The organism is Psychrobacter sp. Ps7, from assembly GCF_022129225.1.
In the GTDB taxonomy this organism is placed as follows: Bacteria; Pseudomonadota; Gammaproteobacteria; order Pseudomonadales; family Moraxellaceae; genus Psychrobacter; species Psychrobacter immobilis_A.
The window spans coordinates 1-48,240 of sequence record NZ_JADQAH010000023.1; the positions used below are offsets into that span (position 1 = coordinate 1).

The following is a 48,240-nucleotide window of genomic DNA, read 5'->3' on the forward strand; positions in this document are numbered from 1 at the left end:
GTGGCTTTACGCGTTCAAACTTGGCCTTTGCCATGGGTATTTCCTCTTTTTTTGGGGTCAAATGCTAAGCTCGTATAAATACGATAACAAAGACGATCTTGACCACATTAAGATAATTGTTAAAAGGGTACACATACTAATGTGCAGATATTATAAGAAAATCACCGCCAATAACAAGTCTTTTAACCAATTATTGGCGTATTCTTCTATGACAACATAGAGATAATAGCTACATTGTCATATTTAATAGACGATTACTTACTCGTCATCATCTTTATTGTTGAATTTAGAGATGATGTCAGCAGCAACTGATTTTGGAATCTCAGCGTACTTTTGGAATTCCATTGAATAAGTAGCACGGCCTTGTGACATTGAGCGCATTTGTGTGGCATAACCAAACATTTCTGCTAATGGCACTTCGGCACGGATCTGCTTAGTACCGCCAGGTAGGTCTTCCATACCCTGTACCAAACCACGACGACGGTTAAGATCGCCCATGATATCGCCCATATAATCTTCAGGCGTTTCAACTTCAACTTTCATGATTGGCTCAAGTAGCGCTGGATCTGCTGCCATGAAGCCTTTTCTGAATGCCATAGAACCAGCCATCTTAAATGATAGCTCATCCGAATCGACGTCATGATAAGAACCGTCATACAAGGTCGCTTTTACGCCAACCACTGGATAACCAGCAAGTACGCCATTTTTCATGCGTTCTCGGATACCTTTATCAACAGCACCATGGAATTCTTTCGGTACAGTACCACCAACAACTTCTTCAGCGAATTCATATTCAGTATCGCCTGCTGGATCAAGTGGCTCAAGACGTAACCAAACGTGACCGAATTTACCACGACCACCAGTCTGACGTACGAATTTGCCTTCTTGCTCAACCGTGTTACGAATCGTTTCACGATAAGCAACCTGCGGCGCACCGATGTTCGCTTCAACGTTAAACTCACGCTTCATACGATCAACAAGAATCTCTAGATGCAGCTCACCCATACCACTGATGATCGTCTGACCAGACTCTTCGTCAGTATGTACACGGAACGATGGATCTTCTTTCGCCAAACGACCTAAAGCGATTGACATTCTTTCTTGGTCAGCTTTGGTCTTAGGTTCAACCGCTAAGCTGATAACTGGATCTGGGAATTCCATGCGCTCAAGCGTGATAACATTTTGCTCATCACATAGCGTATCACCAGTCGTTACGTCTTTCATGCCGACCAATGCAGCGATATCACCAGTACGGATTTCTTGCAACTCTTCTTGAGAGTTAGCCATCATCTGTACAATACGACCAACGCGCTCACGCTTCATTTTGACTGGGTTATAAACACTGCTGCCTTGCGTTAAAACACCTGAATAAACACGAACGAAGGTTAAGTTACCAACGAATTTGTCATTCATGATTTTAAATGCTAAAGCTGAGAATGGCGCTTCATCTGAAGCTTCACGAGTGCCTTCAGTTTCATCTTTGTCATCAAGGATACCTTTAATAGCAGGTACATCCATTGGTGCTGGAAGATACTGAATAACCGCATCCAACATCTTTTGTACACCTTTGTTCTTAAAGGCAGTACCACAAAGTAATGGAATGATTTGGTTATCAATAGTCAATTGACGAATAGCAACGTTGATCTGCTCTACAGACAACTCGCCATTTTCTAGATACTCATTCATCAATTCTTCTGTTGCTTCAGCCGCATTTTCTACAAGAATCTCACGATACTCTTCTGCTTTTTCTTGTAATTCAGCTGGGATTTCGCGCTCTTCAAACTCCATACCTTGAGATGCTTCATCCCAATAAAGAGCTTTCATCGTAACTAGATCGATAACGCCTTCGAAATCATCTTCTTTACCAATTGGAATAACCAATGGCACAGGATTACCGCCTAGACGAGTTTTGATCTGCTCAATAACACGATAGAAATCAGCGCCAACGCGATCCATTTTGTTTACAAATGCAAGACGTGGAACTTTATATTTATTTGCCTGACGCCATACGGTCTCAGACTGTGGCTGAACGCCGCCTACTGCACAGTAAACCATGCAAGCGCCATCAAGTACACGCATAGAACGTTCAACTTCGATCGTGAAGTCAACGTGACCTGGGGTGTCAATGATGTTGATACGATGTTCGTCAAACTGTTTTGCCATACCTGACCAAAAACAAGTCGTCGCTGCTGAGGTAATAGTAATACCGCGCTCTTGTTCTTGCTCCATCCAGTCCATAGTGGCTGCGCCATCATGTACTTCACCAAGTTTGTGACTAACACCGGTATAAAATAAAACACGCTCAGTAGTGGTTGTCTTACCAGCATCGATGTGCGCTGAGATACCAATGTTGCGATAGCGTTTTAGGGGAGTTTTACGAGCCATAGTGTTTTCCTAGGAAAAGTCGTGTATATAATAATGTATTGTGTCTCTACCTCATACTCTATGACAAAGCGGTCAGCTTCATATTACTTACTGATTATTAAGCCTAATACGGACAAAAAAAGAGCAAATACTAAGAATAGTGCGGCATCAGATTTGGGATGCTCTCTTGTGACAAGCATACTTAATTAAGAGAGACATCTTGATAGATGTCCGCCATCTCGTTGTTGATAGTCAAAAACTACTTACAACAAGATAAACGATGGCGGCAATCAATAGAATAAATAACAATGTAAGATTAGCTGACTTCAGCCAGCTAATCTAAAGCTACTACTAATAAACAGTAGCTTAGAAGCGGTAATGAGAGAACGCTTTGTTAGCATCTGCCATGCGGTGAACTTCGTCACGCTTTTTCATAGCAGCGCCTTTGCCATCAGCAGCATCATTCAATTCGCCAGCCAAACGCAAAGCCATTGATTTTTCAGAACGCTTAGCAGCAGCTTCAGCTAACCAACGCATAGCCAAGGCAGTACGACGGGAGGGGCGTACTTCCATTGGTACTTGGTAGGTTGCACCACCAACGCGGCGAGCTTTCACTTCTACCATTGGGCGTACATTTTCTAAAACTTCTTCGAAGAAAGATACTGGATCTTCGATTTTACGTTTTTCGCTTACTGTTTCAAGTGCACCGTAAACGATACGCTCAGCAGTAGATTTTTTACCATGACTCATTACATGGTTGATGAATTTTGCAACAGTTTGGCTACCAAACTTAGGATCCGGTAGGATCTCACGGGTAGCAACGACGCGACGTCTTGGCATAATAAATATCCTTTTCTTCAGGAGTGTCTGACATTCACAATCTCGCACCAATTAATATTGGATGGCGTTATATCGAGTTGTCAGTCAGCCTTACTGCACGGCGGTATGTTTTAACAGTGAATTACTAATTTAATAATACTGTCAACACCAGACCCATGCACAGTTAATGTTTGGTATAAAAAAGCTTAGCTAATAACGATTAGTTATTAAACTTTAGGCTTCTTAGCACCATATTTAGAGCGACCTTGCTTACGGTCTTTAACGCCTGCGCAATCTAATGCACCACGAACGGTGTGATAACGTACACCTGGTAGATCTTTTACACGACCACCACGGATAAGAACAACACTGTGCTCTTGTAGGTTATGACCTTCGCCGCCGATATAGCTTGATACTTCATAACCTGAAGTCAAACGTACACGACATACTTTACGCATGGCCGAGTTAGGTTTTTTAGGGGTAGTAGTATATACGCGAGTACATACACCACGACGTTGTGGGCACGCTTCCAACGCAGGAACTTTTGACTTTTCCTTGATGGTTTTGCGACCTTTACGAATCAATTGGTTAGTTGTTGCCATGAGGCATCCTTCTCCCGTTTGGTATAAAACAAAAAAATGGGGAAACGCACCATCCATCTGACTTTAACGACAGATTTTGGTACACCCATTTTTAGGACAGTGTATTATAAAGAGTTGTTGCTGCTATTTCAACCACTTATGCGTGATTGCACTTTACAACATTTGATAGATATGCATTCACCCTACTACTATAACACTTTATCTATTTTTAGTTAAAAATCAGCTAAAAAGTAGATTGTCATACAGTATATCGAAAGTAGCGTCACGAACGATTTAAATAAGATGTTTGACTATAAATAAATAGCAATTTATAAGTACTAAATGGCGATATTATCTTGTTTTTCAAGAGAAAGAAGACACTATCGCCAAAATTAGTAGTAGATATCCAGCTCATAATCCTTCTATGATATAAGCTAGCTTAAGACAGAAGGTACTTAAGTCTGATTATTTAGACGCCCTTATTTGCTTTTCTTGTTAGCCGTCTTGTTTGATTTGCTGTCAGAGGATTTGTTCTGACTGCCTTGCTTGTCATTGTTGTCATTGTCGTTTTTCTGCGTTTCTTTCACGATCTTTTCATCAGCTTCTTGATGGTTGTTTTTTTCTTCAGCAGTGTCTTTCTTGCTATCGGTATCCTTGCTTGACTCTTTCTCAACATCTTGCTGCTTGTCATTGTCAGCTGTTTTGTTTACCTTAGCTTCATTACCGCTATCATCAGTGATTGCACGATTGGCAAGTTTGGCTTCTGGGGCAAAAGTCGCTTGAGCCACGCCAATCACTTCATCAATGAGCTGGCTGTTGTAGCGCATACCAACGATAACAGCGGTAACTGGTAAGAATTTGCGTATCCATGTTAAATTGATTTTATCCAAGTCAATACCGACCTGACTGGCAATACTGTCAACTTGTTCTGCATAAAAGTTGACATTTTTATCCTTTAGACCTAGGTTTTTTAGCTCATTATGTAGACCACTGCTTTGGGCATTATCCAATAAGCCTTTTCCGATACCAATACCTGCTAGCAATGCTTGTTTTTCTTGCATCTTGCTCAGATCAGCATTCGCTAGCAGCTCGTATGCCATTTTGACGCCTTGCTTACCTGTGAGTGGTTTATTGTAGACAGCACCCAACTGATAGACGGTACGTAATGATACCAATAAAAGCCAAAGCGTATCAGCCAGCAGACCAGGAAGCCCAGCCAAACCTGTTAAGCCCCCTATCGTTGCCAATGCACGATTTTGATTGGCGATATCAGTGGCTAATGCATAACGCTCTTCATCATCTAAGCTTGCGATATTAGCGAAACGATGCTCATTAGGTAAATCAATCTGACTCCAGTTAGAAGCAAGGTTTGCCACTTGTGCAAAAGCGCTATCGACCGTCGACTGAAAAAAACTGTTTGGCACTACTTTTTTGGCATATTTACCATAAGTGGCAAAACGTGGCCCTAATAATTGCTGAGTGGCTTTTAACGTTTGCTCACGGAATAAATCCTGCTGATAGTCTTCATCGCCTAAGTTGACTGCCTTGTATTGACGCGGTTTTCCCGTCTTAGCATTCATGCTATCAATCATAGCGCCCATGCGCTCTAGATTATTGCGAGTAAAAGAGCCAACGGTAGTGATACCTTTAGAGAGAGTGCTACGCTTCGCCATCGTGATGTCCTTAATGTGATGAGTAATTTTGTTTTATTGTAAGCGATTTATAATAATAGATGTGCCATTCTAGTCAATCACTATAATCGATGTCAGTGCGAACAATGTTATCGCAATCACAAATTTTGTATCCAAAAGTATCACTTGATGTATGATTGATACCATCATATAAGCTGTCTTTAAGCAAATGGTCTTTTTAGATGGCTTTAGACAGCAAGCGCGATTTTGTCGTTATTTTGCACTTGTACAAAGATTTTGGACGCTCGATACGTTATCATGTGCCATAACTCACAGTACAGTTGTACTTCTATTTATAAGTAGTCCGTTACTTATAGATAATCAGTTACCAAGCATATAGTTTTACTATGATCATCACAATGATTGTAAAATGAGGCTTTGACGCTCAATACATCCTAATATTGAATAATAGAAATACATACTTAAAAACGATTATTAAAAATAATTGTGAAAAATCGTTACTCATAAGGAATAGAATATGCGCCGCGTTGTTATCACTGGAGCAGGGATCGTCTCTTGTATCGGACATGATTTAGCCACGGTTACTGCCGCTCTCAAGCAAGGGCAGTCTGGCATTACATTTAATGAGGCTTATGCTGAGCATGGGTTTAAATCACACGTTAGCGGCAGTATCGACCAGTCGACGCTTGATACTAGTGGTATCGATCGTAAGTTGAAGCGGTTTTTTAGTGATGCCAGTCTATACGCTTATGTCAGTGCTTTAAACGCCATTGAGCAGTCTGGTTTGTCGCTTGAAACCATCAACAATAATCCACGCGTGGGCGTGGTCGCAAGCTCTGGCGGCGCATCGACAGAGAATATCGTCAATGCCATAGATGCCATGCGGGATAAAGGTCTGCGCGGTGTCGGCGCGATGGCTGTGCCAAAAACAATGGGCAGCTCAGTATCAGCGGCGCTTGCTACCGGTCTAAAAATCCAAGGCGTATCATACTCACTCACCTCTGCTTGTGCCACCTCAACCCATTGCATCGGTCATGCGGCTGAACTTATTCAGTTAGGCAAAGCAGATGTGATACTCGCGGGTGGTAGTGAAGCGGAACATTGGACACAGTCTTGTATGTTTGATGCCATGGGTGCAGTCAGTACACAGTATAATGAGACACCGCAGCGCGCCTCAAGAGCTTATGATAAAGATCGTGATGGCTTTGTGATTGCTGCTGGTGGTGCGATGGTCGTGGTTGAAAGTCTAGAGCATGCACAAGCACGTGGCGCCAACATATTGGCTGAAATCGTTGGTTATGGTGCCAGCTCTGATGGTGCTGAAATGGTTGCGCCAAGTGGTGAAGGTGCCGTGCGCTGTATGCAGCAAGCACTAGCCGAAGCTGGTTTGCAAACTGTCGACTATATCAATAGCCACGGTACCAGCACACCGTTAGGTGACATCACTGAGCTTAAAGCCATTGCTAAAGCATTTGGTGATGATATCAGTCAAGTACCTGCGATCAGCTCTACCAAATCTATGACAGGTCATAGCCTTGGTGCCGTTGGTGCGCAAGAGCTGATTTATTGCTTGTTGATGCTACAAGAAGGCTTCATTGCGCCTAGTATCAATGTTGATAATTTAGACCCTGCGGCTGAAGGCTTTGATATTGTTACCGAAATGCGTGAAGCCAAGCTTGAGACGCTAATGAGCAACAGCTTTGGCTTTGGCGGTACTAATGCCACATTAATCATTAAAAAGTTTGACGCCTAACTATGCTCGCAGCACATCCTCTCAAAACTGAGCAGATAATGTCTGACCCATCGCCAGCTACTAAACCTAGCTGGCGTTTTGGTGACCTATCGGCTGCAGAACTTATGCCGCTGTTACAGCAGTATTTAATCGCACAAGATACTAAGGCCAACTGGCAATTGGTTTGGCTCAACAATGATGGTCAACCAGTGATTGGCTTATTGCCAAAAGTAAGCTGGTCTGTTTATGATTGCGCTGAAAACACGCTAGATTCGAACGAACAAGCAGTCCTTTATCAAGTCACGAAAACCTATCGTGACGCCGTTCACAATGATATCACTAGCACTCATATGAGTTATAGCGACTGGCAAGATGAGTTAATCAGTTATAGTCAAACTTATGAGACTGATAATGAAAACTCAGAATCAGTAAACGATTTAAATGAAAAACCAAGTTATCATCATGGTCTGATAGGTTTTATTGGTTATGATATTGCGGCTCATGAGCTAAGCCAAGCCGCCAAAATTGAGCGAGCAGCACAGCCTTGTGCCGTATTAGGGCATTATGATATTTACCTAGCACCTGATGGAAATCACGGCAACACAGGTTGGGAATTAACGATAAATGCAATTGCTAACGACTCTGAAAACGACTTTAATAATCAGCAAAAAAATAAAATAATCACGGCACTTGTCTCTTATTTAGATATAGTAGATAAAAAGCTGGCTGATAACTGTCTCAATAAAACGCAACTGACAGCATCACCACTGCCTGCTCCTTTAGTATTAAAATCACGATGGCGCAAACAAGACTATCAACAAGCATTCAATCAAACCCAAAAATATCTACAGCAAGGCGACTGTTATCAAATCAACCTAACCCAAGAATGGCAAGGTTTTTTTGATCATAATCCTAGTGATAATACCACCTTGCCGATGCTGATTGATTATTTGCCTGCTTTACATCGTAATACCCAAGCACCTTTTGCTGGATACTTAGCGGTTAATCCCTTTAACCGTGAAATCAAAAATAATACGTCCCAGCATCCGTTTGAATTATTGAGCTGCTCGCCTGAGTTGTTCTTTACATTTACCAAAGATATCGATACTGGCAAGCACCATATCATCACTAAGCCCATCAAAGGGACCATGCCGCGCAGCACCAATATTCAACAAGACCATGCTTATAAACAGCAACTGACTGATAGTGAAAAGGATCGCGCCGAAAATGTGATGATTGTCGATTTATTGCGTAATGACTTGGGTAAATATGCCAAGATAGGTAGCGTAAAAGTGCCGCAGTTATTCGCGATTGAGAGTTTTAGTAATGTGCACCATATGGTCAGCACTATTACCGCAGAATTACAGACGGACACTCACCCACTCGCCGTTTTATTTGGTAGTTTGCCTGCTGGCTCAATTACTGGTACACCAAAAAAGCGAGCGGTTGAAATTATATCTGAACTAGAAACTGCGCCGCGCGGTGCTTATTGCGGCACATTGGGCTATATGAACTTTGATGGTAGTGGTCAATGGAATGTACTCATTCGTACGCTGCAAGCTAACACTTCATCACATAATGGGCTGAAAAAAAGACATATCAGCTTATGGGCAGGCGGTGGTATCACTGTCGCCTCTGATTGCGATGCTGAATACCAAGAGTGTTTGGATAAAGTCGGTAATCTATTAAGCGTTTTAACTCAAGACAATATCAACAAATGTCCTTAAGGTTGTTCTAAAAGTACGACCAAAGAAATCCATAAAAAAGCCTGCTCAACATAATGTTGGCAGGCTTTTTATCAATATAAGCATCGTGATTCAATTATTAACTGTCAAAATCGCGAACCAGATATTAATCAGCAATAATTTCAGCCTCTTTCTGCAACATCTGTATAGCATCTATCAAACGGTTGTTTTGCTCTACTGTACCGGTAGTGATACGCAAATACTCATTGATGCGTGGCTTGTCAAAATGACGGACGATGATACCTTGCTCACGTAACGCATTCGCTACCATATTGGCATTACCGTCTTTAGGGCGGGCAAAAACAAAGTTGGCATGCGATGGCAACACATCAAAACCTAACACTGTCAGCTCTGCTGTGAGAGATTGGCGTAAGTCGATGACTTGCTGGCAGGTCTGGGTAAAATATTCGACATCCAATACACTGGCAGTCGCCCCTACTTGCGCCAGCTTATCCAGTGGATAGCTATTAAAGCTGTTTTTCATACGGGTTAAGGCTTCAATCAATGAGGCATTACCAAAAGCCATACCGACGCGCAATCCAGCAAGCGAACGTGACTTTGAAAAGGTTTGGGTCACAAGAATGTTGTCAAACTCATTGATTAAGCTCACTGCTGAAATTTCTGCATCTGAGCTACCGTCAGCTGCCCGCGCAAAATCAATATAAGCCTCATCAATCACAATCACTGAGTTTGAGTGCTCACTAGCCAGCTTGCGAATATCAGCAAGCGATAATAGCAGTCCAGTTGGAGCATTTGGATTGGCAATGATGATGCCGCTACAAGGCTGGCGATAAGCATCAGGATCAATACTAAAATCTTCTTCCAAGGCGATTTGTACCAGCTCGATACCAAAGGTCTGCGCATAGACTGGATAGAAGCTATAGCTAATATCAGGTGCTAAAACAGGGCGCTCTTTTAGGAAAAAGCTGGCAAATACTAATGCCAATACTTCATCAGAGCCATTGCCAACAAACACTTGGTTGATATCAATATCATAGAGTTGTGCCAATGCGGCACGCAAATCATCAGACTCAGGCGCTGGATATAAACGCAGATCAGCCGCTTGCTGCTCTAGGACTTTTGCGATTGCCTCGCCTACTTTCGGTGACGGCGGAAATGGGTTTTCATTGGTATTTAATTTGCATAAATTTTCATGCTGAGGCTGCTCACCAGGAACGTAAGGTGACAAATTACGCGCTTTAGATGACCAAAGTCTGGTGTCTATCTTTAACTCACTCATAAGTTATCCTACTATTAGCCACATAAATTATTAAATATAAATCTCAAAAGTACAATTCAAAAGCAATCATTAAGCCACGTTACTGATAACGATAACGGGCTGAGCGCGCATGGGCTTCTAAGTCCTCACGTTGCGCTAAAATATCTGCGGTCTCAGCCAATGGCTTACTACCGGCTTCAGTACAATAAATAATAGAGGATTTCTTTTGGAAATCATAAACACCAAGCGGTGAAGAGAAACGCGCGGTGCCAGAGGTTGGCAACACGTGATTGGGTCCTGCACAGTAGTCACCAATCGCCTCAGGCGTGTGACGTCCCATGAAAATAGCACCTGCATGACGAATATCGTTGAGTAGTGCATCAGGATGATCAACTGACAACTCTAAATGTTCAGGGGCAACCCGATTAATCACAGCCATACCTTCCACGCGATCTTTGACTAAAATAAGTGCGCCACGGTTTTTTAGCGAATCGCGGGCGATATCGGCTTTTGGCAACTCTGCCAGCGCTTTTTCAATTTCAGCCGCGACGTCTGCAAGCTGCTGTTCACTGGTCGTGACAAAGATAGCTTGAGCGATACGGTCATGTTCAGCTTGTGACAATAAATCCATCGCCAACCAATCGGCGCGATCTTGCGCCTCGCCTTCTGCATAGACCAATACTTCAGAGGGACCAGCGATCATATCAATCCCAACTTGACCAAATACCGAGCGCTTTGCCGCTGCAACATATTTATTACCAGGGCCAGTGATTTTATCCACCGCTGGAATCGTTTCGGTACCGTAAGCCAAGGCAGCAACCGCTTGCGCACCGCCGATGGTAAAGACACGGTCAACTTGTGCCAAATGTGCGGCGGCTAACACCAATGGATTGAGAACGCCTTTTGGCGCTGGCACCACCATGATGACCTCTTTAACACCCGCCACTTTGGCAGGAATGGCATTCATCAATACAGAAGATGGATAAGAGGCCAAACCGCCAGGGACATAGATGCCTACTCGATCAAGTGCGGTGACTTTTTGACCCAAGCGATTACCAAGCTCATCCTCATACTGCCAAGTCTCTTGGACTTGGCGCTCATGAAAGGTCTGCACACGCGTTGCTGCGGTAGTCAATGCGGATTTTACTGTATCATCAAGATTCGCAAACGCTTCAGCAAGCGCCTCTTTAGACAGCTCTAGCTCTTGCACCGTTGTCGCCGGATGCTGATCGAATTGCTGGGTTAACGCCAGTACGACGCGATCGCCATCATGCCGAACTTGCGCGATGATATCATCAACGGTCTTAAGTAAATCTGCATCATTGACGGTTTCAAAGGCAAGTAACTCTGTCAATTGACTGTCAAAATCGGCATCTTGGGTACTTAGTTGGCGCATGACTTAATCCTATATCTGAGCATAAAAGACTGCTGAAAATTAGTGATGTAAAAATGAGGGGTCTTGAGTATTAATAATAATTGTGATGGCTGATATACCAGTTTTTATATATTTAGTTTGTTCAGATTATACTAACCTCATACTTTCTGGCAAGCAAATACAACAAAACCAGTTTAGCACGCTATATCTATCTTATAGCGCTAAACTGGTTTAAAAATTTGTATGACAATGCTTGAGATTACCAATGATTAGTATCGTTTGATAAAGCATTGATTCATTAGGAATTAATTTATGAAGCGCTGGCAATGCTATTTTTGAAGCTATCTAAAATCGGCTCAAGTAACGCAAATTTACGCTTGTAGCTCACTTGATTGACGATAAGGCGTGAGGACACATCGCAAATATGATCGCGTGCTTCAAGACCGTTGGCGCGCAACGTATTACCTGTATCAACCACATCGACGATCAAATCACCCAATCCGACCAACGGCGCAAGCTCCATAGAGCCATACAGTTTAATCACATCCACTTGCTGACCTTGGCTGGCAAAGTAAGCGCGGGCAACATTGACGTATTTGGTCGCAATACGTAGGCGACGATTGGGTAGCGGCGCATCTTTCACGCCAGCTGTCATCAACTTACACTGAGCAATTTGCAAATCAAGTAACTCATAGACATGGTTGGCACCATGCTCAAGCAACACATCTTTACCCGCCACCCCAAAGTCAGCCGCGCCATGCTCAACGTAGGTTGGCACATCACTGGCACGCAAAATTAATACACGCACATTGGGGTTTGAGGTTGGAAAAATAAGTTTGCGTGAGGCTTCAGGATCTTCTAATAACTCAACACCAGCTGCGCGTAGCAGTGGCATGGTCTCTTCTAGAATACGACCTTTTGATAAGGCCAGTGTTAAGCCTGAAAACTCATCATTTACTTCATTTAATAAACCATCATTTGGTAGGCTATTGCTTGCTTCAGTCATAATGACATCGTGTCCATGTGCAGTTAACACCCCCGCTGAAGGGGGCTTTTAGTGGTAGGTTACTAATAGTGCTAGATTACTAAGCTATTCATATCAACGCCAATCGTATCAATCATTGAGGTCATGGATTTGATAAGTAAATCGATACTAGTCATTAGTATTGATACGTTCGATATTGACCCCAAGCGCACGCAGCTTTTCTTCGACATGCTCATAACCACGATCGATATGATAAATGCGGTCGATTAAACTTTCACCTTCAGCAGTTGCCGCTGCCATCACCAATGACATAGACGCACGTAAATCAGTCGCCATCACAGGGGCCGCGGTGAAGTTTTCGACGCCTTTTACTACGGCCGTATGACCATCTACTTGGATAGAAGCGCCTAGACGATTAAGCTCAGGGACATGCATGTAGCGGTTTTCAAAAATGTTTTCGATAAAGGTACTCGTACCATCCGCCAGACACGCAATAGCCATGACCTGCGCTTGCATATCGGTTGGGAAACCTGGATGCGGCTGAGTACGGATATCAACCGCTTTAGGGCGACCTTTCATCTGCGCACGAATCCAACCATCACCAGTGGTAATAATGGCACCCATGTCTTCGAATTTTTCTAACACAGGTGTTAATAATAGCGCAGAGGTGTTTTTAGTCAACACATCGCCACGCGTCATGAGTGCACCAGCAAGGTAAGAGCCTGTTTCGATACGGTCTGGTACGACTGAATACTCACAGCCATGTAAGCGCTCGACACCTTCGATAGTCATGATCGAAGTACCGATACCGCTGATTTTAGCACCCATCGCGACCAACATATTGGCCAAATCAACGACTTCTGGCTCAAGGGCACAGTTACCTAAGACAGTCGTACCTTTGGCAAGTGCGGCTGCCATAATGACGTTTTCAGTACCGCCCACGGTAATCATATCAAAAGAGTAGTTACAGCCAATCAGCTTACCGCCCTTTGGCGCTTGTGCTTTTACGTAGCCATTTTCGACACTAATTTCAGCACCCATCGCTTCAAAGGCTTTTAGGTGTTGGTCAACAGGACGTGAACCAATGGCACAGCCGCCAGGCAATGACACTTCTGCCTCACCAAAACGTGCTAGCAATGGTCCAAGCACTAAAATCGATGCGCGCATGGTTTTTACTAAATCATACGGTGCATAGAAATTATCGATATTCTTGGTATCGCAGGTGACAGTATCGTCCTGCTTTTGGATTTTGATACCCATACCACCGATCAATTCAATCAACGTCCGCACATCTTGTAACGATGGCACATTGTGCAATGTCGTTGGCGTCTCAGCCAATATCATAGCGGCAAGTAACGGCAAAGCAGCATTTTTGGCGCCTGAGATAGTAACTTCCCCTGCGATACGACTACTACCAGTGATTAAAAATTGATCCATAGAAGTGACAACCTAACGATGAGTATTAAAATAGTGAAAATCAGACCAATCACACCCAGCCAATATAATAGCCAGTCTAACAAGCCCAATCATATGTATAACGGTCTAGCCTTTGGATTGAACGTCCCATTCAGCAGGCGTCAGCGCTTGAATATTGAGCGCATGAATATCGCCACTGGCGATCTTATCATTGACTAATGCATAAATCGCCTGCTGACGTTGCACGGCACGCTTACCTTCAAAACTGGCATCAACCACGCGTACATCAAACTTATTACCTTGATTGGCAGCTTGAATAAAAGCGTCTGGGAAGTGAGTCTGTAAAAATGCAATCAAATCGTCAGCGTTCATGCTCATAGAATATTCTGCCTTAAAGTGTCAGATAGGGTATAGATTTAAAGTGACGACATTATAACAAGAGTTTAAGCATCTTACAGTACTGTCTTACGCAACTGCACCTAACTTCTGATTGCCATCCATTATTTGAGCATTTTATCCAAGTACGTCAGTACTTGCGCGCGTACATCATTGACCCAACGTAGCGGCGGTGCCATCGCACCAATACTGGTCGCATGACTGGCACCTTTTATTTCACCATTTTCTACGGTGACGCCCGCCTCTTGCAACGCTTTGGTCATTTTAATCGTATTGGTCGCGTACACCACTTTGTCTTTTTCGGCAGTCAACAATAAATACGGGGGCTGCTCGCCTTTGATTTGACGGTCTGGCATAACGTCGTCTGGCGTAGCATCAGCAGCAAAGGCCGTGGCGCTATCAAATTTACGGAAGTCATAACTATAAGGACCAGCAATACCCACGACCGCGGTAATATCCTTTGGCTTAATACCATAAGGCGCTAAAAAATCTTCATTGGCGACCGCTGCAACCGCGTTAAATGCACCAGCAGAATGTCCAATTACCGCCAAGCGTTTAGGATCAGCATGTAAGCTCGGAGCATTATTGATACTCCAAGCAATCGCTTGCGCCGTATCTTTGACATAATCAGGGTACACATGCTCAGGCGCTTTACGATAATTAATCACGGCGGTGACATAACCTGCTTGCGCCAAACTCTGACCGACAAAGGCATACTGTTCTTTATTACCACTCTCCCACGAGCCACCGTGGACAAAAACCACCATCGGATAGCTATCATTAATCGCACCATCATTGATAGCGCTTTGGGCTTTCATCGCTTGTGCTAATGGCTTGGGATAATAAATATCCAAATCTTGATCGGGCTCATCACCATAGAGAATGTTTTTGCTGACGCCAACGCCGCCACTAGCAGTAATGCCATTGACGATAGCGAGTGGCGATAGGGCTTGCGCATTCTGGGTGGCTAGCGCAACGCTACCCAGTGCTAAGGCGGCGACACCTGTGAATTTTAGAATGCCTACTTTGCTAGCAGTATTATTAGTCATGCTTTCATTATTTATTTTTTGACGGCTTTTATTATATTCTAAGTGCTTGTTTGCATCCTTCATTGCCAGTATCCCTATTATATTTATACATGAGTCAAAAGTAACAGCACTGCGATAGTCCTTTTATAAAATAAGCACTAGGGCGTGTCTTCAATTCACTCAATAGTCATCTAAATGGGCTAAAAATGGATAAATATTGCCAAACATCGTCAAATAGCTGGTTAATATCCCGATATTATCTACGCTATTTTTCTTGTTTGACGGCAATTTATCTCATTTTTATCGCCATTTTTGAAATGAAGACACGCCCTAGTACTGTCTTGTCTATTCTTCGCTTTTTATATCTTACTGGCTGGCTCAGAAGTTCTCGTGTTTTTCCTGTTAACAGTGTTTAGGTTTCTTGTCATTAAACACGGTTTAAACTGACGGGGCAAATAGCTTACGCTACAAGCTATTTAGCCACTGTTTTTTTGTTTTATTAATAAATAACAGCTGTGTTTTAGAACACTTTTTACGGATCTTGATACAGGTCTATATATGGGCTTGATGATGGTTGCTCAACGGTTGTGCCATCTTCGGTCACGACGATAGGAGTCGATGTAGCAACGGACGCTGGCGCTTCAGAATTATTAACGCTAGCAGCAGCTACCCCGTCCACAACGACTGGTACTGAAGCAGGATTTACCAAGTTATTTTCAGACATAATGTCGTCTTTACTTATCTTTACGCCCCTGTCATCAACGACGGTCGTCAGCAGCACCAGCTCAGTCACACCAACGGTGCTATTGGCGATATCGATTAGGTGACTCTGCTGAGTCGGTGTCATACGTCCCATGATATAAACCACACCATCATTGGTCACTGCTTTGATCTGTGAGGCTTTGACGCCATCACTCGCGGCGACTTTTGCCAGCAGTTTTGAGGTGATATAGCCATCATGAACCGTCGAGCTATAGCCTTTAGACGCGCTGACGTTTAGCTCATTATAGACATGACGCACATCTGGCATAGAGCTGACGACTTTTTCGACTTCTAGTTTGATGGCTTCAGTGGGTACTTCACCTGTCAATAACACTTCACTATTAAAGCTATCAATACCCATACGGCTGGTTTGTTGCAGGTCTTCTTTTAACCCATAAACATTGATTTTAACGGTATGTTCGATACTGCGATCCAGTAGTCGCTGCGGAATGGTACGCTCTGTCATCGGCACACCATACGTACCTTCTGTACTATTGGTCAAATAATTGGTGGTACAGCCCGTAGTAACGATGCTGGTCATTAGCATAACGCCTATCGCGGTGCGGCGTGATGAGCCAAAAATAGCAGTGCGCAAATGCATCCGTGTCATGATTTACCTCTTAGAACATGAGTGTGACGATCGTATAAAGTCAATTGATTGAGCCAGTTTTAATCTAATAACATTTGTTTTGACAACTGTTAATTCAGTTAATAACAACTTAGCTACTTTACTTAATTTTTACTATCAGCGGTTAGGTTTTTGGTAACGCTCACTCGATGATAAGTACTTACTACCTTCTAGTTGGGTAGCTTTTGCATCCTAATATCACGTATCTGCTATAAAAGCACCTTTGAGCCATTGTGGTTGATTTGCTATGTTTTGACCACTAGTCTTAATATGAGTACCTACCGTATCATAAGCGATGACATCGAACCGGCAGTCATAATCCTCATACTCAGGATGCTGTTGCAAAAAATATTGCGCCGTTCTAATCACTTTACGTTGTTTGCTTGCCGTCACGCTCAGTGCAGCACCACCAAAACCTGAACGCTGCCGTTGACGCACTTCGATAAATACCAATGTTGACCATGCTGAACCTGTCTCCAGCATAATCAAATCCAGCTCACCCACTTTGGGCTGCTGCCAATTTTGGGCAATCAAAATCAATCCTTGCGATTGTAAAAACTCACACGCCTGCTGCTCAAACAGACTGCCTTGACGCTGCCTTGGTGAAGTGAGGTTCAAAGGTTTATGACTGCACATAAGGTCGATGGGTCTCGTTAACATTTCAGAATTATCATAGCACATCATGCTAAACTAGCCACTTTCGCGTGCAGATGCTGGTATGGTGTTTTATGCTTTGCTTAAGTTCTATTTTTAACCAGTTTTGTCAGTCAGCGCGCCACATTATATTTTAATTCCCGCTTTTAATACTCCGAGGTTTTCATGTCTAGCCCTACCGCGATGCCAGCTTGTCTATATATCGTTGCCACGCCGATTGGCAATATGAGCGATATGACGCCGCATGCCATCGATGTTTTAAAACAAGTCGCCATCATTGCCTGTGAAGACACCCGTACCTCAGGTAAGCTATTGTCGCATTTTGGCATTGATACCAAAGGCAGTAAAGCCGACGACGAAAAAGAGTCAGAAGCTCCTAACACTAAAAATAATACCGATAATAACGTGACAGACGCTGATACCGCGACCAAGCAAAAAGGTCATAACAAGCTTTGGGCATACCATGAGCACAATAGTGCCATTCAAACACCCAAAATTATCGAGATGATCGAGCAAGGACATTCGGTTGCTTTGATAAGTGATGCTGGTACGCCACTCATCAGTGATCCAGGTTATCAACTGGTACAGGCCGCTCATGCCGCAGGCGTTAGAGTCTCTCCTATCATTGGTGCCTCTGCTGCCATTGCTGCACTGTCAGTCGCAGGACTGCCCTCAGACCGCTTTAGCTTTATTGGGTTTTTACCCGCCAAAACCCACGGTCGCCAAAAGCAATTAGCAGCATTAAACTCACGTACCGAAACGCTGATATTTTATGAAGCACCGCACCGTATTATCGCCAGTTTAGAAGACATGGCGACTATATTTGGCGCAGATCGTGAAGTCACTTTTTGCCGTGAATTGACTAAGACCTTTGAGACTGTCCATAAAAGCACTCTTGGGGATTTGGTGGAATTTGTCAAAGCTGATGACAATCAACAGCGCGGTGAGATAGTCGTGGTCGTCGCTGGCGTGAATGTGGTGCAGGATGCGGATGACATCAGTATTCATGATAAATTATTGCAGCGCTTGCTTGAGGACTTATCGGTTAAAAAAGCCGCTGCATTGGGCGCTGATATCACTGGCGTCAAAAAGAATGCGCTATATCAGCGCTTACTTGAGCTACAAGCTGAATAATTTTTGGATATTAATATTAAAGACAGTTATAAAACCATTGAGGAGAAGTGAGCGATGTACAATGTAATGGCGATAGGCAACGCATTGGTTGACCATGAATATGTGCTGTCAGATGCGGCGCTAGAAGAGACTGACTTGACCAAAGGCAATATGACGCTGGCAGGTATCGACGAGCAACAGCAATTGTTGGCGTATTTTAAACTGGCAGAAATTGCACCATCAAAGCAGGCTGGTGGTGGCTCAGCGGCTAATACGATGTATACCTTTGCCAGTTTAGGCGGCAAGCCATTTTATGCCTGCCGCGTTGGTGACGATCAACAAGGCGAGTTTTACCTCAAAGACTTACATGAAGCAGGCGTTGCAACTTCAGAGAAATCTATCCATGCAGGCGGAGTAACGGGTTCATGTGTGGTCGCAGTGACTGAAGATGGCGAGCGCACCATGCAAACTTATCTCGGCACTTCAAGCGAAATCACCGCAGAAAATGTCGATTTTGATGCGCTGACACAAGCTGACTGGTTATATATAGAAGGCTACTTGGCCATGACTGAGAGTATTCAGCCTGCCATGACTCAGTTGCGTCATCAAGCAGGGATTCATTCTGCAAAAATTGCCGTAAGTTTTGCTGATCCTGCCGTGGTGAAGTTTGCCAAAGACGGTTTACTCAATATGCTGGGCAATAAAGTGGCAGTGATATTCTGTAATAGTGAGGAAGCCAAACTCTTTACGGACAAAAAACAAGTCAAGGCAGCCGCACGCGCACTGCTTGAGTATTGCCAGACAGCAGTGGTCACTGATGGTGCCAATGGTGCAACAATCGCTCATAAAGCTGATGATAAATCAGAGATTGAGATTTATGAAGTTGCTACACCAATCGTTACTAATGTCATTGATACCAACGGTGCCGGTGATAATTACGCAGGAGCATTTTTATACGCGTTGTCGCAGCACTATAGCTTGCCTGAATGTGGTCGTCTTGCCAGCGAAGTGGCGGCGCAGGTGATTCAACAGTTTGGACCACGATTAGCCTCACAAGATTATAGAGATATTGCGAAGCGTGTACTATCTGCTTAACTTATAAAAATCTGTCATTGCCAATAATAAAAAAGCCCATCTCAATTGATATGGGCTTTTTTATTATTAATCATGAGACAAGTTATTCAGCTCACATTGCTCAGCTCACATTGCTCAGTTCAATAAAAAGCGTTTAATACTAAGCCGAGGCTAATGCTTGCGCAAGATCCGCTTTGATATCTTCGATGTGCTCGATACCAATTGATAGACGTACCATATCAGTGCTTACACCTGCATTTTCGAGCTCTTGCTCATTGAGCTGGCGATGGGTGGTCGTCGCTGGATGACAGGCTAGTGATTTGGCATCACCGATATTGACCAAACGAGTAATCAGCTGCAGCGCATCGATAAAGCGAGCACCAGCTTCCAAGCCACCTTTTACTCCAAAGGTCAAAATAGCAGAAGGCGTGCCTTTCATGTATTTTTTGGCAAGCTCATGCTCAGGATGATCTGGCAAACCCGCATACTTTACCCAAGCAACCTTGTCATGGTCACGCAGATATTCCGCAACGGCTTGCGCGTTCTGTACATGGCGCTCCATACGTAGACTCAATGTCTCCATACCCTGCAAAATACCAAAAGCATTGAGCGGGCTAAGTGCCGCGCCAGTATTACGCAGCGGTGCCACACGAGCACGAGCGATAAAGGCTGCTGCACCGACATCTTTGACAAAGTTCACACCGTGATAACTATGATCTGGCGTGTTCAATAAGGGAAAACGCTCAGGATAGTCGCCCCATGCGAATTTACCACTATCGACAATCGCCCCACCAATTGAGGTACCTGTACCACTCATATATTTGGTCAATGAATGAATCACGATATCCGCACCAAACTCAAAAGGACGACATAACGCAGGCGTGGCAACCGTACTATCAATCACCACTGGCACACCATATTCATGTGCGATATCACTCAGCGCTTGAATATCAACGATGTTACCTAATGGATTACCGATACTTTCTGCAAAGACCATCTTAGTCTTATCATCGATCAAATCACGAATCGCCTCAGGATTTTTGTGATCAAAGAAGCGGACTTCGATACCTTGACGCGGCAATGCATGGGCAAACAAATTATAAGTACCGCCGTACAAGGTCGACACAGCAACGATATTATCGCCCGCTTCACAGATGGTTTGAATCGCATAAGTAATGGCTGCCATGCCAGATGCTACTGCAAGGGCACCGATACCGCCTTCGAGTGCCGCGACGCGTTCCTCCAACACGGCATTGGTCGGGTTCATAATACGGGTATAAATATTGCCTGCAACTTTTAGATCAAACAAATCAGCACCATGCTGAGTGTTATCAAAGGCGTACGAGCTGGTGTGATAAATCGGCACTGCGACCGCTTTGGTCGTTGGCTCAACGCTATAACCGGCGTGAATCGCCAAGGTCTCAAGACGTTGAGGCGTCTCTGATTTTTGGGCTGTTTGCTGGGCTGCTTGTTCGTCACTCATCATATATTCCTTTATTTCGATAAAAGTTATTAATCAATAAATGACTAATCAACAAATTATTAATCAACAATATGTCACTGAAAATTCAGCTAAAAAACAATCTCCCAAATCATAGCAATAAAAAAAGCCAAGTTCATCAAAACTTGGCTTTTTAATTAAAATAACTCTTCAGATATTACTTAACGCTTTGGCTTTTACTGAGATTTCTATTTATAGTAAGCGTTTTCGGTACGGGTATGATCGGTCTCATCAATCACTTGCGTCAACTCTGGTATTTGCTGCTTAAGTTGCACTTCAACGCCTTGACGTAAGGTCATGTCAACGGCTGAACAGCCTTGGCAACCACCACCAAACTTCAATACCGCAGTCAGACCAACGCCTTCTTCATCAATCAGTTCAAGCAGTTGTACGTCGCCACCATGCGCCGCTAAGCCGGGATTAATCTCTGACTGCAATACGTAGTTGATACGCTCTTCGACACTGGCATCCGCACCCACTTTAGGCACTTTAGAATTTGGTGCACGGAAGGTCAGCTGACCACCAAAACGGTCTTTATTATAATCAATCACCGCATCTTCTAAATAAGGAACAGACGCCGCTTCGATAAAGGCAGAAAAACTGTCATACGTAAAACGCAGGTCCGCACTATCCTCTTCGCCCGGTTGGTTATAAGCCATACAGCACTCTGCACGCGGCGTACCTGGATGCTCAACGAAAATACGCACGCCGATACCATCGGTATCCTGCTTGGATAACAAATCTGCTAAGTAGCTTTGGGCTGACTCAGTAATAGTAATATTGCTTTTTGCTACAGTTTGCTCAGTATCTAGCGCTGATTCATAGTCTGCTGACTGGTCTAGTTGGCTCTCAGCTTGGTTGTGCTCACTCATAATATGTCCTATGCGTTATGACACAAACGCTATATCTGTTATGGCTACTGTGTCGTGAATTTAAAATTAGGTAGCGGGTATAAGTTATGCGGGTTATCAATCATTACGGTCTGTTGTCTTAAAATATTGACTGCCGTTGTTATAACATTTTGCTCAATTTATAGCAGCTATTATAACGTACTCAGCCGACAATTCCGACTGCGCTACTGTGAATTAAACCAAAATGCTCACAAATGACTGCTATCGGTTTTATCAATGCTTTATTAACAATGACGAAATAGACACGACAAATAGCACTTATCTAATGATTGATATATCCCCTACTATATAAAGACAGCAACCGTGATTATCAAGCACCTAGAACACTAACTAACCACCTACTTTCTTCCGAATGCTACGGCATGTCTAACACTGTGTGAGACCATACAACCAAAGCACTTATCATGCTTGCTATTTTCTAGCGCTAGTTTTAGATCTATTTACAAGGTAAAGTGTGTTGTCCTAAATACCTTTTTATAGGTTTACTTATTGATTATTATATTAGGCATTCTTGTTGCCCTTATTATAGTCGTCGCGCTTTTAGTACCGGAGGGTGTTGACTATACCAAAGCTGTAAAAGAAATTATGTCTCGCCATATCAAAATTCATGTAGCGTTGGTATTTTTTCGTAATCCATTACTCCAGTTGATATTCTTTTATATTGACTATAGAGATCGCTTAGATATCGAAGAAAAGAGGATGTTCAAGCGTTATTTTATAACGCAATTTTTTAGCATCTTTATATTTATTACTATAATTTTCATTGTTAAACATTACATTTAAGCTAGCAGAAATTTCATATTTTAGTTGAATCAATCTTATGATGACACAAACACTGAATCTAGTAACGACCAAAGACGACGAACAAGTAGCCGTTTGGAAGATTGTGGATAATACAAAAGGCGAAACAAAGAGCGATACCCCTACCACCAATACACTTGCCATAAAAGCACAAAACATATTTTTGACGCACGGCACGTTTTCCGACAAACAAACCTGTTTGAAAATCGCTGAGTATCTAGCCCGCCTCGGTCATCATTGCTACATCATGGAATGGCGCGGTCATGGCGCAAGCTCAATACCCAAAGAAAAATTCAATTTCGAAACGGTTGCAACCTATGACTATGAAGCGACTTTTCGCTACCTTTTTGAGGATTTAAAACTCGACAATCTACATTGCGTCACCCATAGCGGCGGCGGGGTTGGCTTAACGATGTTTTTGATCCAGCATCCCTGCTATATCGATAAGATTAATAGCGCTAGCATGTTTGCCTGCCAAGCTTATGGCGCTGCAATAAATCCGATAAATCATACTAAAATTCTTATAGCAAAATTATTCACGCGGCTGGTTGGCTATATCCCTGCTAAAAAAATCAAGCTAGGGCCTTTTAATGAAAGCTATCATATGATGAGCCAGTGGTACGACTGGAATCTACAAAAAAACTTTAACAGCAGTTTTCTTAAGCAACGTACATTTAAGACAGCCAGCATGGATACATTCGCCGCTGATGATGCACCTTTAGACTACCGGCAACAGATGCCAAAAATCACGATACCTATCTATGCTATCAGCGCAAAAGGCGACAATTTCATCTCCCCTACTCGTGGTTGTCAGCTATTTTTTGAACCCTTTAAAAACCCTGCCAATATTTTTCGAGAATACTCGCTCAGCCATGGAGATTTGGACGATTATACACACAGCCGCATTATGATCAGTCGTAACGCCGCTCACGAAATTTGGCCAACAGTTACCGCGTGGGTTGAGCAGCATGCCCGTTAAAATAGCGGTGCGGTTGTAGCCTAACTACAACATGGTACGGACTATAACCAAAAACCGCACACCTCTAAACATCTTTATACTTGTCAGCGAGTGATAGGCTGTGTCAGTATTGGCGTCATTACTTTTTACTCAATAAATTTTAACCAATGAAATATCCGTAGTAGGAAAGTGGCGTATATGAGCGAATCATCAGAGCAAAGTTCAGCTAAAGACAATAAACACTATCGTTATTTGATTTTTATCGGGCGTTTCCAGCCCTTCCATCGTGGACATAAAGCGGTCATCGACGAAGCATTGAAGCGTGCTGATAATGTCATTATGTTGATCGGCTCTGCTAACTTACCGCGTAGTTTACGCAATCCCTTTAGTGTCGCTGAGCGTGCTGCCATGATTAAAGGCGCATATTCAGCAGCAGAAGCAGCACGTATTCACTGCGTTGCTCTAGATGATGCACTCTACAACGACACACGCTGGCTACAGTACGTGCAAGCAGGCGTGAAGTCTGTTACTGGTGATTTGCAAACTGATATCGGCTTGATTGGTCATTCCAAAGACAGCTCCTCGTATTATTTATCGCTATTCCCCAACTGGGCGTCCGTCTCAGTACCGAGCTATCACAACCTATCCGCTACCCCGATTCGCGATAGCTATCTAATGGGTGCGACCCCGACTCCTGAACGCACGCCTGAGTCGACGCGCAAGGTTCTAAATGATTTCAAAAAGACAGACGAATATCAAAATCTGCACGAAGAAGCCGACTTTATTGATAAATATAAAAGACAGTGGGAATCAGCGCCTTATCCACCAACCTTTATGACAGCAGATGCTCTGATTGTCCAGTCAGGACATATTCTATTGGTTGAGCGCCGCAGCATGCCAGGGCGCGGACTGTGGGCATTACCAGGCGGATTTTTAAATCCAAAAGAGACCTTATTCGATGCCTGTATCCGTGAGCTACGTGAGGAGACTCGCCTAAAAGTCCCTGAGCCAGTATTGCGCGGCTCTTGTCATAGTCAGCATACCTTTGACGATCCCTATCGCTCAGCACGTGGTCGGACGATTACCCAAGCCTTTTATTTTCAACTTAAAAATGACCCAAAAGGCTTGCCAAAAGTAAAAGGCGGCGACGATGCAGCCACGGCTTTTTGGTTACCACTCGCTGAGCTTGACGCTACCATGATGTTTGAAGACCATTATGCAATTATTACTAAAATGGTCGGTTTGTAGGATTTTATCAGGCGATTATCCGATTTTTCATTAACACTTTTCCACGCCCAAGCTGATAGACAGCAAGGGCTAACCGCCGTAACTGTTCTTTCATTAACGCAGCTACGGCATCTCAAAGCAGAGGAGTTCTGTGATGTATACCAGCAATTTAAACAATTTAATTCTAAATAGCGACAGCTACAAAACCTCACATTGGGTGCAATACCCAAAAGGTAGTGAGTATCTGTCCAGCTACATTGAGGCGCGTAAAGGTGACTACGATGTGGTGTTCTTTGGCTTGCAAGCCTTTATTAAAGAATATCTAAGCACGCCAATCACTCATCAAGACATTGATGAAGCCGAAATGGTCATTCAAGCACATGGTTTGACCTTTAACCGTGCTGGCTGGGAGCGTTTGGTTGATAAACATGGTGGTTATTTACCACTGCGTATCGAAGCCATACCTGAGGGTAGCATCGTACCCGTTTCCAACGTCGTCTGCCAAGTTATCAACACCGATCCTGAATTTTATTGGCTGCCAAGCTATATCGAAACGGCGCTACTCCGTGCCATTTGGTATCCATCAACCGTCGCTAGTGTCTCGCATTATTGCAAAGGCATTATTCGTCAGGCGTTAGAAAAATCAGCAGACAATACCGAATCACTCACTTTTCGTTTGCATGATTTCGGCTCGCGCGGAGCATCTAGTCAAGAGTCTGTCGCGCTCGGCAGCTTAGCGCATTTGGTGAACTTTGCTGGTACCGATTCGATGACAGCGTTGGTGGCTGCCAGCCGCTGGTATCACATGCATAAAGACATGCCCGCGTTTTCTATTCCTGCCGCTGAGCATAGCACCATGACCGCGTGGGGTCGTGATGGCGAAACCGCTGCTTTTGCCAATATGATTGAGCAGTTTGGCGGCGTAGGTAAAAGCTTCTCAGTGGTCTCTGACAGCTACGACTTATGGAACGCCATCGATAATATCTGGGGCGGCAGCTTAAAAGATGATGTGAAAAATATGGGCGGGACTTTGGTTATCCGACCCGATAGTGGTGAGCCTGCCAAAGTGGTTCGCGAAGCCTTAGAGCGCTTGGCAGTAAAATTTGGAACAACGATTAATAGTAAAGGCTATAAAGTGCTGCCTGATTATGTACGTGTCATCCAAGGGGATGGCATCAGCCCACAAAGCTTAACTAAGATCATTGAGGTGATCATGAAAGCAGGCTTTAGCGCAGAGAATGTGACCTTTGGTATGGGCGGTGGTCTATTACAGCAAGTCAACCGCGACACCATGAGCTGGGCGATGAAAGCCAGCGCTATCTCTATCGATGGCACATGGACAGATATCTATAAAGACCCAATTACCAGCCGCTCAAAACGCTCAAAGAAGGGACGTTTGGCGCTGGTCAAAAACAGCAATGGACAGCTAAAAACCATCAAGGCTGAAGACCTATCTGCAGACGCAGATAACCTACTGCGTGATATTTATGTCGATGGTAAATTATTAATTGAAGACAATCTCACCACTATTCGAGAGCGTGCAGGATGGTAGCAATATGATAAATAGCAATAAAATCGCCTCGGTGGCAAGAGATGTACTGCTTGCTCCTATTTATCTTTATCAAGGGCGCAAAATTAAGCGTGATACGGTACGTCTACCTGAGCCAAGTGGTGAAAGGCACGGGCAAGTTCAATTAAATGACGCGATTGAGTCGCCAAAAGATGCGCACAAGCGAACATTAAACCTAATGGTTGTTGGCGATTCGGCGGCGGCTGGCGTCGGTAGTGAGACGCAGCAAGAAGCGCTTGTCGGTAACTTAATTCCTGTTTTGACGCAGCAGTCTGCTATCCAAAATCAGTTTGATATACTGAACTGGTCATTGCAAGCGACGACGGGGCATACCAGCTTTGATATCTTGCGTAGGCTTTATGTTCTACCCGCGCCTAGCCAGCCTGTTGATGTGATGGTGCTGAGTGTCGGCGTTAACGACACCACCTCTAAAGTCTCGGTGGATAAATGGCAACAGCAAATTGAAAATATCATTGCTATCGCTCAGCGTAAATTTGGCGTGCGAGAGTTGATTTTTTTAAGCCTGCCGCCGATGGCACAAATGCCTGCGATACCTGCCCCGCTAAGTAACTTTGTGGGTGCTAAAGCCTCTATCCTTGATAAGATATTGCAGCAAGTTTGCGCCGCTCATGATAGTGTCACCTACATGGCCACTGACTTTCCACGAATGATAGCAGAGCATTCGAACGGTACTCCAATCGATATCAAAGTGATGTTTGCCAGTGACGGTTTTCATCCTAGCAGCCTCATGTATGGCTATTGGGCGCAGCAATTGTCAGAGTTGATTATAGAGTTACTGAACCCTTCCGATGCTGAGTTGACTGATTAAAAACCATTGAGGCGTTACTTCTAAAAATTTAAACAAAAAAAACCGCTGAATAGTCAGCGGTTTCTTTATGTTCTTAATACTATAGCTGTGCATGTTTGAGAAAACACATGCTCAAAATAATATCACGCAATACGTGTGAATTATTCTGCAGCGTCAGTATCAGCAGCTTTCTTACGGCCACCAAATGCACCAAAGCGTTTGTTGAAGCTAGCAACACGGCCTTCAGTAGAAGTTTTGCGTTGTTCGCCAGTATAGAATGGATGCGACGCACTTGAGATATCAAGTGGGTAGTATGGATATTCTGACCCTTCGTATTCACGAGTGGTTTTGGTTTTAACGGTTGAACGAGTCAAGAAAAACACGTCAGCGTTAGTGTCATGGAATAAAACTTCTTGGTAATTAGGATGGATATCTTTACGCATAATAAACTCTCTATGTCCGATGTATGTATAGCACTCTTGAACACCATCTTAGACGATGTGTCAAACAAGTCATGACATACGTAACTGAGGCACTAAGGGACATTGATAAGTATGGCAGCTGCGTCACTGGCTTATTCCAGCACCCAACACCATTCCTCTGCTCACTTAGCCTTTCCCCAGCGGGAAAATCAAACCGCGATTTTAACGGTTTTTACCGCTAGACGCAAGCAGCAGTTGTGAGTGATATATGTGATAAGTTGTCACCAAAATCTCTATTTTGTTGAGAGGTATACGGTATGTTAGTATAATATTAAATTAGTTTAAATAATCAATAAATATCTTAAGTTTAGATTTAGTTAATAATTATTTTCGATATTAATCATTTGTTAATGATGATGGATACTGTCTGATGTCGCCTCGTTAATCAAGCACCCACTATTTATAAACACTCAATAAGGACAATATAATGATAAATACTGTTATGAAGAATAGCGCAAAAGCCTTGCTTATCAGCTCAGCACTGGCACTCACCACTGTTGCAAGTGCGGCATTACCTAGTCAATGGCAATTAGACGACTCGCACACCCGTGTGGGATTTTCTGTCAATCACTTAGGATTTTCGACCACCATGGGTCATTTTAACGACGTCAAAGGGGTCATTAATTACGACGTCAAAGCACCCAGTAAAACCAATATGAGCTTCACCATTGCAACCGATAGCATTGACAGCAATTGGGATGCACGTGATGAGCATTTAAAAAAGGCTGAATTTTTTAACGTCGCCAAATATCCAACCATGACCTTTAAATCAACCAGCGTAAAATTTATAAATCCGCAACAAGCCAAGGTCACAGGTGACTTTACTATGCTAGGTCAAACCAAACCATTAACTTTGGATGTGACTTTGAATAAAATCGCCAACAGCCCTCTTACCAAAGAGCCAGTTATTGGCTTCCGTGCAACGGGTAATATTGATCGCGCAGCCTATGGTATGACAGCTTTCGCAGATGGCATTACCACCAATGTCCCGATCCAAATCGATGGTGAGTTAATAGAGAAAAAAGCGCAAACCAACAAAAAATCTAAATAAGTCTAATTTTTAGCCAAGCACAAATCGCTACTTCCTCTACATACTCTCTCTACATACTCTAAAAAAAAAGCAGCCATCATAGTGGCTGCTTTTTTGACAATAATGAATCAACTCACTCGACATTTATATATATTCAATAAATCGCATAAATACTTCCCATCTGCTTGTTAACCTCAGTTTTTATTGTTATATTCATATATACGGATTTACGAATATAAAACATAACGCTGAGGGAGCAGAAAGATGGATACAGTACAGGTAGACTTTGCCGAGATAAATAAAGACTGGGATAAAAACATCGCTGATTATCACTTTGATATTTATCACTTATCTGGTTGGATTGCTGCGTCAGCTATTGTAGATAAAGGCACTCCTCAAGGAGTGATTGCCACTTATAACAATAAAAAGATCTTTTTGCCTCTCATTATAAGAGAACTCGACTCAGAGCATTGGGATGCGACTTCTACTTATGGTTACGGCGGTCCTGTCATGGATAAGTCTCTCACTGATGCCGAATTAGACATAATATTGGCAGAAGTAAGGGGCTTTCTCTTAGCAAAAGGCTGTGTGTCTTTATTCATGCGACTACATCCAATCATCAATAAAGAGTGGCTACCAACGGTCGGCAAAGCACTCACTCATGGATTGACATTGATGTCTGACTTGGGTAAATCTGAAGAGGAGCACTGGAGCGAGACTCAAAATCGTCATCGTAGAGGTATTAAAAAAGCATTAAAAATGGATGTCGTGACAAAAATTGAGCGTTTAACCAGAGAGAATGCAGTGATGTTTTCCAATATATATAAAGAAACGATGGCGCAGGTGAAGGCAGATCAGTACTACTTCTTTGATGATGATTACTTTTTTAATTTGCTCGAAAATCTGCAAGACAGAATACTACTGATAACTGCCTATCAGGATAATAAAGCCATTGGCTCTTCTATCTACACGATCTGTAAAGAATCGGGCATTATGCAATTTCATCTCGGAGGCACGCTCAACGCCTATACCCATCTACAACCTTCCAAACTCATTACCCATGTGGCTCGTAATTGGGGCCGAACCAATCATTATAAATTACTGCATCTTGGCGGCGGCGTAGGCTCTAATCTAGATTCTTTATACGAGTATAAAAAAGGGTTTAGCTCACAAGAGTTATTATTCAAAACTTATAGACTCGTCGTTAATCCAGCAAAATACGCAGCATTAGTCGCTGATAGCTGGTTCACCGAAAATGATTTACGCTCCGACTTTTTCCCTCTATATAGAAAAGAGCCTACTAAAGAAACTATCTTGGAGACTGAACAAGCTGAAGCTTTGGCAGATATTTGATCGCGTTATTTTACGATTCTAATCAGTCAAGCCAATAAAAAAGCAGCCATTACAATGGCTGCTTTTTTGATGCTAATTGTCTTTCATTTCGGTAGACAATGGGCTTACTTTACTTGGTTTTGACGATATGCCAAACGCCCAGTTTATTGTCGCCATCTTTATCGCCCACCTTTGTATCATTGGCATAGAAATATAACGGTTTACCATTTACCGCCCATTGATACTTGCCATCTTCGCGTTGAAATGCTGCAAACTGCCCTGACGCTTTGGCATTACTCGGTGCCATAAATGCGGGCCAAGCAATTAGACAGGCACTACCACACTCTGATTTGTTCATCCCATCTTTGTCAAAGGTATATAAGGTCATGTGATTGCTTGCATCGACTAACATGCCGTTTTTACTCGCGACTGGCGCGGTATTTTTATTGGTGGCTTGTACATCATGCATGCCAGAATCATCATTGCCGAATACATTGTTTAACGTAGTACAACCAGTAAGCGTTAAAACACCGGTGAGAGCCGATAATATAAGCATACGTTTCATAATAACTTCCTTGTCATTTTGATTGTGATTATGATTGTCATCATAAATTTCTATTTGGATTTTTCTCATCGTCAGACGATTTAAACGGCAAAAAAAACCTACCGCTGACTTCAAGCAGTTTTAATATAGCATATGCAACAGCGCAGTCGTTTCTATCCATATATAAATTTACAAAAGCTTATGTATTTGCAAATTGGTTAAACTGGCATAGCCATTGCTATCAAGCGCCATAGCCATTCATTGACAAAACTCACCTATCTACTTACGTATTTGCCATCATATTGGTTGTCATTTTTCGTAGAATACCCTATACACATTAAGAATTACTACACAATGATAAATATGACCCTTGCGGCTTCATATGCATATTGAACTTGACGTCCTTTGCACGCATATCAATAATTATAAACGGCTTAGAACAAGATCCATTAGGACAAATTTTTTAAAATAAGATTTTAGAATAAAACATTTAACAAATACACCGAGCATGACCTGCTGTAACTGCTATTAAGGATATAACAACGACAATGACTCACTCTTTCATTAAAAACCCAGTGAAAAACCAAGCGCACTCTGCCAAACGTGTCGGTATTCTTGGTGGTGGTACGGCAGGAGCAACCATTGCTATCCGCCTTGCGGCATTGGGGCTTGAAACTTATGTATTTGAAAAAAACAAATCGCTGATTGATGGTCCACCGATGTGTCACTTGCATGCTGGCGGCAATCTATACCGCGAAATTCCTGATGAAGATTGTGTGGCTCTCCTCAAACAATGTATCGATATATTGCGCCTTTATCCTTATACCATCGATGTTCGCCCAACAGTATTTGCCGTACCAACTCGCGATGAAGGCTTGCCAGAAGACTTGCTACCACGTCTTGATATCTTGACTGATGCGTATCGTAAGCTTATCGCCGAAGATGCTAATAACAAAGTGTTGGGCGAACCTGAAAACTATTATCAGCTTTATAGTCATGAGCAACTCATTGCCCTGTCAGAACGTGAGCAAGTCACTGTGCCGCGGTCGGTTGATGAATGGATGATACCAGTCGCTAAGTATTTGGACTTAAATAAAGTCAAGTTTCCACTGATTGTCGTGCAAGAGTACGGCTGGAATATTTTTCGCTTGGCGGCCTCTGCGCAATTGGCATTAGCCGATTATGAGCATGCACACGTCTTTACCGATACACAGGTTCAGCAAGTAATGCCTGTTGATTGTGAAAACTGCTCAAACGCTGACCACCACGTCACTAAATGGCGTATTGATTATCAGCAAGCGGCCAGCTCTAAAACTCAGCTTGCAACCGAATCTGAGACCAAAAATACAACCGAATCTATCGAAGTGGATTACTTAATCAACGCTTGCGGTTTTCGTACTGGCGTCATCGATGATATGGTCGGGGTCAAAGTCACGCGTATGGTCGAGTTTAAATCGTCTTATATTACCCACTGGGATGATACTGGCGGACAGATACCGGAGATTATCGTTTATGGCAGTCGCGGCACACCAGAAGGCATGGCTCAACTCACGCCTTATCCCGGTGGTTATTTTCAAATACATGGCATGAGCAAATTTATCACGCTATTCAATGATGGCTTGGTCGCCTCTAGCAAAGACAGCGCCCAACCTAAGCTGCCGCCGCAGTATGTGCACTATATCGAAGATGGCTGGGATAAAGCACCGTTACAAGCGCGTAGTCAGCAAGCGATTGATTATGTGGCAGAGTTTGTACCGACCTTCCATAGCGCACGTACGGTCGGTAACGCGCTATATGGTGGGCAGCAAATACCCGGTCAAGACGATACGCTGCGAGTGGCTGATGTAAGCTTGTACTCTAATATTCGCTATGCTCGTGCGGAAAACGTCAAAGCATCATCAACTTTGATTGCTGCCGATCAAATCGTTGATGAATTGACTGAACTTGGCTTAATCGATCATGACACGCCAGCCAACCGCAATCGTTATGCTCATAATTGGGCGTATTTGACAAAACACGATAGCATGGCGATTGATGAAGTCGCACGTACACTGGCTGAGCAACGAGGCTTTCCATTGGCAATGGCTGATGTGAATCACGGTATTGGCGAGACAACTTTAAAGGGTTTCAACACGGTTAATGATGCAGGTGCTACTGAGATATAAAAAGCGTTCTATTAAAAATTGAACAAAAAAAGGAGAGAAGGGCTAATAATCAGCCCTTCTCTCCTTTTTTATAGATGAAATATTTATATATAAAAGTATTCATCTATAGAAATACGTACTCTTAATTACCAGCCATTTTTTCAGTATCGACTGCATCGTCTATTTTTACGACTGTTTTTAATAGCTCAATGGCTTCATTAATCGTGTTACATACCACCAAACGCTCCAGATCTTCTTGCTTCATAAAACCTTGGTCAGCCGTATATTTTAAGTGCTCGATCATACGATCATAGAAACCATTGATATTCAAAATAATCATCGGTTTTTCATGTTGATATAACTGACGCCACGTGGCGATTTCCATGATCTCCTCTAAAGTACCAAGCCCGCCCGGCAAGGTAATAAAGGCATCGGCATACTCCGCCATCACAGTTTTGCGGGTGTGCATGGTATCGGTCAAATGCAAGCGAGTCAGCTGCTCATGAGCAATCTCATGTTTGAGCATAAAGGTTGGAATCACACCGACCGCTTGCGCGCCGCCTTGAATCACCTCATCTGCAACGGCACCCATCAGCCCGATGCTCGCGCCGCCGTAGACCAAACCCATGCCATTGTCAGCAAGCGCACTACCCAACTCGCGGGCTGCCTGCTCGTAGACTTCATTATTGCCTAAACGCGAACCACAATAAACCGCTACCAACGGCATCGTTAACGTTGATTTATCCACTGCTTTTTCAATATTGGTAATGTCTTGACTGGTAATGACTTCATAAGTGTCATTGTTAATTTTCATTTGCATATAGCTTCCTTAATTTTTATATCGATTGTTTTTGTTAAATACTCGTTAAAACCCTCATGGATAATACCACCCCAGATAAATAGCATAGAACTTGAAAGTCACAATTGAACGCCTTGCTTGCCAGCATTTATCTTAACATAAGCGATGCTATCAGGTGGCTATCAGCTAATTTAAGCGGTTTATCACTACGTAATGACTACATTTTAAGAGCAGATTATTGATAAATAATTGCAAATAAATAACCACTCCACACCGCATAGAACCCTAACAATATGAAGGTTAAAGCATGGAAAATAAACAGTGTCAGACGGATATTTATTCACTGAGTATCATGACTGAGCGCAATCAGGCATTGGCAGCGACTGTCTATCGCCCTAAAAATGAGGTAAAAAAAGCGGTTATGCTCGCGCCAGCAACGGGTATCAAGCGCCAGTTTTATCACAATTTTGCCACTCACTTAGCAGAAAATGGCTTTGGTGTACTAACCTTTGACAATGAAGGCATCGGTGAATCGCTGTCGTCTGCATTGGCTAAATGCGATGCATCGCTGATTAGCTGGGGTCGCCATGATATGCCAGCCGTCCTTGATGCGTTGCAAGATGAATTTGCCGACGCCACTTATCATTTAATTGGTCATAGTGCAGGCGGTCAGCTGATAGGTTTGATGCCAAATTATAGTGCGCTCGCTTCAGTATTCAATGTCGCCTGCTCATCAGGTCGTATTAAAAATATGAGCATGCCTTATAAACTCAAAGCGATAGGGTTTATGGATGCCTTTATTCCACTCGCCAACTTGGCGTTAGGGTACACGCCGTCAGATAAAATTGGTATGGGCGAACCGCTACCACGGGGCGTGTCTCGGCAGTGGCGCGAATGGTGTAATGGCGCAGGCTATATCAAAACAGCCTTTGGCAAAATTATACAAACGCACTTTTATGATGACATTACTATGCCATCATTATGGCTGGGGTTTAGTGATGATGACATTGCCAATAGCAAAAATATGGATGATATGATTCGTGTTTTTACTAAAATGCCAGTCGAAAAGCAGTTTTTAGATCCCAAAGACTTTGGTCTAAACAGTATCGGTCATATGCGCTATTTTATTAGCAGAACCAATGCTAAAGCCCCACAGCTTTGGCAAATGGCGGTTGATTGGCTAGCTAAGCAGTAATAAGTTCGGTTTAGTTAACCTATTCAAATGCAATTCTATTTAGTCTTGCGTATTTTTTGCTGCCTGTTCTGCTTTGACACGCTTGGTTAAGGCAGAATAAAGCGACGGCTGCATATTATGGATATTACCTAGCATCCATTTTACGTAGCTGATGGGCACGTCTTTAATCAGCGTACCTTTATGTTTGCCAAAGGGCATTTTGCTCACTGGATTGGCTTTATTGGCGATAGCATGGACAGCAGCAAAATCCATCGGTGCAATGGCTAGGCGCTCACAACACGCCTGATAAAGCAAATAACACATACGCGCATCGCCCAGCGCATCATGAGCGGCAATCGTCATCCTACTTGCTTGCTTTTTGCCTAATAATTGCTCGATACATTTGGACTGACCATAAGCACTCCACTCTGGAAAAGCCACACGCGCCAGCCGCACCGTACATATCAACTTAGTAGACGGACTGCCAATAACCCGCCAATCAAAGCGCACATTATGACCAATCAAATAATGCGGCAACTCAAACGCCTCTAAATCAAAGCGCTCAAGACCAGCGACATCCTCATCGGTGATACCATGAACTCTAATGACAACTGGTGATATCGAACGACCACTATTAAAATACTTCATCCACTCAAAACCCGTCATCGCATTAATAGTCGCCACTTGAATCGGACGCGGATCACGACCTTGATCGGTTTCGGTATCGATAATCAGCGCGGTGTCAGTCATAAAGATTCAGCCATGGATAACAATAATAGATAGCAACATTGGTATTTTATGTAACGTTTTAAAAATACGTAAACTTTAAAAGAAACGTTATATTTATGGGGATAAAAAATAGAGATAACAATGATATACAAAGAATAGATAACTTCACTTATATAATATCAATTGAAGTCCATTTAAAAAACTAAAGAGAGATAGATGCCAGCAGATGACAATAATCCGCAATTAAAACAAAAGAAAAAGCCAACCTTTTTAAATCGTGTACTCAGTGTGCTTATTAAAGCGGCTGTATTGTTGATGCTATTATTTGTATTTGATAGGCTCTTACCCAGTATCAGCCAACAAACTCAGTCATTTGTGATAGCAAAATGGCAACAGCTCAGTTTGTTACAGCAAGAACTACCGACGGAAAACAGCTTACCCAGTCCACTTCCAGAACAACATCTAACAGATACATGGGGCGCTGCACGCAGTCAAGGTCGCAGTCATGAAGGTATCGATATCTTTGCCGCACGAGGCACACCAATACGAGCCACGACACAAGGCATCGTCAGCAAAGTTGGTGAAAATACGTTAGGCGGTCGTGTAGTGGTCGTGGTTGGACCAGGCGGCGCAGGGCATTATTATGCGCATTTAGAAGATTATGCAGATATTAGTCCAAACGACTGGGTCGATGCTGGCGATATCATCGGCTACGTCGGCGACAGTGGCAATGCAAAAGGTACGCCGCCACATGTGCATTACGGTATTTATATCAGCGGCAGTGCAGTGAACCCCTATCCACTTTTACAAAAAGATTAGGGTATCGCAGCTGATCTAATGTGGGCAGCTGGAAATACCATACTGAACGTCGAGCCTACCCCTTCTACTGATTCAATTTGTAAATTAGCCTCATGCTGATACAAGACGTGTTTAACGATGGCCAAACCTAGCCCTGTGCCGCCAGTCGCCCGACTACGACCTTTATCAATACGATAAAAGCGCTCCGTCAACCGTGCGATATGCTCAGGTGCAATACCAATACCGTTGTCTTCGACGGCAAATCGGCAACCTTCTGACGTTTTTGTCCAGCTAATGGCGATATTACCGCCCTTGGGCGTGTATTTGATGGCATTAATCACCAGATTAGAAAGCGCGCTATTTAGATACATCTCTGAGCCATACAGTCCGTCATAAGTGTCTATCTGCAAGTGAATGGTATGCCCATACTCTTGATTGTACGCTTGCGCATCATCATAAACATGGGTCAGCAGCTTGGTCATATCAATATAACTGAGCTCATGGGTTTCTTCGATTTCGATGCGAGATAACAGCAATAAGTCATTCACAATTCTATTCATACGCGCAGTCTGTTGGCTCATCAGCTCAAACCCTCGCTTCCAATGCGGCGGCATATCTGGCTGATCCGAAAAATTTTCTAGATAACCCATCATGACGGTCAACGGTGTGCGTAACTCATGCGAGACATTCGCCACAAAATCGCGGCGCATCTCTTCTAAATGATGCAAGCGCGTCACATCATAAATAATGAGCAGCTTCTCATCGCCAAAAGGCGTGAGCTCACACTTTAGATAACGCTTGGGCGCGCGCCACGAGACAATGTGCACACCATCCTGAGCACCATCGTTAGGGTTGGTCGTCGCCTGATAATACTGACGAAATTCAGGCGCACTAATAAAGTCAAAAATGCACTTACCTTTATCTGATAACTGTAACAACATTAAATCTTCGGCGGCCTGATTCCACCATTCGAGCCCATCATCGTCATTGAGCAAAACCACCGCATCACGCAATGCGCGTAGTGCGCTTCTAATTTTTTTGAGTTGATCCGTTGTATTCTGCTGAGTTGCTAGCAGTGATTTATTTTGTTGGTCGCCTTGAGCCGATATTAGGGTGTTCATCCATCATCCTTATCACTATTCGCCGTTTTTCACTGTGCTACGATTGACATACTGCTTTTATAGCGAATAAAAACCGTCCGTTAAATTGGTTCAATAAAGCTAGAAAATCGATAGCCTGTCCCGCGTACTGTCTGTATCAACGTATCACATTGATGCGGTCGTAGTAATGTCCGCAAACGTTTGATATGCACATCAATGGTTCTATCTTCGATATATACATTACCGCCCCATACTTGGTCTAGCAGCTGCGTCCGCGTATAGGCACGCTCTGGATGACTCATAAAAAATGCCAGTAATCGATATTCCGTAGGACCAACATCAACCACTTTACCAGCCGCTGTCACCCGCTGACTTTTGGGATCAAGGCTCAGATTGCCGATTTCGATAGGTTTATCACTACTGAGCGCGTTACTACGACGCAATACTGCTTTGATTCTGGATATTAACTCACGTGTCGAAAAAGGCTTGGTCATATAATCATCAGCACCAGCATCAAGGCCATGCACCTTGCTGTCCTCTTCACTTTTAGCCGTCAACATAATGACTGGTATCTCAGCAAGTAGCTCATCATTTTTGAGCAATCGACAAAAATCAATGCCACTTTTATCGCCGGGCAGCATCCAATCTAGCAAAATCAGCGCAGGGCGGTGATCGACCACTTGTTGGTGCGCCTCAGATACATCCGCTGCCTGCAAACTATCAAATCCCGCCATCTCTAGCGTCATGACGATCATTTCACGAATCGCAGGTTCATCTTCAACAATCAAAATTTGCTCATTATACATACGGCATTCTCAGTGTTAGAGGACAACATTTAGCTGACAAAAAAGGCGATAAATGCTCGCCTGCTGCTCCCTATTAAACGGGGTAATTATGACAGCTTAATGACATTCAACTTTTAAGCGGTTCATAGGTCTCGTGACGGCTAATGCTTAGTTTACTCAATCTACTTCTAACAAGAAATTCAATGGCCCATCATTGACGCTCGACACTTGCATATTAGCGCCAAACTGACCCGTTGCCACGTTTGAATGTTGCGTGTTGGCGTAGGCGACCAATTGTGCAAACAACGCTTGCGCCGCATTAGGTGCCATCGCCCCACCAAAGTCAGGGCGACGACCCTTGTCTGTTTTTGCCATTAGCGTAAACTGTGATACCAATAACAGTCCGCCACCAACTTGCTGGACATTTTTATCCAGTTTGCCGTACTTGGCAGGATCATCATCATTGTCAAAAATACGATAGGTGAGGATTTTATCCACCATGCGCTGGGCGCTTGTTAGGTCGTCATCAGGCCCTAAACCAATATAAGCCAATATGCCTTGCTCAATCGTACCAACACACTGCGCATCGACGGTGACACTAGCACGGCGTACGCGCTGTATAAGTGCTTTCATTTACGGATTCCTTACCAATTATGCCCATACAATAATACGCCGTCCATGATAAAATACGGCCATTCTCTTGCTTATTAATTATTACATCACACCCTATTTTGGTAGCCTCATTATGAATGTATTCACTACTTTACAACAGCTTGTCCCGCAGCAGCAACTGAGTAAAGTTGCTGGGCGTCTAGCCGCTAGCCGCCATCCTTATGTTAAACGCACGTTTATCCGTAGCTTTGCTAAAGCCTACAACGTCAGCTTGGACGAGTATGAGCGCCAAAGTCTCAACGCCTATGAGAGCTTTAATGATTTTTTTACTCGTGAGCTAAAAGAAGACGCGCGCCCTATCGACATGACGCCTCATGGTATCGTCAGTCCTGCCGATGGTATTATCTCGCAGTTGGGTCAAATTGACGACCATAAATTGCTTCAAGCAAAAGGTCGCTATTATGACGTTGGTCAACTGCTTGCTGACAGTGAAGATGGACGCTATTTTGCGGATGGCAGTTTTGCGACAGTTTATCTTGCGCCCAGTAACTATCACCGTGTACATATGCCCTTCGCCGGCACCTTAACCAAAACCCGTTATGTACCGGGTACGCTATTTTCGGTCAACAATACTACGGCAGCAAATGTGCCAGACTTATTTGCGCGTAATGAACGCTTGGTTTGTCTGTTTGATACAGCATATGGTAAAGCAGCGGTGGTGATGGTTGGGGCGATGATTGTCGCTGGTATCGAAACCGTGGCGACTGGTAAAATTGCTCGCACTGATGATATTCAAGAAGCTGAGCACAATATGAGCTTTGAGAAAGGCGATGAGCTGGGTCGTTTTTATTTAGGCTCAACCGCAATTGTCATTTTACCAAAAGGCGCAAAAGCAGATTGGCAAGACAGTATGCAAGCCGATAGTGTGGTAAAAATGGGACAGCTACTAGGGACTACTAACGCTTAATAATTGAGCGATTTAACGACTCAAAAAAGCTCAGTTCAGCATCCTAATTTATGCTTAACTGAGCTTTTTATTGTGGGTAATTATCTTATCGCAACATATTAGGGCGTGTCATCAATTAGCACATGAATACATTTAGTGGTCTTAAAATGTCTAAATTTTGCTAAACATCGTCAGAAATTTTGTCAATATATTCATATTAATGGCAATTTCTTCCTTGTTTATCTACAATTTTTCTCATTTTAAGCCTCACAATCTAATTGATGACACACCCTAGTTAATAAAAAAAGTAGTTAATAACGAAAGTGCTTGAGAATAGGATAAGCAAATAAGATGTTTTCTTCTTGCGTACCGCGTCCGATATTGTGAATAATCAGCGGTGTACCATCCGCAGCGACTTTATCGGAGACAATACCTGTATGCGGCAAATTACCATTCGGTAGCCGCCACGTCACCACATCCCCTGCTTGAAAACTGGCTTTATCAGTCGTCGATAATGTCTTTGCGTGACGCGCAAAAAACACTTCAAGATTGGGCACTCGGCGATGATCGATATTCTTATCGGTTGATTTCAGCCCCCAAGTCTTTGGATAAGCCGACCAATTTGACTTCATATCATGGTTGACTAATTGCTGTAGATCTATATTTTGCAAGCGATAAGCACGGACGATAACATCGGTACAGACGCCAGTTTCTATCGGCACATCGCCACGCGGAAAATCCAACTTGCGGTAAGCAGGATCATAGCTGGTGGTAATGCCGATCTGTTTTTTGGCATCGTGCGCCAGTTTATCACCATTACTAATAGGTGCGGCAGCCTGAGTTAGTTGCGCCAAAGTTAATAGGCTAACAAAGACGAGCGATTTAGCGAAAACCTTATAAGTGCCAGTGACTCTCATTTAACAATCTCTCTATATAATGTACTTAATCGCTCATTTAGCTAATTCTAAATACTTTAATATTTAAAGAATACAAATATTTGCAAACATGTAAACGGCAAAATGATGGCTTTACTTAAGCATCAATCAACCATCCTTGCTGAGTCGCATAGTCGATATTTTTTGATAGCCAATCATGAATGGGAGGAAAGCTGTCTTTGATAAAAGCAAGTGCTGTAGTCACTTGCGAGCACGTGACGTTAGCATCAATCCACGTTTCCCCGTTGGTATTTAAATTCAATAAAAAAGGCAATAAGCGATCAACCACTCTGAGCAGCTGGGTTTCTTTACTGCTACCCGTCTCCTGCTCTTCCCAAATCTCATTTAAATCCATGATGCCATTGCCACGCTCAGCTTGCAATCGAGCAATGCCTGCACGTTCTTCAATGTGCGCCTCGCTACGACTATTTGCGAATAAAAACGTATCGCCTGCGTCAATCTCACCCAAGTCATGTACCAATGCCATCTTGAGTAGTTTTTCATGATTGACATCTAGCTCAAACTGTTCAGCAATAGACCAGCACGCCATGGCTAAATGCCATGAATGTTCGGCAGAGTTTTCTTTGCGTGTGGTATGCGTCACATAGCTACGACGATTGATACGTTTAAGCGCATCAAGCTCTAATAAGAAATGAGTGACATGATCTATATCAATGTTTGAGGCAAGCGTTGGGTTGGTTAATAAAAGGGGTTTGGTTGATGGCATAAATTTTCTCTTAATTTTTCTACGAATATATAGCGCTTCATTTTACCTTTACGCATAAGCAAGTATTATACATTTTATGAGCGCTATAAAAGAGCATGTCAACCTATAGCTAATTAGCACCACTATAAAAAATAGCGCTTATGTGAGTAAGCGCTATCGGTTTTATCTTGAATAAAAGAGCTATTTAATCAAGTTACTGATGGTTTTAAAAGCAGGGTCTTTACTACTTCGGCATAACTCAAACAGAATGGTTTCAACCGTGGTAATCACGCCACCAGCACGGCGAATACGGCGAATTGCTTGCTTTTTATCATATGGAAAACGCGAACCGACTGCATCACCAATGATGACGGGCTGCATACCATTATCTAGCAAATCAAGCGCTGTTTGTAGTACACAGACATGTGTCTCTACGCCAAATAGCAAAACAATGCTTCGATTTTGCTGCGCTAAATAATGCCACGAATCATCATTATCACAAGCGCTAAAAGTGACCTTTTCAAAGCTTTTGGCGTTATCGCCTTCTAATACCTCGCGTATTTCAGGTAGCGTATCGCCGAGCCCTTTTTTATACTGTTCATTGAGCATGATAGGGATATTCAGTGCTTGTAAACCTTTAATAAGCGTCACTGTTTTTTTGACGATGTTTTCATGGTCATAAATATGCGGTGTTAAGCGTTCTTGAACATCGATTATCATCGCTTGGGTATTTTCGCGAGCGATTCGATAGGTACGATCGGTAATCATAGTAGACATGGCACACTCCTTGTACGGCTGACTTTATTGTTAAAGGCTATGTTAATTTTATCATTGATATTGTCTTTATTAGCCTTACTCTTATTTAGTCATAGTTTGCTGAGGGCGTCAATGGAGATAGTCTCTAATAATGATTAATAACAATTCATCACGTTTGATTCATACTGCTTAGCGTAGGTTTTTGATTATGAATAGCCAATAACTATATATTATGACGCCTAGCATTACGTAATAAAGACTGTTTTTGAGTCATGACCATGCCCACACCGAAAGCAACGCCAAAACATAAGGTTAAAAGATAATACACCATATAACTGAGCGTGTTTATAAATGCAAAGAACATGCTGGTTAAAGTAATGATTAATATCGCAGCGATAGTACCGCCGAATAGCTCTCGATATTTTTTATTAAAAATCTTAAAGACCACCAACGGTATCGCGATACCAAACAAGCCAAATGTAGCACCCCAAACACCTGCCATGTCCATATCAAAATATAGCACCCCTAAAACATTAGCGAAAATACCACATATAAAAAAGGCCATCGCAAAACGTATAGGACCCAATACTTTTTCCAAAATATAACCTGTAGCAAACAGCATCCCCAGACTCATTACTAAATGCATAATTCCTGCATGTACAAAAAGTGCTGTGACCACCCGCCAATACTTACCAGCTTGCAGCGCGTCCATCGTCAACCCACCTACACTATTTACCTGTCTAGATAAAGGGTCAATGATATCCATACCCATGAATACGGTCAGTATAAATGCACCTATACAGGTCAGTATTAACATTAACGTCGCAGGTCGCTCTTTATTACTTCTAAACCAAACTACTAGGCTTTTTGATAGATCACTTACTGGTGCTCGTTTTTTTACGGGCTTTTGTTTTTGTATATGTTTTCGCTTTTGTATATGTTTTTGCGTACTTTTCTTTTCTTGACTATCAAACTCTGCTGCGAGAACGAGCAACAAGCACAGCACCATACCAATAAAAAATGAACCAAACCCCCAAACAAAATCACGATCTAAGCTATCAGCAAGTAACCCTGTTTCAGGTAATAATACCAAGTGTGGCAAATTAGATTGCCTATTAGCCGTAGAAATCGTGTGTAAGTAAGCATTTCTGCTATTTGATGATTTAAGTTTCTTAAAGTAGCTGATATTAGAGAGGTCTTTGGCTTCGTACTTATGGCGCGAGTCGTTAATAAACGCTGAGTATTGACTGTCTTTAATACTTTGGTCTGCACGATTATTGTATTTCGTGTGATAGCTAGAACCTAGCCAAATATTCTCAGCGGCTATAAATGGCGTCGCAATGTAATAATCAATATGCAATGTTGAGTCAAAATATCGTCCACTGACTACTTGTGTTTCTATATAAGAAACGCTCTCTAATTTGAGTGGCTCAAAATCATTTACTCTGAAATACTTTTGCTTTGGATAATGACGAATATCATTCAAGCTATTTACTTCAATGACCTCGTAGGCAGCTTTAGACAAATAGTTTTGGCTGAGAACGAGTGGTATCACTAATGCTAAAACCATCGTTATAAAAAAGTAGCCTGAACTACTACGCTTAACCCACTTTAAGGTCAAAAGCTCGTACCTCGGCCACATCCAAATGCTGACGACTGAAACAGATAAAAGGAGAGGAATACCAAAATTCCAGTAGCCTTCCTTTAAAGGTAGAATATCTAGATAAATATCAAGCAACCAGCGTAAAGCCCCAAAAAGCAGAATGGTCAGAATACTAAGACCTAAATATGGCAAGAATACTTGCTTTAGTCTTAGCTTGATCGATTCTTTAGCGCTTAGGCTTTGTGTTCGCTTCTGTTTATCCCTTTTGCTTACTCTTTTTTTGTTTCTGCTTCTATTTTTATCCTTATACCTATACTGGCTTTGCTTGTTATTATCATCCATGCACTATCACCACTAATCTAGCGTACCTTAAACTGTTGAAATGCTTTTTTATCAATCGTTGCTTTTAAAACTAATAGTAAGCAAATAAACATGCCAATGATAAAAAATCTAAAGAATTTTGCTAACTCTTTATCTGCTTTTTCGTTAAGTGTGCTCAACTGAGATACAAGTATTATTGGGTCATTAATATGTTGCTGACCTGACAATCTAATCGCTTCTAAATAACCATACTTAGTATCTGAGTTTTGCAATTTTTCAAAATAATCAGCAGTAGATATCTCTTCATTTGCATATTGTTGTCTAGAAATCCTTTTAAAATTTTCTATTTGTTGAACTTTCTCTTTTTCTTCAAGATCATTATCAATAACCTTAGTAAAAGCCTGTCCCCACCAGATATCTTTATCTCCATAAAAAGGAGTGGCAAAATATAAGTATATTTTTAACTCTTGTCTAGATTTCCCCATCTCCCTAGTATTGAAGTAAGAAACAACCCCTTGTTTCTCAATACTTTTATTATCAAATTGGAAGTATTTTTGTTTTGGATATAATTTAATATCACTTATATTACTTATATCAATAATGTCATATGCTGCTTCATATAAGTAAGCTTGACTGATTGATATAGGCGGAAATAAAGCAAGTATCATCACCAAGTAAAATACATTAGCGCTATTATCATCAAATAATTCAAATCGTAGCAGTCTAATCCTTGATCGCATTATGACAAGCACTAAAATAACACTGACAATTATTGGGATAATTAAGTTCCAGACCGTATCTTTTAGAGGCCATATCCCTAGACAGATGTCCAACATCCATCTTATGATGTTGTAGAATAAAATGGCGCCAATACTAAAACCTAAAAAAGGAAGAAAGATATATCGCATTTTTAACTTAAACACCTCTAAATCTAAGCGCCTCTTATCTGACGATTTATGATGTGCCATTTATACTCTACCTTTCATTAATATGACTTAAACCAAAAAAAGCGCCTCCAACATTAAGTGAGAGACGCTCATTTTACAAGACATTAGTACAAATTTAATCGACAAATATCAGCTTTATTAATATTTACTGCTATTTGGAGATTAGAGAAAAATTACACACGCTCAATAATAGTCGCGATACCTTGGCCAAGACCGATACACATAGTCGCTAGACCGATTTCAGTATCCGACTGCTCCATAGCGTTAAGCAAAGTAACCGTGATACGAGCACCTGAACAGCCCAGTGGATGACCTAATGCAATCGCGCCACCATTAATGTTGACGATGTCTTGCTTATCCGTCAAATTCAATGCTTTTAGTACTGATAGACCTTGCGCTGCGAATGCTTCGTTTAGCTCGATGGTTTGCATATCATCGATGCTCATGCCAGCACGCTTAAGTGCTTTTTGCGTCGCAGGTACTGGACCATAACCCATGATAGCAGCATCACAACCAGCGACTGCCATGCTACGAATACGAGCACGTGGCTTTAGACCTAGCTCTTTAGCTTTTTGCGCGCTCATCACTAACATTGCTGATGCACCATCAGATAGTGCAGATGAGGTAGCAGCAGTTACTGTACCGCCTACTGGATCAAAGGCTGGACGTAGCTTTTGCATTTGCTCCATCGTCGCATCAGGGCGAATCACTTCATCGACAGTACATAGTTGCAAGCGACCCGCTTCGTCATGACCTTCGATACCGATGATTTCATTGTCAAAACGACCTTCGGTGGTCGCAGCCCATGCACGGCGATGCGACTCAAGACCAAAGGCATCTTGCTCTTCACGAGTGATATTGTTCATGCGACCAAGCATTTCAGCGGTCAAGCCCATCATGTTTGAGGCTTTAGCATAATGCTTTGACGCTTCAGGGTTAAGATCAACGCCATGCATCATGCCGACGTGACCCATATGCTCAACACCACCGATGATGAAAACATCACCTTGACCGGTCATGATTTGGGCAGCAGCAGTATGTAGCGCCTGCATAGATGAGCCGCACAGACGGTTAACGGTTTGACCGCCAGCAGTCTTTGGAATACCAGCAAGCAAGCCGATGTTACGACCGATGTTTAAGCCTTGCTCTAGTGTCTGATTGACACAACCCCAGATAATGTCTTCGACGTCACGTGTGTCAAAGTCGTTACGCTCAACCAATGCACGTACCAATTCGGCAGACATGCTATCAGCGCGGACATGGCGGAACATACCGTTTTTGGTTTTACCCATCGCTGAGCGTACGCCATCTACGATGACCACGTCTTTTGGACTTAAGATTGTCATACTATCTTCCTTTTCAATTTTTATTGTCAGTGTAGTCAGCCCATTTCAATGCTATTACTTCGTCAATCTCACTTGAAGTACAATACGTACCTCTGCGCTCGATTTCCTTGTACTAGCATTAAATGAAGCCAACTATAATCGTACGTGTGCTATTAAAGATTTGTTATTAAAAAATAGTGCCATTAAATATAAATAGATTAATAGCTCTCACCCTCAAACAGCACACGTACGGCACTTCATCCTAGTAATGACTGCCTATTACGCGGTGGCGTAAAAGGTCTCGCCTGCTGCTGCCATGTCGCGAATCTTCTGCGGGGCTTCATAAGCTTTACCAAGGTATGCGTATTTTTCACACAGTGCCAAGTAGTTATCTAAACCCATTTGGTCAATATAACGGCAAGGTCCACCGCGGAATGGCGGGAAACCAACGCCCATAATCATCGCCATATCAGCTTCTGATGGCGTGCTGACGATGTTGTCTTCTAGGCAACGTACAGTCTCATTACAGAACGCTAGCATAGTGCGGTCAATAATCGCTTGATCTTCAAACGTTTGCTTGTCGCTATCTGTGGTGGTTTTTAATAGCTCATAGGTGGCTTCATCAGCAACTTTCTTTGGCTTGCCGCGTTTGTCCATTTCATACTTGTAGAAACCAACGCCGTTTTTCTGACCTAGGCGTTTGTTTTCATATAAAAGCTCAATCGCGCCTTTATAATCAGGCTTCATGCGGTCAGGGAAACCTTCTGCCATGACTTCTGCGCCATGAACACCAGTATCTAAACCAACAACGTCGATTAGATAAGCTGGACCCATCGGCCAGCCGAATTTTTCCATGACTTTATCGACATGAGCAAAATCAGCACCTTGCTTGAGGAGCAAATCAAATGCACCAAAGTATGGGAACAACACACGGTTCACTAAGAAACCTGGGCAGTCATTAACCACAACTGGCACTTTGCCCATTTTAGACGCTAGCGCAACAGTGGTCGCAATCGCTTCTTCAGAGGATTTCTCACCGCGGATAACTTCAACCAATGGCATACGGTGTACTGGGTTAAAGAAATGCATACCAACGAAGTTTTCTGGACGCTCAAGTGCTTCAGCCAAGAAAGTAATAGAAATCGTTGACGTATTTGAGGCTAAGATACAATCATCTTTTACTAAGCCTTCTACTTCTTTTAGCACCGCACGCTTAACGTTTGGATTTTCTACGACCGCTTCGATGACGATATCCGTTTCAGCAAAATCGCCATAATTCAAAGTAGGACGGATACGGCTTAAGGTTTCACCCATTTTTGCTGGGGTCATTTTGCCGCGATCGACCATTTTACCAAGTAACTTGCTGGCTTCGCCCATACCAAGGTCTAATTGCTCAGACTTGATGTCTTTCATGATGATTGGCAAGCCTTTGCTGGCTGCCTGATAAGCGATACCACCGCCCATGATACCAGCGCCAAGTACGGCCGCTTCATTGATTTCATGTGCTTTTTTGCTATGCTGCTTGGCTAACTTCTTAACCAACTGATCGCTTAAGAACAAACCAACCAAGCTTTCTGCTTGTGGGGTTTTCGCCGCTTTTGCAAAACCTGCGGCTTCTACTTCAATCGCTTTATCACGTGGTAAGTTAACGTGTTTTTCCATCGCAGCGATAGCAAGTGCTGGCGCAGGATATTGCTTCGGATTGGCTTTAGCAAAGATCATACCTTTTGCACTGTTAAACGCCATCGCTTGCTCAAGCTGATTTAATTTAACTGGATTCAGCTTCTCTTCACGCTTCGCTTTCCAATCAAGCTCACCTGAGATACATTTTTTGACCAAATCAATGGCCGCAT

General features: G+C 42.9%; 42 protein-coding genes. 14 read left to right on the forward strand and 28 right to left on the reverse strand.

The window, feature by feature from the left end; all coding sequences use genetic code 11:
• Positions 1–258 precede the first annotated feature (258 nt).
• The 4 genes from fusA to I3257_RS08945 form a co-directional block, all read right to left on the reverse strand.
• Entirely contained in the window at positions 259–2,385 is a 2,127-nt protein-coding gene (fusA, locus tag I3257_RS08930; protein ID WP_055125899.1) for an elongation factor G, read from the reverse strand.
• Between the two features lie 345 nt (positions 2,386–2,730).
• Positions 2,731–3,204 carry a 30S ribosomal protein S7 gene (gene rpsG, locus I3257_RS08935; RefSeq protein ID WP_021814163.1) on the reverse strand — a complete coding sequence of 158 codons (474 nt, stop codon included), beginning with the start codon at positions 3,202–3,204 and terminating at the stop codon, positions 2,731–2,733.
• Positions 3,205–3,410: 206 nt separating this feature from the next.
• Positions 3,411–3,785, reverse strand: a complete 375-nt coding sequence (gene rpsL / locus I3257_RS08940; protein WP_011281154.1) for a 30S ribosomal protein S12 — start codon at positions 3,783–3,785, stop codon at positions 3,411–3,413.
• A gap of 458 nt (positions 3,786–4,243) precedes the next feature.
• Positions 4,244–5,437: an EcsC family protein gene (locus tag I3257_RS08945; protein WP_201560797.1), complete on the reverse strand. Its 1,194-nt coding sequence runs from the start codon at positions 5,435–5,437 to the stop codon at positions 4,244–4,246.
• A gap of 496 nt (positions 5,438–5,933) precedes the next feature.
• On the opposite strand from I3257_RS08945, the gene I3257_RS08950 reads away from it, so the two are divergent.
• Together I3257_RS08950 and I3257_RS08955 are read left to right on the forward strand one after the other, a co-directional pair.
• Positions 5,934–7,169: a beta-ketoacyl-ACP synthase II gene (locus tag I3257_RS08950; protein ID WP_201540647.1), complete on the forward strand. Its 1,236-nt coding sequence runs from the start codon at positions 5,934–5,936 to the stop codon at positions 7,167–7,169.
• 38 nt (positions 7,170–7,207) lie between these two features.
• Positions 7,208–8,875 (forward strand): anthranilate synthase component I family protein, encoded by a 1,668-nt coding sequence (locus I3257_RS08955; protein ID WP_238049490.1) that lies wholly within the window; start codon positions 7,208–7,210, stop codon positions 8,873–8,875.
• Between the two features lie 124 nt (positions 8,876–8,999).
• Here the strand turns inward: I3257_RS08955 and hisC are convergent, their stop codons facing one another.
• From hisC to I3257_RS08995, 8 genes are all read right to left on the reverse strand, one after another.
• Positions 9,000–10,133 (reverse strand): histidinol-phosphate transaminase, encoded by a 1,134-nt coding sequence (gene hisC, locus I3257_RS08960; RefSeq protein WP_238049492.1) that lies wholly within the window; start codon positions 10,131–10,133, stop codon positions 9,000–9,002.
• A gap of 79 nt (positions 10,134–10,212) precedes the next feature.
• Entirely contained in the window at positions 10,213–11,508 is a 1,296-nt protein-coding gene (hisD, locus tag I3257_RS08965; protein WP_238049494.1) for a histidinol dehydrogenase, read from the reverse strand.
• Positions 11,509–11,797: 289 nt separating this feature from the next.
• Complete coding sequence (gene hisG, locus I3257_RS08970) at positions 11,798–12,493, reverse strand: ATP phosphoribosyltransferase (RefSeq protein ID WP_045447985.1); 696 nt, start codon at positions 12,491–12,493, stop codon at positions 11,798–11,800.
• Between the two features lie 147 nt (positions 12,494–12,640).
• Positions 12,641–13,909, reverse strand: coding sequence for a UDP-N-acetylglucosamine 1-carboxyvinyltransferase (gene murA, locus I3257_RS08975; protein WP_201540651.1), 1,269 nt, complete (start codon positions 13,907–13,909; stop codon positions 12,641–12,643).
• Between the two features lie 105 nt (positions 13,910–14,014).
• Positions 14,015–14,266, reverse strand: a complete 252-nt coding sequence (locus I3257_RS08980) for a BolA/IbaG family iron-sulfur metabolism protein (RefSeq protein ID WP_010200621.1) — start codon at positions 14,264–14,266, stop codon at positions 14,015–14,017.
• Between the two features lie 122 nt (positions 14,267–14,388).
• Complete coding sequence (locus I3257_RS08985) at positions 14,389–15,396, reverse strand: alpha/beta hydrolase (protein WP_238049496.1); 1,008 nt, start codon at positions 15,394–15,396, stop codon at positions 14,389–14,391.
• 448 nt (positions 15,397–15,844) lie between these two features.
• Positions 15,845–16,684 (reverse strand): BON domain-containing protein, encoded by an 840-nt coding sequence (locus I3257_RS08990; protein WP_238049497.1) that lies wholly within the window; start codon positions 16,682–16,684, stop codon positions 15,845–15,847.
• 216 nt (positions 16,685–16,900) lie between these two features.
• On the reverse strand, positions 16,901–17,386 hold the full coding sequence (locus I3257_RS08995; protein WP_201560802.1) for a YraN family protein: 486 nt from the start codon (positions 17,384–17,386) through the stop codon (positions 16,901–16,903).
• A gap of 135 nt (positions 17,387–17,521) precedes the next feature.
• Here I3257_RS08995 and rsmI point away from each other — a divergent pair, with 135 nt between their 5' ends.
• Together rsmI and I3257_RS09005 are read left to right on the forward strand one after the other, a co-directional pair.
• Entirely contained in the window at positions 17,522–18,490 is a 969-nt protein-coding gene (gene rsmI / locus I3257_RS09000) for a 16S rRNA (cytidine(1402)-2'-O)-methyltransferase (protein WP_201560803.1), read from the forward strand.
• A gap of 54 nt (positions 18,491–18,544) precedes the next feature.
• The gene (locus I3257_RS09005) at positions 18,545–19,564 is read left to right on the forward strand and encodes an adenosine kinase (protein WP_198330257.1); all 1,020 of its coding nucleotides are present in this window, start codon (positions 18,545–18,547) and stop codon (positions 19,562–19,564) included.
• A gap of 139 nt (positions 19,565–19,703) precedes the next feature.
• Here the strand turns inward: I3257_RS09005 and I3257_RS09010 are convergent, their stop codons facing one another.
• Together I3257_RS09010 and nfuA are read right to left on the reverse strand one after the other, a co-directional pair.
• Positions 19,704–21,026, reverse strand: a complete 1,323-nt coding sequence (locus I3257_RS09010; protein WP_201502561.1) for an aminotransferase class I/II-fold pyridoxal phosphate-dependent enzyme — start codon at positions 21,024–21,026, stop codon at positions 19,704–19,706.
• Positions 21,027–21,232: 206 nt separating this feature from the next.
• Positions 21,233–21,916, reverse strand: coding sequence for a Fe-S biogenesis protein NfuA (nfuA, locus tag I3257_RS09015; protein WP_045455268.1), 684 nt, complete (start codon positions 21,914–21,916; stop codon positions 21,233–21,235).
• Between the two features lie 859 nt (positions 21,917–22,775).
• On the opposite strand from nfuA, the gene I3257_RS09020 reads away from it, so the two are divergent.
• From I3257_RS09020 to I3257_RS09035, 4 genes are all read left to right on the forward strand, one after another.
• Positions 22,776–23,735 (forward strand): alpha/beta fold hydrolase, encoded by a 960-nt coding sequence (locus I3257_RS09020; RefSeq protein ID WP_238049499.1) that lies wholly within the window; start codon positions 22,776–22,778, stop codon positions 23,733–23,735.
• A 177-nt stretch (positions 23,736–23,912) separates the two neighbouring features.
• Positions 23,913–24,962 carry a bifunctional nicotinamide-nucleotide adenylyltransferase/Nudix hydroxylase gene (locus I3257_RS09025; protein WP_201560805.1) on the forward strand — a complete coding sequence of 350 codons (1,050 nt, stop codon included), beginning with the start codon at positions 23,913–23,915 and terminating at the stop codon, positions 24,960–24,962.
• Between the two features lie 133 nt (positions 24,963–25,095).
• Positions 25,096–26,493 (forward strand): nicotinate phosphoribosyltransferase, encoded by a 1,398-nt coding sequence (locus I3257_RS09030; RefSeq protein WP_238049501.1) that lies wholly within the window; start codon positions 25,096–25,098, stop codon positions 26,491–26,493.
• A gap of 4 nt (positions 26,494–26,497) precedes the next feature.
• A complete protein-coding gene (locus I3257_RS09035) occupies positions 26,498–27,340 on the forward strand; it encodes an SGNH/GDSL hydrolase family protein (RefSeq protein WP_238049503.1) in 843 nt (280 codons plus the stop codon).
• A gap of 140 nt (positions 27,341–27,480) precedes the next feature.
• Here I3257_RS09035 and I3257_RS09040 read toward each other — a convergent pair whose 3' ends face one another.
• On the reverse strand, positions 27,481–27,762 hold the full coding sequence (locus I3257_RS09040; protein WP_011281173.1) for a type B 50S ribosomal protein L31: 282 nt from the start codon (positions 27,760–27,762) through the stop codon (positions 27,481–27,483).
• 466 nt (positions 27,763–28,228) lie between these two features.
• On the opposite strand from I3257_RS09040, the gene I3257_RS09045 reads away from it, so the two are divergent.
• On the forward strand, positions 28,229–28,852 hold the full coding sequence (locus tag I3257_RS09045) for a YceI family protein (RefSeq protein ID WP_238049504.1): 624 nt from the start codon (positions 28,229–28,231) through the stop codon (positions 28,850–28,852).
• A 243-nt stretch (positions 28,853–29,095) separates the two neighbouring features.
• Complete coding sequence (locus I3257_RS09050) at positions 29,096–30,184, forward strand: peptidoglycan bridge formation glycyltransferase FemA/FemB family protein (RefSeq protein ID WP_238049505.1); 1,089 nt, start codon at positions 29,096–29,098, stop codon at positions 30,182–30,184.
• 109 nt (positions 30,185–30,293) lie between these two features.
• Here the strand turns inward: I3257_RS09050 and I3257_RS09055 are convergent, their stop codons facing one another.
• A complete protein-coding gene (locus tag I3257_RS09055; RefSeq protein WP_045447953.1) occupies positions 30,294–30,728 on the reverse strand; it encodes a hypothetical protein in 435 nt (144 codons plus the stop codon).
• 527 nt (positions 30,729–31,255) lie between these two features.
• On the opposite strand from I3257_RS09055, the gene I3257_RS09060 reads away from it, so the two are divergent.
• Positions 31,256–32,872, forward strand: a complete 1,617-nt coding sequence (locus I3257_RS09060; protein WP_238049506.1) for an FAD-dependent oxidoreductase — start codon at positions 31,256–31,258, stop codon at positions 32,870–32,872.
• A 121-nt stretch (positions 32,873–32,993) separates the two neighbouring features.
• Here the strand turns inward: I3257_RS09060 and I3257_RS09065 are convergent, their stop codons facing one another.
• Entirely contained in the window at positions 32,994–33,671 is a 678-nt protein-coding gene (locus I3257_RS09065; protein WP_045455284.1) for a TIGR00730 family Rossman fold protein, read from the reverse strand.
• Positions 33,672–33,957: 286 nt separating this feature from the next.
• Between I3257_RS09065 and I3257_RS09070 the strand changes: the two genes are divergently transcribed.
• A complete protein-coding gene (locus tag I3257_RS09070; protein WP_238049507.1) occupies positions 33,958–34,845 on the forward strand; it encodes an alpha/beta fold hydrolase in 888 nt (295 codons plus the stop codon).
• A gap of 39 nt (positions 34,846–34,884) precedes the next feature.
• On the opposite strand, the gene I3257_RS09075 is transcribed toward I3257_RS09070, so the two are convergent.
• Positions 34,885–35,574, reverse strand: a complete 690-nt coding sequence (locus I3257_RS09075) for a DUF3820 family protein (protein ID WP_238049508.1) — start codon at positions 35,572–35,574, stop codon at positions 34,885–34,887.
• A gap of 195 nt (positions 35,575–35,769) precedes the next feature.
• On the opposite strand from I3257_RS09075, the gene I3257_RS09080 reads away from it, so the two are divergent.
• Positions 35,770–36,372, forward strand: a complete 603-nt coding sequence (locus I3257_RS09080) for a M23 family metallopeptidase (protein WP_238049509.1) — start codon at positions 35,770–35,772, stop codon at positions 36,370–36,372.
• Here I3257_RS09080 and phoR read toward each other — a convergent pair.
• The 3 genes from phoR to dtd form a co-directional block, all read right to left on the reverse strand.
• Positions 36,369–37,472, reverse strand: a complete 1,104-nt coding sequence (gene phoR / locus I3257_RS09085; RefSeq protein WP_055125877.1) for a phosphate regulon sensor histidine kinase PhoR — start codon at positions 37,470–37,472, stop codon at positions 36,369–36,371. The two genes, I3257_RS09080 and phoR, sit on opposite strands and share 4 nt — an antisense overlap.
• A gap of 80 nt (positions 37,473–37,552) precedes the next feature.
• Positions 37,553–38,257 carry a phosphate regulon transcriptional regulator PhoB gene (gene phoB, locus I3257_RS09090; RefSeq protein ID WP_055125876.1) on the reverse strand — a complete coding sequence of 235 codons (705 nt, stop codon included), beginning with the start codon at positions 38,255–38,257 and terminating at the stop codon, positions 37,553–37,555.
• Positions 38,258–38,413: 156 nt separating this feature from the next.
• Positions 38,414–38,869 (reverse strand): D-aminoacyl-tRNA deacylase, encoded by a 456-nt coding sequence (gene dtd / locus I3257_RS09095; protein WP_060491898.1) that lies wholly within the window; start codon positions 38,867–38,869, stop codon positions 38,414–38,416.
• 112 nt (positions 38,870–38,981) lie between these two features.
• Between dtd and asd the strand changes: the two genes are divergently transcribed.
• Entirely contained in the window at positions 38,982–39,815 is an 834-nt protein-coding gene (gene asd, locus I3257_RS09100) for an archaetidylserine decarboxylase (RefSeq protein WP_238049510.1), read from the forward strand.
• Positions 39,816–40,105: 290 nt separating this feature from the next.
• Here the strand turns inward: asd and I3257_RS09105 are convergent, their stop codons facing one another.
• The 7 genes from I3257_RS09105 to I3257_RS09135 form a co-directional block, all read right to left on the reverse strand.
• The gene (locus tag I3257_RS09105; RefSeq protein ID WP_045447939.1) at positions 40,106–40,711 is read right to left on the reverse strand and encodes a DUF1287 domain-containing protein; all 606 of its coding nucleotides are present in this window, start codon (positions 40,709–40,711) and stop codon (positions 40,106–40,108) included.
• Between the two features lie 115 nt (positions 40,712–40,826).
• Complete coding sequence (locus tag I3257_RS09110) at positions 40,827–41,456, reverse strand: HD domain-containing protein (RefSeq protein ID WP_238049511.1); 630 nt, start codon at positions 41,454–41,456, stop codon at positions 40,827–40,829.
• Positions 41,457–41,636: 180 nt separating this feature from the next.
• Positions 41,637–42,212 (reverse strand): isochorismatase family protein, encoded by a 576-nt coding sequence (locus I3257_RS09115; protein ID WP_201554866.1) that lies wholly within the window; start codon positions 42,210–42,212, stop codon positions 41,637–41,639.
• A gap of 202 nt (positions 42,213–42,414) precedes the next feature.
• On the reverse strand, positions 42,415–44,136 hold the full coding sequence (locus I3257_RS09120) for a rhomboid family intramembrane serine protease (protein ID WP_238049513.1): 1,722 nt from the start codon (positions 44,134–44,136) through the stop codon (positions 42,415–42,417).
• Positions 44,137–44,153: 17 nt separating this feature from the next.
• Complete coding sequence (locus I3257_RS09125; protein ID WP_238049515.1) at positions 44,154–45,083, reverse strand: hypothetical protein; 930 nt, start codon at positions 45,081–45,083, stop codon at positions 44,154–44,156.
• A 152-nt stretch (positions 45,084–45,235) separates the two neighbouring features.
• Positions 45,236–46,408 (reverse strand): acetyl-CoA C-acyltransferase FadA, encoded by a 1,173-nt coding sequence (gene fadA / locus I3257_RS09130; RefSeq protein WP_201560821.1) that lies wholly within the window; start codon positions 46,406–46,408, stop codon positions 45,236–45,238.
• A gap of 258 nt (positions 46,409–46,666) precedes the next feature.
• Positions 46,667–48,240, reverse strand: a 1,574-nt coding sequence (locus I3257_RS09135) for a 3-hydroxyacyl-CoA dehydrogenase NAD-binding domain-containing protein (protein WP_238049516.1), incomplete at its 5' end; no start/stop codon positions are given.

Excerpts from the sequence above, each read along its gene's own strand:
- fusA (WP_055125899.1), bottom strand. The coding sequence starts at position 2,385 with ATGGCTCGTAAAACTCCCCTAAAACGCTATCGCAACATTGGTATCTCA.
- rpsG (WP_021814163.1), bottom strand. The coding sequence starts at position 3,204 with ATGCCAAGACGTCGCGTCGTTGCTACCCGTGAGATCCTACCGGATCCT.
- rpsL (WP_011281154.1), bottom strand. The coding sequence starts at position 3,785 with ATGGCAACAACTAACCAATTGATTCGTAAAGGTCGCAAAACCATCAAG.
- I3257_RS08945 (WP_201560797.1), bottom strand. The coding sequence starts at position 5,437 with ATGGCGAAGCGTAGCACTCTCTCTAAAGGTATCACTACCGTTGGCTCT.
- I3257_RS08950 (WP_201540647.1), top strand. The coding sequence starts at position 5,934 with ATGCGCCGCGTTGTTATCACTGGAGCAGGGATCGTCTCTTGTATCGGA.
- I3257_RS08955 (WP_238049490.1), top strand. The coding sequence starts at position 7,208 with ATGTCTGACCCATCGCCAGCTACTAAACCTAGCTGGCGTTTTGGTGAC.
- hisC (WP_238049492.1), bottom strand. The coding sequence starts at position 10,133 with ATGAGTGAGTTAAAGATAGACACCAGACTTTGGTCATCTAAAGCGCGT.
- hisD (WP_238049494.1), bottom strand. The coding sequence starts at position 11,508 with ATGCGCCAACTAAGTACCCAAGATGCCGATTTTGACAGTCAATTGACA.
- hisG (WP_045447985.1), bottom strand. The coding sequence starts at position 12,493 with ATGACTGAAGCAAGCAATAGCCTACCAAATGATGGTTTATTAAATGAA.
- murA (WP_201540651.1), bottom strand. The coding sequence starts at position 13,909 with ATGGATCAATTTTTAATCACTGGTAGTAGTCGTATCGCAGGGGAAGTT.
- I3257_RS08980 (WP_010200621.1), bottom strand. The coding sequence starts at position 14,266 with ATGAGCATGAACGCTGACGATTTGATTGCATTTTTACAGACTCACTTC.
- I3257_RS08985 (WP_238049496.1), bottom strand. The coding sequence starts at position 15,396 with ATGAAGGATGCAAACAAGCACTTAGAATATAATAAAAGCCGTCAAAAA.
- I3257_RS08990 (WP_238049497.1), bottom strand. The coding sequence starts at position 16,684 with ATGACACGGATGCATTTGCGCACTGCTATTTTTGGCTCATCACGCCGC.
- I3257_RS08995 (WP_201560802.1), bottom strand. The coding sequence starts at position 17,386 with ATGATGTGCTATGATAATTCTGAAATGTTAACGAGACCCATCGACCTT.
- rsmI (WP_201560803.1), top strand. The coding sequence starts at position 17,522 with ATGTCTAGCCCTACCGCGATGCCAGCTTGTCTATATATCGTTGCCACG.
- I3257_RS09005 (WP_198330257.1), top strand. The coding sequence starts at position 18,545 with ATGTACAATGTAATGGCGATAGGCAACGCATTGGTTGACCATGAATAT.
- I3257_RS09010 (WP_201502561.1), bottom strand. The coding sequence starts at position 21,026 with ATGAGTGACGAACAAGCAGCCCAGCAAACAGCCCAAAAATCAGAGACG.
- nfuA (WP_045455268.1), bottom strand. The coding sequence starts at position 21,916 with ATGAGTGAGCACAACCAAGCTGAGAGCCAACTAGACCAGTCAGCAGAC.
- I3257_RS09020 (WP_238049499.1), top strand. The coding sequence starts at position 22,776 with ATGATGACACAAACACTGAATCTAGTAACGACCAAAGACGACGAACAA.
- I3257_RS09025 (WP_201560805.1), top strand. The coding sequence starts at position 23,913 with ATGAGCGAATCATCAGAGCAAAGTTCAGCTAAAGACAATAAACACTAT.
- I3257_RS09030 (WP_238049501.1), top strand. The coding sequence starts at position 25,096 with ATGTATACCAGCAATTTAAACAATTTAATTCTAAATAGCGACAGCTAC.
- I3257_RS09035 (WP_238049503.1), top strand. The coding sequence starts at position 26,498 with ATGATAAATAGCAATAAAATCGCCTCGGTGGCAAGAGATGTACTGCTT.
- I3257_RS09040 (WP_011281173.1), bottom strand. The coding sequence starts at position 27,762 with ATGCGTAAAGATATCCATCCTAATTACCAAGAAGTTTTATTCCATGAC.
- I3257_RS09045 (WP_238049504.1), top strand. The coding sequence starts at position 28,229 with ATGATAAATACTGTTATGAAGAATAGCGCAAAAGCCTTGCTTATCAGC.
- I3257_RS09050 (WP_238049505.1), top strand. The coding sequence starts at position 29,096 with ATGGATACAGTACAGGTAGACTTTGCCGAGATAAATAAAGACTGGGAT.
- I3257_RS09055 (WP_045447953.1), bottom strand. The coding sequence starts at position 30,728 with ATGAAACGTATGCTTATATTATCGGCTCTCACCGGTGTTTTAACGCTT.
- I3257_RS09060 (WP_238049506.1), top strand. The coding sequence starts at position 31,256 with ATGACTCACTCTTTCATTAAAAACCCAGTGAAAAACCAAGCGCACTCT.
- I3257_RS09065 (WP_045455284.1), bottom strand. The coding sequence starts at position 33,671 with ATGCAAATGAAAATTAACAATGACACTTATGAAGTCATTACCAGTCAA.
- I3257_RS09070 (WP_238049507.1), top strand. The coding sequence starts at position 33,958 with ATGGAAAATAAACAGTGTCAGACGGATATTTATTCACTGAGTATCATG.
- I3257_RS09075 (WP_238049508.1), bottom strand. The coding sequence starts at position 35,574 with ATGACTGACACCGCGCTGATTATCGATACCGAAACCGATCAAGGTCGT.
- I3257_RS09080 (WP_238049509.1), top strand. The coding sequence starts at position 35,770 with ATGCCAGCAGATGACAATAATCCGCAATTAAAACAAAAGAAAAAGCCA.
- phoR (WP_055125877.1), bottom strand. The coding sequence starts at position 37,472 with ATGAACACCCTAATATCGGCTCAAGGCGACCAACAAAATAAATCACTG.
- phoB (WP_055125876.1), bottom strand. The coding sequence starts at position 38,257 with ATGTATAATGAGCAAATTTTGATTGTTGAAGATGAACCTGCGATTCGT.
- dtd (WP_060491898.1), bottom strand. The coding sequence starts at position 38,869 with ATGAAAGCACTTATACAGCGCGTACGCCGTGCTAGTGTCACCGTCGAT.
- asd (WP_238049510.1), top strand. The coding sequence starts at position 38,982 with ATGAATGTATTCACTACTTTACAACAGCTTGTCCCGCAGCAGCAACTG.
- I3257_RS09105 (WP_045447939.1), bottom strand. The coding sequence starts at position 40,711 with ATGAGAGTCACTGGCACTTATAAGGTTTTCGCTAAATCGCTCGTCTTT.
- I3257_RS09110 (WP_238049511.1), bottom strand. The coding sequence starts at position 41,456 with ATGCCATCAACCAAACCCCTTTTATTAACCAACCCAACGCTTGCCTCA.
- I3257_RS09115 (WP_201554866.1), bottom strand. The coding sequence starts at position 42,212 with ATGTCTACTATGATTACCGATCGTACCTATCGAATCGCTCGCGAAAAT.
- I3257_RS09120 (WP_238049513.1), bottom strand. The coding sequence starts at position 44,136 with ATGGATGATAATAACAAGCAAAGCCAGTATAGGTATAAGGATAAAAAT.
- I3257_RS09125 (WP_238049515.1), bottom strand. The coding sequence starts at position 45,083 with ATGGCACATCATAAATCGTCAGATAAGAGGCGCTTAGATTTAGAGGTG.
- fadA (WP_201560821.1), bottom strand. The coding sequence starts at position 46,408 with ATGACAATCTTAAGTCCAAAAGACGTGGTCATCGTAGATGGCGTACGC.